Annotated in this window: 42 protein-coding genes (2 of these 42 running past the window's edge); 26 read left to right on the top strand and 16 right to left on the bottom strand. The window is 62.9% G+C overall.

The annotated features are described in order from the left end of the window. Positions 1–696: the 3' portion of a ParA family protein gene (locus HX881_RS06065; protein WP_017126871.1), read on the top strand. Its footprint begins 78 nt before the window's first position; the window shows 696 of its 774 coding nt (coding positions 79–774); the start codon falls outside the window, past its left edge; its stop codon occupies positions 694–696. Here HX881_RS06065 and trxC read toward each other — a convergent pair. Further along, positions 693–1133 carry a thioredoxin TrxC gene (gene trxC / locus HX881_RS06060; protein ID WP_017126870.1) on the bottom strand — a complete coding sequence of 147 codons (441 nt, stop codon included), beginning with the start codon at positions 1131–1133 and terminating at the stop codon, positions 693–695. The genes HX881_RS06065 and trxC overlap by 4 nt on opposite strands. Before the next feature lie 227 nt (positions 1134–1360). On the opposite strand from trxC, the gene HX881_RS06055 reads away from it, so the two are divergent. Together HX881_RS06055 and HX881_RS06050 are read left to right on the top strand one after the other, a co-directional pair. Further along, positions 1361–1651, top strand: coding sequence for a type II toxin-antitoxin system HigB family toxin (locus HX881_RS06055; protein ID WP_017126869.1), 291 nt, complete (start codon positions 1361–1363; stop codon positions 1649–1651). A 2-nt stretch (positions 1652–1653) separates the two neighbouring features. Beyond that, positions 1654–2055 (top strand): helix-turn-helix domain-containing protein, encoded by a 402-nt coding sequence (locus HX881_RS06050; protein WP_017126868.1) that lies wholly within the window; start codon positions 1654–1656, stop codon positions 2053–2055. A 21-nt stretch (positions 2056–2076) separates the two neighbouring features. On the opposite strand, the gene selO is transcribed toward HX881_RS06050, so the two are convergent. From selO to HX881_RS06030, 4 genes are all read right to left on the bottom strand, one after another. After that, positions 2077–3540, bottom strand: a complete 1464-nt coding sequence (selO, locus tag HX881_RS06045) for a protein adenylyltransferase SelO (RefSeq protein WP_017126867.1) — start codon at positions 3538–3540, stop codon at positions 2077–2079. Between the two features lie 53 nt (positions 3541–3593). Further along, positions 3594–6944, bottom strand: coding sequence for a mechanosensitive channel MscK (mscK, locus tag HX881_RS06040; RefSeq protein ID WP_177083446.1), 3351 nt, complete (start codon positions 6942–6944; stop codon positions 3594–3596). A gap of 36 nt (positions 6945–6980) precedes the next feature. Continuing rightward, on the bottom strand, positions 6981–8723 hold the full coding sequence (locus HX881_RS06035) for a potassium/proton antiporter (RefSeq protein ID WP_017126865.1): 1743 nt from the start codon (positions 8721–8723) through the stop codon (positions 6981–6983). Between the two features lie 102 nt (positions 8724–8825). After that, a complete protein-coding gene (locus tag HX881_RS06030) occupies positions 8826–10628 on the bottom strand; it encodes an acyl-CoA dehydrogenase (protein WP_177083444.1) in 1803 nt (600 codons plus the stop codon). A gap of 222 nt (positions 10629–10850) precedes the next feature. On the opposite strand from HX881_RS06030, the gene HX881_RS06025 reads away from it, so the two are divergent. Continuing rightward, complete coding sequence (locus tag HX881_RS06025) at positions 10851–11933, top strand: anthrax toxin-like adenylyl cyclase domain-containing protein (protein ID WP_177083442.1); 1083 nt, start codon at positions 10851–10853, stop codon at positions 11931–11933. 50 nt (positions 11934–11983) lie between these two features. Here HX881_RS06025 and putA read toward each other — a convergent pair whose 3' ends face one another. Next, on the bottom strand, positions 11984–15937 hold the full coding sequence (putA, locus tag HX881_RS06020; RefSeq protein ID WP_177083440.1) for a trifunctional transcriptional regulator/proline dehydrogenase/L-glutamate gamma-semialdehyde dehydrogenase: 3954 nt from the start codon (positions 15935–15937) through the stop codon (positions 11984–11986). A 457-nt stretch (positions 15938–16394) separates the two neighbouring features. Between putA and putP the strand changes: the two genes are divergently transcribed. After that, positions 16395–17879: a sodium/proline symporter PutP gene (gene putP, locus HX881_RS06015; protein WP_017126861.1), complete on the top strand. Its 1485-nt coding sequence runs from the start codon at positions 16395–16397 to the stop codon at positions 17877–17879. A gap of 61 nt (positions 17880–17940) precedes the next feature. On the opposite strand, the gene HX881_RS06010 is transcribed toward putP, so the two are convergent. After that, positions 17941–19209, bottom strand: a complete 1269-nt coding sequence (locus tag HX881_RS06010) for an O-acetylhomoserine aminocarboxypropyltransferase/cysteine synthase family protein (RefSeq protein ID WP_017126860.1) — start codon at positions 19207–19209, stop codon at positions 17941–17943. Between the two features lie 171 nt (positions 19210–19380). Then, positions 19381–19875: a DUF2165 family protein gene (locus HX881_RS06005; RefSeq protein WP_017126859.1), complete on the bottom strand. Its 495-nt coding sequence runs from the start codon at positions 19873–19875 to the stop codon at positions 19381–19383. 147 nt (positions 19876–20022) lie between these two features. Between HX881_RS06005 and HX881_RS06000 the strand changes: the two genes are divergently transcribed. Then, complete coding sequence (locus tag HX881_RS06000; protein ID WP_177083438.1) at positions 20023–20859, top strand: 23S rRNA (adenine(2030)-N(6))-methyltransferase RlmJ; 837 nt, start codon at positions 20023–20025, stop codon at positions 20857–20859. Positions 20860–21024: 165 nt separating this feature from the next. Here the strand turns inward: HX881_RS06000 and msrA are convergent, their stop codons facing one another. The 4 genes from msrA to aceE form a co-directional block, all read right to left on the bottom strand. Continuing rightward, positions 21025–21672, bottom strand: coding sequence for a peptide-methionine (S)-S-oxide reductase MsrA (gene msrA / locus HX881_RS05995; RefSeq protein WP_017126857.1), 648 nt, complete (start codon positions 21670–21672; stop codon positions 21025–21027). Between the two features lie 79 nt (positions 21673–21751). Then, positions 21752–24445: a sensor domain-containing phosphodiesterase gene (locus HX881_RS05990; protein WP_177083436.1), complete on the bottom strand. Its 2694-nt coding sequence runs from the start codon at positions 24443–24445 to the stop codon at positions 21752–21754. Positions 24446–24773: 328 nt separating this feature from the next. Next, positions 24774–26729: a dihydrolipoyllysine-residue acetyltransferase gene (gene aceF / locus HX881_RS05985; protein WP_103032944.1), complete on the bottom strand. Its 1956-nt coding sequence runs from the start codon at positions 26727–26729 to the stop codon at positions 24774–24776. A gap of 11 nt (positions 26730–26740) precedes the next feature. Then, a complete protein-coding gene (aceE, locus tag HX881_RS05980) occupies positions 26741–29386 on the bottom strand; it encodes a pyruvate dehydrogenase (acetyl-transferring), homodimeric type (protein ID WP_017125128.1) in 2646 nt (881 codons plus the stop codon). Between the two features lie 384 nt (positions 29387–29770). On the opposite strand from aceE, the gene glnE reads away from it, so the two are divergent. The 16 genes from glnE to HX881_RS05900 all read left to right on the top strand — a co-directional run bounded on the left by glnE (position 29771) and on the right by HX881_RS05900 (position 48686). Next, positions 29771–32710 (top strand): bifunctional [glutamate--ammonia ligase]-adenylyl-L-tyrosine phosphorylase/[glutamate--ammonia-ligase] adenylyltransferase, encoded by a 2940-nt coding sequence (glnE, locus tag HX881_RS05975; RefSeq protein WP_177083434.1) that lies wholly within the window; start codon positions 29771–29773, stop codon positions 32708–32710. 60 nt (positions 32711–32770) lie between these two features. Further along, complete coding sequence (gene waaF / locus HX881_RS05970) at positions 32771–33805, top strand: lipopolysaccharide heptosyltransferase II (protein WP_177083432.1); 1035 nt, start codon at positions 32771–32773, stop codon at positions 33803–33805. Position 33806: 1 nt separating this feature from the next. Beyond that, the gene (gene rfaC / locus HX881_RS05965; protein WP_042934912.1) at positions 33807–34871 is read left to right on the top strand and encodes a lipopolysaccharide heptosyltransferase RfaC; all 1065 of its coding nucleotides are present in this window, start codon (positions 33807–33809) and stop codon (positions 34869–34871) included. Further along, positions 34871–35995 (top strand): glycosyltransferase family 4 protein, encoded by a 1125-nt coding sequence (locus HX881_RS05960; protein ID WP_017125124.1) that lies wholly within the window; start codon positions 34871–34873, stop codon positions 35993–35995. Before rfaC ends, HX881_RS05960 begins: the two co-directional genes overlap by 1 nt. Further along, the gene (gene rfaP, locus HX881_RS05955) at positions 35992–36798 is read left to right on the top strand and encodes a lipopolysaccharide core heptose(I) kinase RfaP (protein WP_017125123.1); all 807 of its coding nucleotides are present in this window, start codon (positions 35992–35994) and stop codon (positions 36796–36798) included. Before HX881_RS05960 ends, rfaP begins: the two co-directional genes overlap by 4 nt. After that, positions 36798–37532, top strand: a complete 735-nt coding sequence (locus tag HX881_RS05950; RefSeq protein WP_017125122.1) for a lipopolysaccharide kinase InaA family protein — start codon at positions 36798–36800, stop codon at positions 37530–37532. The genes rfaP and HX881_RS05950 overlap by 1 nt, the downstream gene beginning before the upstream one ends. Beyond that, the gene (locus HX881_RS05945) at positions 37529–38281 is read left to right on the top strand and encodes a lipopolysaccharide kinase InaA family protein (protein WP_177083430.1); all 753 of its coding nucleotides are present in this window, start codon (positions 37529–37531) and stop codon (positions 38279–38281) included. The genes HX881_RS05950 and HX881_RS05945 overlap by 4 nt, the downstream gene beginning before the upstream one ends. Next, the gene (locus HX881_RS05940) at positions 38281–39732 is read left to right on the top strand and encodes a lipopolysaccharide kinase InaA family protein (RefSeq protein ID WP_177083428.1); all 1452 of its coding nucleotides are present in this window, start codon (positions 38281–38283) and stop codon (positions 39730–39732) included. Before HX881_RS05945 ends, HX881_RS05940 begins: the two co-directional genes overlap by 1 nt. 168 nt (positions 39733–39900) lie before the next feature. Further along, on the top strand, positions 39901–41658 hold the full coding sequence (locus tag HX881_RS05935) for a carbamoyltransferase family protein (RefSeq protein WP_017125119.1): 1758 nt from the start codon (positions 39901–39903) through the stop codon (positions 41656–41658). Beyond that, positions 41642–42772: a glycosyltransferase gene (locus tag HX881_RS05930; protein WP_177083426.1), complete on the top strand. Its 1131-nt coding sequence runs from the start codon at positions 41642–41644 to the stop codon at positions 42770–42772. The genes HX881_RS05935 and HX881_RS05930 overlap by 17 nt, the downstream gene beginning before the upstream one ends. Beyond that, complete coding sequence (locus HX881_RS05925) at positions 42772–43668, top strand: antimicrobial resistance protein Mig-14 (protein ID WP_177083424.1); 897 nt, start codon at positions 42772–42774, stop codon at positions 43666–43668. Before HX881_RS05930 ends, HX881_RS05925 begins: the two co-directional genes overlap by 1 nt. Further along, positions 43665–45077 (top strand): PIG-L deacetylase family protein, encoded by a 1413-nt coding sequence (locus HX881_RS05920; RefSeq protein WP_177083422.1) that lies wholly within the window; start codon positions 43665–43667, stop codon positions 45075–45077. The genes HX881_RS05925 and HX881_RS05920 overlap by 4 nt, the downstream gene beginning before the upstream one ends. A 57-nt stretch (positions 45078–45134) precedes the next feature. After that, a complete protein-coding gene (locus HX881_RS05915; protein ID WP_177083420.1) occupies positions 45135–46019 on the top strand; it encodes a DUF6625 family protein in 885 nt (294 codons plus the stop codon). Continuing rightward, the gene (locus HX881_RS05910; protein ID WP_177083418.1) at positions 46016–47170 is read left to right on the top strand and encodes a glycosyltransferase family 4 protein; all 1155 of its coding nucleotides are present in this window, start codon (positions 46016–46018) and stop codon (positions 47168–47170) included. The genes HX881_RS05915 and HX881_RS05910 overlap by 4 nt, the downstream gene beginning before the upstream one ends. Continuing rightward, positions 47167–48051, top strand: a complete 885-nt coding sequence (locus HX881_RS05905) for a glycosyltransferase (RefSeq protein WP_177083416.1) — start codon at positions 47167–47169, stop codon at positions 48049–48051. The genes HX881_RS05910 and HX881_RS05905 overlap by 4 nt, the downstream gene beginning before the upstream one ends. A 14-nt stretch (positions 48052–48065) precedes the next feature. After that, the gene (locus HX881_RS05900) at positions 48066–48686 is read left to right on the top strand and encodes a CatB-related O-acetyltransferase (protein WP_017125112.1); all 621 of its coding nucleotides are present in this window, start codon (positions 48066–48068) and stop codon (positions 48684–48686) included. 48 nt (positions 48687–48734) lie between these two features. On the opposite strand, the gene HX881_RS05895 is transcribed toward HX881_RS05900, so the two are convergent. Then, positions 48735–50594 (bottom strand): bifunctional O-antigen ligase/aminoglycoside phosphotransferase family protein, encoded by a 1860-nt coding sequence (locus HX881_RS05895; protein WP_177083414.1) that lies wholly within the window; start codon positions 50592–50594, stop codon positions 48735–48737. A gap of 157 nt (positions 50595–50751) precedes the next feature. On the opposite strand from HX881_RS05895, the gene msbA reads away from it, so the two are divergent. The 4 genes from msbA to hldE all read left to right on the top strand — a co-directional run bounded on the left by msbA (position 50752) and on the right by hldE (position 55577). Then, positions 50752–52557 (top strand): lipid A export permease/ATP-binding protein MsbA, encoded by a 1806-nt coding sequence (gene msbA / locus HX881_RS05890; RefSeq protein WP_177083412.1) that lies wholly within the window; start codon positions 50752–50754, stop codon positions 52555–52557. A gap of 186 nt (positions 52558–52743) precedes the next feature. After that, entirely contained in the window at positions 52744–53448 is a 705-nt protein-coding gene (locus HX881_RS05885; protein WP_042934909.1) for a sulfotransferase family 2 domain-containing protein, read from the top strand. Continuing rightward, positions 53441–54091 (top strand): adenylyl-sulfate kinase, encoded by a 651-nt coding sequence (cysC, locus tag HX881_RS05880; RefSeq protein WP_017125108.1) that lies wholly within the window; start codon positions 53441–53443, stop codon positions 54089–54091. Before HX881_RS05885 ends, cysC begins: the two co-directional genes overlap by 8 nt. 64 nt (positions 54092–54155) lie before the next feature. Beyond that, on the top strand, positions 54156–55577 hold the full coding sequence (gene hldE / locus HX881_RS05875; RefSeq protein WP_177083410.1) for a bifunctional D-glycero-beta-D-manno-heptose-7-phosphate kinase/D-glycero-beta-D-manno-heptose 1-phosphate adenylyltransferase HldE: 1422 nt from the start codon (positions 54156–54158) through the stop codon (positions 55575–55577). A gap of 90 nt (positions 55578–55667) precedes the next feature. Here the strand turns inward: hldE and HX881_RS05870 are convergent, their stop codons facing one another. The 3 genes in view from HX881_RS05870 to HX881_RS05860 are tightly spaced (at most 41 nt apart) and all read right to left on the bottom strand, a layout consistent with a single transcriptional unit that may run on beyond the window. After that, positions 55668–56633: a metal ABC transporter ATPase gene (locus HX881_RS05870; protein WP_177083408.1), complete on the bottom strand. Its 966-nt coding sequence runs from the start codon at positions 56631–56633 to the stop codon at positions 55668–55670. Positions 56634–56674: 41 nt separating this feature from the next. Then, positions 56675–57487, bottom strand: a complete 813-nt coding sequence (locus tag HX881_RS05865) for an aldo/keto reductase (RefSeq protein WP_017125105.1) — start codon at positions 57485–57487, stop codon at positions 56675–56677. Further along, positions 57484–57671, bottom strand: partial view of an NAD(P)/FAD-dependent oxidoreductase gene (locus tag HX881_RS05860; protein WP_177083406.1) — the end only. 988 nt of this gene lie beyond the right edge of the window; only the last 188 of its 1176 coding nucleotides appear in the window; its start codon lies off the right edge, out of view; the stop codon is at positions 57484–57486. The genes HX881_RS05865 and HX881_RS05860 overlap by 4 nt, the downstream gene beginning before the upstream one ends.

Below are 57671 nucleotides of genomic sequence, written 5' to 3'. Positions count from 1 at the left end.
AGCGAGGGCTATCGGACCCTGTTGGTGGACCTCGATGCCCAGGCCAACTCCACGCAGTACCTGACCGGTCTCACCGGTGAGGACATTCCCATGGGGATTGCCGATTTCTTCAAGCAGACCCTCTCGTCCGGGCCGTTCTCGAAGAAGGGCCAGGTGGACATCTACGAAACCCCCTTCGACAACCTGCATGTGATCACGGCGACTGCCGAGCTGGCCGACCTGCAACCCAAGCTTGAGGCGAAACACAAGATCAACAAGCTGCGCAAACTGCTGGACGAGTTGGCAGAGGATTACGACCGGATCTACCTGGATACCCCGCCGGCGCTGAATTTTTATGCGGTTTCAGCGCTGATCGCCGCTGATCGCGTACTGATTCCCTTCGACTGCGACAGTTTTTCCCGGCAGGCGCTGTATGGCCTGCTGGCGGAAATCGAAGAGCTGAAGGAAGACCACAACGAAGGCCTGCAAGTGGAAGGGATCGTGGTCAACCAGTTCCAGCCGCGGGCCAGCCTGCCGCAGCAGATGCTCGACGAACTGATCGCCGAAGGGCTGCCGGTGCTGTCGGTGTACCTCAACAGTTCGGTGAAGATGCGCGAGTCCCACGAAGCCAGCAAGCCGCTGATTCACTTCGACCCGCGCCACAAGCTGACCCAGCAGTTCGTCGACCTGCACAACCTGCTGGAAGACAACGCTTAGGCGGCAATGCCCTGGCTGCGCAGCCACGCCAGTAGTTGCGGCAACGGAAATGCCCCGCTCTGCCGCGCGACTTCCCGGCCGTTCCTGAACAGGATCAGGCTGGGAATCGAGCGAATCCCCAGTTGTGCGGAGAGTTGCGGGTTGGCTTCACTGTCGAGCTTGGCCAGCCGGCATTTGCCCGCCAGTTGACCTGCCGCCTGCTCGAACACCGGTGCAAAGGATTTGCACGGCCCGCACCAATCCGCCCAGACATCCACCAGCAACGGCAGGTCGCCCTTGATCTGGCTGGCGTAGTCGCCCTGTTTCAACTCGAAAGGTTTGTCCAGCAGGACCCCGGCCTTGCAGCGCCCGCATTTTGGCTGGTCGCCCAGGCGGTCGGCAGGGATGCGGTTGAGGCCGTTGCAGTGGGGGCAGGGGATCAACAGGGGTTCGGACATCAGAGGGGGCTCCGGATAAGTGGCCAATGGTTCTCTATCTGGAGTCGTGGGCGGGTTTTATCAAGGCTTCAGGGGCTTGTCGCATACCCTCACATTTTCGCCGACCGGTGTTCTGTCCGGGAATCTAGTCTGGAAGAGCGCGCCGTCAGTCGGATTTTATGTATATCAAATTGCGATATTTTGACGGTGAGCTTAACCTCCATAGCAATATGCGATAGGGAGATTGCATGCGTGTCATCACTGAGAAACGTATTTGGGAAGCCAAGGGCCGCTGGCCTGATTCGGCCTCTGCGCTGGATGCGTGGTATCGCCGAATCAAAAACTGTCATCCCGCCCATTTTGCGGCAATGAAGGCCATATTTCCGGCGACGGACAAGGTTGGTGATTTCCATGTGTTCGATATCGGCGGGAACAAGTTGCGGCTGATCGCGGTGGTGCATTACACGGTATGCCGTCTCTATATCAGGCATGTGCTTGATCATCGCGAATATGACAAGGGTAAATGGAGGGAGGAATAGTGATGAGCCTCATGACCCGACAGGCTTTCGAGCATTGGCACTTTGTCGAGCCGTTGCTGCGCAAGCCGAAAAACGAAGCTGACTACGATGCATTGGTCGGCATGCTCGACGAACTGCTTGAGGTGATTGGCGAGGACGACTCGAGCCCGCTCATGAGCCTGGTGGATATCCTCAGTGACCATATCGAGGCGTATGACCAGGAGCATCGGCCGATGCCGGTGGCCAGCGGGGCCGATGTGTTACGGGAAATGATGCGTGAGCACGGCCTGAACCAGAGCGACCTGCCCGGCGTGGGGCCGCAATCGGTGGTTTCCGAGATTCTCAGTGGCAAGCGCCAGCTCAACCTGCGCCAGATCCGCTGGTTGGCTGAACGCTTCGGGGTGCGTGAACAGATCTTTATCTGAAGGAGACGTACGTCTTGTACCTCAAGACGAGCAGCTGATCTCCAGGTGCTTGCCCCACTCCGGTGGTCGCTCGGCGTAGGCCTCCATGCCGGGCTGCTCCTCGAACGGTCGGCTCAGCACCGTGTGTAGTTGCCTTGTTTCGGCGTAATCGCCTTTTTCCGCCGCCTCGATGGCCCGTTGTGCCAGGTAGTTACGCAGGATGTACAGTGGATTGACCGCATGCATGCGCGCCTTGCGTTGTGCTTCATCCTGATCCGGTTCGCGGGCGACGCGCGCCAGATAGCGCTCGGCCCAGGCATCGAAGCCCCTCAGGTCGATGAAGTCGTCGCGCAGGCGCGCCACCGCCAGATGGGCCGGCTGGTCGCCCAGGCGGCGGAAGAACAGGGTGTAGTCGACGCCGCCGACCTGCATCCGTTGCAGCAGGTCTTCCACCAGTTGCTGGTCGCCGTCTTCCGCCGTGGTCAGGCCGAGGCGGCGGCGCATCAGGTCCAGGTAGTGGGCCTGGTACAGCGGCAGGAACAATCCCAGGGTTTCGCGCAGGGCCTCGACCGTGATGAAAGGCGTCAACGCCTGGGCCAGCGCACTGAGATTCCACTGGCCGATCGGCACCTGGTTGCTGAAGGAGTAGCGCCCCTGGTCATCGGAGTGGTTGCAGATGAAATGGGCGTCGAAATCGTCAAGGAAGGCGAAGGGCCCGAAATCGAAGGTGATGCCGAGGATCGACATGTTGTCGGTGTTCATCACGCCATGGCAGAAACCGTAGGCCTGCCACTTGGCGATCAGCTCGGCGTTGCGCTCGACGATCTCCTTGAACATCGCCAGGTACGGCTCCGGCTGTTCCAGGCATGCGGGGAAGTGCAGCGCCAGCACATGCTCGCCGAGTTGCTTGTGCTGCTCGGTCTGCTGGGTGTAGTAGAAATACTCGAAATGACCGAAGCGGATATGGCTTGGCGCCAGGCGCAGGACCATCGCCGCACGCTCCTGCTTTTCCCGCCAGACCGGGGTGTCGGAGCCGATCACGCAGAGTGCCCGGCTGCTGGGGATACCCAGTGCCTGCAGGGCTTCGGAGGCGAGAAACTCACGGATCGACGAGCGCAGCACTGCGCGGCCATCGCCCATGCGCGAATAAGGGGTCTGGCCGGCACCCTTGAGATGCAGGTCCCAGTGTTCGCCCGCCTGGTTGTAGACCTCGCCCAGCAGCAGCCCGCGACCGTCGCCCAGGCGCGGGTTGTAGGAGCCGAACTGGTGACCCGAATAGACCATCGCCCGTGGTTCGGCTTCGGCCCATAGCTTGTGGCCGCCAAACAGCTGGGCAAACACCGACTCTTCGGCGACCGCCGGCTCCAGGTCGAGCAGGGCCATGGCCGCCGGGCTCGCGACGACCAGGCGCGGGTTGTCGATGGGCTCGGGCAGCACATGGGTGGAAAAACCGTCGCCCAGGCGGGCGAAGCGGTTGTCGAAGGTCAGTTCGTCGAGGGCTTTCAACGGCCATCTCCAGCAGAATGTCCGAGCATTCTGCTGGGATCAGGCGCCTGACGCTAGTCGAGCTTGCTCAGCGGCGATGGCTGATCAGGCTCGGCAGGGGGCTTGGGCACCAGGCCGTCCGCTTCGCCTTCGACCGGCACCAGCTTGTATTCCTGGCCGTGCAGGTTCTTGAGGTAGACCTCCATCTGCCGGAACGAGATGTTGATGTGCTCTTTCTTGAACTCGCGGTTGATGAAGCGGTTGACCTCGTCGATCACCGGGTTGCGGTCGCCCAGGTCACGCACGTGCATGCGCAGTTCGTGGTCCAGTGTGCTTTCGCCGAAGTTGAGGAAATACACATGGGGCTCGGGCTCCTTGAGCACCCGCGGGTTGTCGCGGGCGGCCTTGAGCAGCAGTTCCTTGACCCGGTCCAGATCGGAGCCGTAGTCCACGCCGAGCTTGAGGGTCACGCGGGTGACGGTATCGGTCAGCGACCAGTTGATCAGTTGCCCGGTGATGAAGGTCTTGTTCGGGACAATGATGTCCTTGCGGTCGAAGTCGGTGATGGTGGTCGCGCGGATGCGGATCTTGCTGACCGTGCCCGACAGTGTGCCGATGGTAATGGTGTCGCCGATCCGCACCGGACGTTCGAACAGGATCATGATGCCGGAGATGAAGTTGGCGAAGATTTCCTGCATGCCGAAACCCAGGCCTACCGACAGGGCGGCCACCAGCCACTGCAGCTTGTCCCAGCTCACGCCCAGGGTCGACAGGGTCGACACGAAGCCGATGCCAGCGATGACATAGGACAGCAGGGTGGTGGTGGCGTAGGCGCTGCCCTGGGCCAGTTCGAGCTTGGACAGCACCAGCACTTCCAGCAGGCCGGGCAGGTTGCGCGCCAGGGCGAAGGTGATGCCGACGATCGCCAGGGCACCGATGACGTTGCCGATGGTGATCGGCACCATGCTCATGGCGGCGCCGGTGCCGCTGGTGTACTCGTAGAGGGTGATGTTGTCCAGGTACGAGAACACCGTGATCAGGTCCGACCAGACCCAGTACAGCGCGGCGACGAAGCCGCCGAGCAGGGCCAGGCGGATCAGGCGCAGGGATTGCTGGTTGACCTGCTCGATATCCAGGGTCGGCTCTTCGAGCACCGGCTCGCCATCGCCCGCCTCCTTGGCCGCCTGGCGCTTGCTCAGGGCGCGCTGGTAGGCCAGGCGCCGTGCCGCCACCGCCAGGCCGCGGACGAAGGTGGCTTCGATCACCAGCCAGAACATCAGCAGGTAGAGCGTGTTGATCAGTCGGTCGCTGAGCTTCAGGGCGGTGTAGTAGTAGCCGAAGCAGACCGCGACGAACAGCGCGATGGGCAGCGCGGTGAACACTACCCCCACCAGTTTGCGGAACAGCGAGGCATTGTGGTGGTTCGGGCTGCCCAGCAGCAGGCGACTGAGCAGCCAGGCCATCAGTGCGTAGCAGGTCAGGACTACGGCGATGCCGAGCACGTCGTCGGCCAGCGAGGCCGGCTGGTGTTCGGCCACCGCCACCACGGCCACCAGTGCCATGACCACGAAACCGAGGCGTCGCACCCAGCCCTGGAGAAACTCGACCTGGGGTTTTTCCCAGTGGAAATGCAGCTCGGCCACGCCGCCCGGGGCGAGGATCCGATAGGCGGTGTAGAACACCAGCCAGGCCTGGGACATCTGCAGCAGCGCGGCGCCGAGGTTGGCGTTCTGGCCCCGGGCGTCGATCTGCAGGGCGTAGCCGCAAAGCGCCAGGGCCAGGGCGATCGGCATCGCCAGCAGGACGTTGACCAGGATCGCCAGCGGCGTATGCCACTGACTGTCGCGCTTGAAGTGGCCGATGTCCTTGTGGACCTTGGTCAGCCGTTCATACAGGTAGTTGCGTTTCCACAACAACGCGCCGATCAGCAACAGCAGGGGCAGGAACAGCAGCGGCCGTTGCAGCAGGCCGTCGGTCAGCTCGCTGAGGCTGGAGAGCCAGGGCAGGGTATTGACCTGCTTCTGCAGGCGGTTGGGCACGCCTTCCAGCCATTCCAGGTCCAGCGGCTTGTTGCTGGGGATCCAGAACATCTGCTCGTCCAGGGTCGAGCGCAGGCTCTGGGCGGTGCTGAGCAGCTGTTTCTGGTTCAGTTGCAGGGTGATGGATTCGTTGAGCAGCGCGCTCAGTTCGCGGTTCAGGCGTTCCAGCAGGTCGCTGCGGGTGACGGCGAGGTCGAGCAGGGTGCGGCGCAACTGTGGGTTGACCTGTTCCGGTGGCTGGGTCGCCAGCAGGTTATCCACGTAGGTGGACGGACTGCTGATCAGCTCGCGCTGCTGGTTGACCTCGAACTGGTACAGGCGGATATCGGCGATCTCGTCCGCCAGGTCCTTGTCCACCTGCAGGCGCGGCAGGGCCTGCTTCTGCTTGTAGAGAATCTTCGACAGCAACAGGCTGCCCTTGAGCACGCTGATCTGTTCGTCCAGGGCCTGGTCGCTCTGGGTCACGCTGTCGAGCTGCTGCTTGGTCTGCAGGTTCTGCTGGGTCAGTTCGTTGAGGCGGTCGGTGCTTTTCAGCAGGTAGTCGGAAAGCTTGAGGTTGGTCGCGCTCTCGGTCGCCAGCAGGCTGCTGTCACCGGCTTTCTGGGCTTCGATGGATTGCTGGGTGACGGTCTGCTGGGACTGGGCCAGGCGCTTCTGGTTGATCAGCGTCTGCATGTCCTGGATTTCCTGCTCCAGGCGCGCGGTCTTCTCCATCAGCAGGTCGTGCTGGCTGTTGCCCAGGTCCTGCAGTTGGCTGTTGCCGGCCAGCTCCTGGCGGCGCAGCAGGATCAGGGCGTTGATCGAGGCCAGCTCGGCGTTCAGCTGATTGCGCTGGTCGCTGCTCAGGGTCTTGCCGTTGTCCTTGCCCAGCTTGAGGAGGGTGTTGATCTGCTGGATGCGGGTCTGGCTGCTGCTGATTTCCGACTGTGCCCGTTCGGGGCGGGTCTGGGCGGTGATGATCAGGCTGTTGGCATCGGCCAGGGCCTTTTGCAGATCGCCCTGCTGGGTGGTGCGCTCGGCCAGCAGTTGCTCGAGCTGCGGCACCGATTGGCTGGCATAGCGCTGGGCGACCGGGACCACCTTGGTGACTTTCAGGCGGGCCAGTTCGCGCTGGTTTTCGCTGGTCTGGCGCGGTGCTTCGGCGACTTGCTGCTTGGTCGCGGTCAGGCGCTTGTCGTAGTCGTCGGCGCTCGACAGCCAGGTCAGGGTCTGTTGCAGCACCAGTTGCAGGGCTTTCTGATCGGCGTCAGGCAGCTTGCGGTCGGCGATCTTGTCCAGGCTCTGCTGGACCGACTCGCTGGTGGGCGGCTCGGCGGCCTGCAGCGCGCCGACGGAAAGACTCAGGCCCAGCAGGGCCGTAACGAAAAGAGAGCGCAAGAAGGACATAGGTACCGGTCGAGCAAGGTGAAGAGAGTGGGCAGTTTAGAGGAAGAGTCCCGGCCCTGGGCGACTTCCTTCGGGGAATCTGACGCCCACTTTGCCGATCTTGTTCCCGTCCATGACCGCGACGGTCCAGATCGTGTTGTTCCACTCCACCTGGTCGCCGACGATCGGGGCGCCACCGACCTTGTGGGCGATGAAGTTGCCCAGTGGGGTATTCGGGTCGACCCCTTCGAGTTTCAGGCCATAGAGGGCCGAGACCGCGCCCAGCTGGGCGTCGCCCTCGAGGACGAAGTCGCCGAAGAAGCGCAAATCCAGGCCGCGTTGCGGTGCCTGGCTGAACAGTTTGCCGAGGGCCGGCAGGTTGTGTTCGTGGCCGATGACACACAGCAGGTCGCCGACCTCCAGGGTCGTACTACCCGACGGATGGAGTAGTTGCTGGCCGCGGAACAGCGCGGCGATCCGCGTGCCCTCGGGCATCTTCAGCTCGCGCAGGGCGGCACCGATGCACCACTTCTCGGCACCCAGGCGGTAGACGAACAGTTCCCACTCGCTGGTGACATGGACTTCCAGGGCGGCCCGGGAGATCGGCGCCGGCTCCGGCGGTACCGTGACCTTGAGCAGCTTGGCGACCCACGGCAGGCTGGTGCCCTGCACCAGCAGCGATACCAGCACGATAAAGAACGCCAGGTTGAAGTACAGCTGCGCATGGGGCAGGCCGGCCATCAGCGGGAACACCGCGAGAATGATCGGCACCGCGCCGCGCAGGCCGACCCAGGAAATAAAGGCTTTTTCCCGGCCATGGAAGGCCTTGAACGGCAGCAGGCCGACCACCACCGAGAGCGGCCGGGCGAACAGGATCATCCACAGCGCCAGGCCCAGGGCCGGCAGGGCGATGGGCAGCAGGTCGTGTGGCGTGACCAGCAGGCCCAGCACCAGGAACATGCCGATCTGCGCCAGCCAGGCCATGCCGTCGAGCATGTGCAGGATGCCGTGGCGGCTGCGTACCGGACGGTTGCCGATCACCAGGCCGCACAGGTAGACCGCAAGGAAACCGCTGCCGTGCAGGGCGTTGGTCAGGGCGAAGACCACCAGGCCGCCGGCAATCACCAGGATCGGGTACAGGCCGTTGGCCAGGTTGATCCGGTTGACCAGTTGCAGCATCAGCCAGCCGCCACCGAGGCCGATGATGCCGCCGATGCCGAACTCGCGAAGCAGGTGGCCGAGCAGGCTCCAGTGCAGGCCGGTCTGGCCGCTGGCGAGCATGTCGATCAGGGTCACGGTGAGGAACACCGCCATCGGGTCGTTGCTGCCGGATTCGATTTCCAGGCTGGCGGTCACCCGTTCGTTCAGGCCCTTGCCGCCGAGCAGCGAAAACACCGCGGCGGCGTCGGTCGAGCCGACGATGGCGCCGATCAACAGGCCCTGGATGATGTTCAGGTCGAACAGCCAGGCGGCGGCCATGCCGGTCAGCCCGGTGGTGATCAGCACGCCCACCGTGGCCAGCGACAGCGCCGGCCAGAGGGCCACGCGGAAACTCGCGACCCGCGTACGCAGGCCGCCGTCGAGCAGGATCACGGCGAGGGCGAGGTTGCCCACCAGGTAGGCGGTCGGGTAGTTGTCGAAGATGATGCCGCCGCCGTCGACGCCGGCGGTCATGCCCACGGCCAGGATGATCACCAGGATCGGGATGCCGAGACGCGAGGACAGGGAGCTCACCAGGATACTTGCGCCTACCAGCAACGCGCCGATCAAGAACAGGCTGTTGATGGTCGTCGCATTCAAAGGCAGTACTCCAGGAAAGCTAGAAAGGCGGTGCGCAGACTGACCATGCAGTCTGCGTGCCAGCGATTCTAACCTGTTGAAATGTACTGCTGTCAAAAAGCTTTAGAACCAATCGTCCTGCATGGCCAGGCAGGTATCGTCCCGTGCTTCGAGAATCGTCAGCTCATGATGGCAGCCGGGGACTTCCCAGGTCAGGAAGTAGCGGGCAGCCTGCAACTTGCCCTTGTAGAACGCCCTGTCCGCCGGGTTGCCCCTGGCCAGGCCTTCTTCGGCCCGGACCGCCTGTTCCAGCCAGCGCCAGCCGATCACCGTGTGGCCGAACGCTTTCAGGTACAGCGCCGAGTTGGCGAGGCTGCTGCTGACCTTGCCCTGGGCCAGGTCGGTCAGCAGGCCGATGGTCACCGTCTGCAGGCGGGCGACCAGTTGCTCCAGCGGTTCGCGCAGGGCGTCCAGCGAGGTGTGCGCGGTTGCCCGTCTGGCCGTGTCGGCGATCAGCCGGATCAGTTGCTTGAGCCCGGCACCGCCATTCTGCGCCAGCTTGCGGCCCAGCAGGTCCAGCGACTGGATGCCGTGGGTGCCTTCGTGGATCGGGTTGAGGCGGTTGTCGCGGTAATACTGTTCCACCGGGTATTCGCGGGTATAGCCGTGGCCGCCGAGGATCTGGATCGCCAGCTCGTTGGCCTTCAGGCAGAACTCCGAGGGCCAGGACTTGACGATCGGGGTCAGCAGGTCGAGCAGTTCATGGGCCTGGCGCCGTTCGACTTCCGAGGCCAGGGTCGTGGTGTCGTCGAACAGCCGGGCGGCGTACAGGCCGAGGTCGAACGAGCCTTCGACATAGGCCTTCTGGGTCAGCAGCATGCGCTTGACGTCGGCATGCTGGATGATCGCCACCGGCGCGGTGCCCGGGTCCTTGCTGTCGGGCAGACGGCCCTGCGGGCGTTCCCGCGCATATTCCAGGGAGTACAGGTAGCCGGCATACCCGAGCATCACCGCGCCCATGCCGACGCCGATGCGTGCCTCGTTCATCATCTGGAACATGTAGCTCAGGCCATGGTGCGGCTTGCCCACCAGATAGCCGACGCAACTACCGTTATCGCCGAAGTTCAGCGCGGTGGAGGTGGTGCCCCGCCAGCCCATCTTGTGGAACAGCCCGGCCAGCAGCACATCGTTGCGCGGGCCGAGGCTGCCATCGTCGTTGACCAGGAACTTGGGCACGATAAACAGCGAAATTCCCTTCACCCCGGGCGGTGCCTCCGGCAGCTTGGCGAGGACCATGTGCACGATGTTTTCCGACAGCGGGTGATCGCCGCCAGAAATGAAGATCTTGTTGCCCTTGAGGCGATAGCTGCCGTCGGCCGCCGGTTCGGCGCGGGTACGGATATCGGCCAGCGACGAGCCGGCATGGGGTTCGGTCAGCGCCATGGTGCCGAAGAAGCGTCCGTCGATCATCGGCTGCAGGAAGCGTCGCTTCTGCTCCTCGCTGCCGAAACTCTCGATCAGGTTCGCCGCGCCCATGGTCAGGAACGGATAGGAAGTCGAGGCGGCGTTGGCCGACTGGAAATGCGCGAAGCAGGCTTGCGACAGCAGCGTCGGCAATTGCATGCCGCCTGCCTCGAAGCTGCGCGCGGCGTTGAGGAATCCGGCTTCGAGGAAGGCATCCACCGCCGGCTTCACTTCCGGGATCAGGATCGCCTCGCCGTTTTCATAGCGCGGCTCGTTTTCATCGTTCTTGCGGTTGTGCGGGGCGAAGAACTTTTCGGCGATGGTGCGGGCGGTGCCGAGGGCGGCGTCGAAGGTTTCCCGTGAATGTTCGGCAAACCGCTCGCGCTGGGTCAGGCCTTCGGCATCGAGGACTTCATACAGCTCGAAAGCCAGATTACGGGAACTGAGCAGCGTCTCGGACATGGCGGCCTACCTTTGATGGGATGGACCGAGTCTAGGTGGCTGAATGGGCAGTGCCTAGCAAGATTGATCTGGGTGATGGAGGGTCAAAGCAGTGACAGGGGCGTCGCTTGGGTTTGTAGTATTTGTCGGCGCGAGAGAGTGCCGTGTAGGGGTTTTTTCTGATATTTGAACGAATCGGTTGCCGTCAAAGTGGTCCTTCGAGTTTTTTTGATGGAGCACCCCATGCTGGAAAAACTGTCAACCACCCCGTCTCTCGGCGTCGGGCCTTTGAGGGGTGCCTTGCCTTCGGTCTTGTCCGAGTCGCTGAAAGCGGTCGCGAACAGCCCCCAGGCGTTTCAGAAAATCCCGGCGCAATCCGTATCGTCCGCTGCCGGCCCCGGATTGTTGTATGCCGAAGCGATTCAGGCCGTGGCGGACCGCTACGGCGTCGTGCTCGGCATTCGTGCGCCCAACCCCCTGAGTGCGAGCCTGCTCAGGGAAGGGTTTTCCTCGAAGAATTTTCACGTCAAGGCCAAATCCAGCGGCACCGGGCCGACAGCCGGTTTCATCCCGTTGAATCCTGCCTACTCGAAGGTGGTGCCAGGGCAAGTCGCCAGGCAGCAGCGCAGTATCGAGGGGGCATTGGCCGGCGGGGCGAAGGCGGTGAACCTGATGTTGTCCCCGGCACGCATTGACGAGTTGCTGGCGACCGGGCACATGGCGGCGCGGGGTTCAGGCTATCGGGCCGAGTACCCGTCAGGTGCATCCGCCCATTTCAGCATCGACGCGAAAGGCCAGGTCTTCGACGAGGCGGGGCCGGTGAAGGTGTTGAGCAATCCGGGCAGCGACAGGGCGATCACGGCGGACTATGACCTGTTTTCGATTTATCCGCGCAGGGCCCAGGGTGACAACGTACGGCCGCTGCGGGTTGCACCGATGTTCGTGGGGAACGCCTGTGAGGAACTGAGACAGAGGGCCAGGCCGCTGCTCACCGGGCGGCCCGCCTTCGAGGGGGCGCAGGAGCATGTGGATATGGGCAATATCCATCGTTTCGGCATCGCTATCGTGCAAGCGCTGAACCGGGAAATTGCCGGGGCGGGTTACACCGGTGGCAACCTGGTCTGGCACAACGATGAGACCGGTAATCCCTTTTCCCCCGGGTTCGATGCGCGGGATGCGCCGATTTTCTTTCTTCCCAGGGATCGCGGGAGTGGAGAGACGCCTCGGCCTCGACAGGTGTCATCCAGGGAGGAGTTGCTGGCGCTGCAGGGGCAGTTGAGGGAGGCGGGGTTTCAGGTTGAATACAGTCCCCGGTTCGGGTTCTGAGCGAGAGTGGAAACAGGCGCCCGTTGCGGGCGCCTGTTCTTTCAGGTGGTTCAGCCGATGGTCATCAGGCTGGCGTTACCGCCCGCGGCGGCGGTGTTGACGCTCAATGCCCGCTCGATCACCAGGCGTTCCAGGGCAATCCCGGTTTCGCCCTGGGACAGGCCCTGCACGCCGACAATCGCTCCGGCCCGCTTGGCCACCTGTTGGCAGACCGCCTGCAACTGGTCGGAATGACCGTGATGCAGCACGGCATCGAAGATCACCTCGTCCTTCTGCCAGTCGGCTACCCGCTGGATGCGCGCCTGCACTTCTTTGGGCAGGCGGGCATATAGCGCCTTGCCCGGCTCACCCTCCGGCCATAGCGCCGAACTGCCCACCGCCAGCACCGCGGCGAGCTGGGTCAACAGGTCGGTTTCGAGGTCCGCCAGGCACAGCACGTGTTCGCGGGGCAGGATGGCATAGGTGTTGCGCTCTCCGGTCGGGCCGACCAGAGGGCGGGTGATGCCGCTTTGCGATTGCGTGGCGAAGCGCGCGCACAGCTCTGCCAGTTCGGCCTGCTGGTTGGCGCCGGCCCAGGTTTGCAGTGCGGTCAGCGGCTTGCTCATGGCATCGCGCAAACGCACATCCGGCGCATTCAGGGCATCGACCCGCACGAACGATTGCTCGATGGCATCGCTTGGCCGGGTTGCCAGCAGGCGATACAGGTACAGCGGACCACCGGCTTTCGGACCGGTGCCCGACAGGCCTTCGCCGCCGAACGGCTGCACGCCGACCACGGCACCGACGATGTTGCGGTTGACGTAGACGTTGCCGGCATTGACGTTGTCGATGACCTTGGCGATGGTTTCGTCGATCCGGGTGTGCACGCCCAGGGTCAGGCCGTACCCCGAGGCGTTGATCTGGGCGATCAGCTGGTCGATTTCCTTGCGCTTGTAGCGCACCACGTGCAGCACCGGGCCGAAGATTTCCCGCTGCAGTTCGTCGAAGCTTTCCAGTTCGATCAGGGTCGGCATGACGAAAGTGCCGCGCTTGCATTCCTCGCTGTCGGCGATGGCGACCTGGTAGACGCTGCGGCCTTTGTCGCGCATGGCCTGGATATGTTTCTCGATGCCGGCCTTGGCCTCGGCGTCGATCACCGGGCCGATATCCACGGACAGGCGTTCCGGGTTGCCGAGGCGGCATTCGGCCATGGCACCCTTGAGCATTTCGATCACGCGGTCGGCGGAGTCTTCCTGCAGGCACAGTACGCGCAGGGCCGAGCAGCGTTGGCCGGCGCTGTCGAAAGCCGAGGAGACGACGTCGATGACCACTTGTTCGGTCAGTGCCGAGGAGTCGACGATCATCGCGTTCTGCCCGCCGGTTTCGGCGATCAGGGGGATCGGTCGGCCCTGGTTGTCCAGGCGCCCGGCGACATTGCGCTGCAGCAGGCGGGCGACTTCGGTGGAGCCGGTGAACATCACGCCCTTGACGCGATCGTCGCCGACCAGGCGGGCACCGACGGTTTCACCGCGACCCGGCAGCAGTTGCACCACGCCTTCAGGAATCCCGGCTTCGAGCAACAGGCGCACGGCCTGGGCCGCGATCAGCGGGGTCTGTTCGGCCGGCTTGGCCAGCACCGGGTTGCCGGCGGCCAGTGCGGCAGCCACCTGGCCGCTGAAGATGGCCAGCGGGAAGTTCCACGGGCTGATGCAGACCACGGGGCCCAATGGGCGGTGGGCATCGTTGCTGAAATCATTGCGTGCCTGCACCGCGTAGTAGCGCAGGAAATCCACGGCCTCGCGGACTTCGGCAATGGCGTTGGCGAAGGTCTTGCCGGCCTCGCGGACCAGCAGGCCCATCAGCGGCTGGATCTCGCCTTCCATCAGATCGGCGGCACGCTCCAGGATCGCGGCGCGCTCGGCCGGCGGGGTGGCCTGCCAGATCGGTGCGGCGTTCAGGGCGCACTGGACGGCGTTGTCGACGTCTTCGACCGTGGCCTCCTGGACATGACCGACCTGGTCACGGTGATCCGATGGGTTCAGTACCGGCGCCGCGGTTTCGTTGCTGGACTCGCAGCCCAGCATCGGCACTGCTTTCCAGTGGTTGTGGGCGCTGGCCAGCAATGCGCAGGACAGCGAGGCCAGGCGATGTTCGTTGGCCATGTCGATGCCCGCCGAGTTGGCGCGCTCCGGGCCGTACAGCTCGCGCGGCAAGGCAATGCGCGGATGTGGCAGGCCGAAGCCGCCTTCCTGCAGGGCCATCTGCTCGATGCTGCTGACCGGGTCGGCGACCAGTTCCTGGATGGAAATGGACTGGTCGGCGATGCGGTTGACGAAGGAGGTATTGGCCCCGTTCTCCAGCAGCCGGCGAACCAGGTAGGCCAGCAGGGTTTCATGGGTGCCGACCGGGGCGTAGACGCGGCACGGACGGTTCAGCTTGCCCTCGGCGACCTTGCCCACGACCTGTTCGTAGAGCGGCTCGCCCATACCGTGCAGACACTGGAATTCGTACTGGCCCGGGTAATAGTTCTGCCCGGCGATATGGTAGATGGCCGACAGGGTGTGGGCATTATGGGTGGCGAACTGCGGGTAGATGACTTCCGGCACCGACAGCAGCTTGCGTGCGCAGGCAATATAGGAAACGTCGGTGTACACCTTGCGGGTATACACCGGATAGCCTTCCAGGCCTTCGACCTGGGCGCGCTTGATCTCGCTGTCCCAGTAAGCGCCCTTCACCAGGCGGATCATCAGGCGATGACGGCTGCGGCGCGCCAGGTCGATGACGTAGTCGATCACGTACGGGCAGCGCTTCTGGTAGGCCTGGATGACGAAGCCGATGCCGTTCCAGCCGGTCAGTTGCGGTTCGAAGCACAGGCGTTCGAGCAGGTCCAGGGACAGCTCAAGGCGGTCGGCTTCCTCGGCATCGATGTTCAGGCCGATATCGTATTGCTTGGCCAGCAGGGTCAGCGACAGCAGGCGCGGGTACAGCTCGTCCATCACCCGTTCGTACTGGGCGCGGCTGTAGCGCGGGTGCAGGGCCGACAGTTTGATGGAGATGCCTGGGCCTTCATAGATGCCGCGGCCGTGGGAAGCCTTGCCGATGGCGTGGATGGCCTGCTCGTAGGACGCCAGGTACTTCTGCGCGTCGTGTTCGGTCAGGGCCGCTTCGCCGAGCATGTCGTAGGAGTAGCGGAATCCCTTGGCTTCGAAGCGGCTGGCGTTGGCCAGGGCCTCGGCGATGGTCTCGCCGGTGACGAACTGTTCGCCCATCAGGCGCATGGCCATGTCGACGCCCTTGCGGATCATCGGTTCGCCGCTCTTGCCGATGATGCGGCTCAGGGACGAGGTCAGGCCCGCTTCATTGTGGGTGGCGACCAGCTTGCCGGTCAGCAGCAGGCCCCAGGTCGCGGCGTTGACGAACAGCGACGGGCTGTTGCCCAGGTGCGGCTGCCAGTTGCCGGTACTGATCTTGTCGCGGATCAGGGCATCGCGGGTGCCCTTGTCGGGGATGCGCAGCAGGGCTTCGGCCAGGCACATCAGCGCCACGCCTTCCTGGGACGACAGGGAGAACTCCTGCAGCAGGCCCTGGACGATACCGGCACGGCCGCCGGCGCTCTTCTGGTTGCGCAGCTTCTCGGCGATGCCCGAAGCCAGTTTGTGGGTGGCCTCGGCCATGGCGGCAGGCAGTCGGGCCTGTTCCAGCAGCATCGGCACCACTTCCGGCTCGGGGCGACGGTAGGCGGCGGTAATGGCGGCGCGCAGGACCGATTGCGGGAGGATGCTTTCGGCGAATTCGAGGAAGCACTGGTGAGTGTGGTCGGCCTGGACCTCGCCGGCATCGTCGGTTTCACCCCGGGCCGTGCCGCTGAGTTCGGTCAGGGTTGCACCGCTCTCGAGTTTTTCCAGGTAGTTGAAAATGGCTTGCTTGATCAGCCAGTGGGGAGTGCGATCAATCGAGTGGGCCGCAGCTTTAAGGCGCTCGCGGGTCGGGTCGTCGAGTTTGACCCCAAGGGTGGTCGTAGCCATTTTCTTATCCTCATGGTTGCCACGACGGCGTGGCATCAGCTGGCAGCAAGATTAGCTTCGGGATAGTCAAGGTGCAACCGGGTGCAACCCTTTTTTCGGCGGAAAAAACCGATCGTGATCGGGAAAATTTTTCCGGTTGCCGGCCTTTGCCCTGATTTGAAGCCTTTTAATTATCAGTGCCAGGCTTTTTGCTCCGAAAAGGAGCAAGAAACAGTCGGAAAAGGTGGAAATGTCCAAAGGTGCAACTTAAACGGGTAAAACAGGTTGCACCTTGTTTGTTATGTTTAATAGCATGCGCGACCAAGGTGCAACCTCCTACAAGCGGGGTCATCGGCTGATGGTTTTCCTGGGGAAATATCAGTCATAAATGCCCGGCCCGCTCAGCCGTCTGACAGACAGTCGTCATAAGTGTCGGTCGCGGGCCGCCGCTAAATAAAAACAATGCCAGGGCTTTTGAATGAGTGTAAGCAACCCAACCCTGATCACCTTTGTGATCTATATCGCTGCCATGGTGCTGATCGGTCTGATGGCCTATCGCTCCACCAACAATCTTTCCGACTACATTCTCGGTGGCCGCAGCCTCGGTAGTGTGGTGACCGCGCTTTCGGCCGGTGCTTCCGACATGAGTGGCTGGTTGTTGATGGGCCTGCCGGGCGCCATCTACATGTCCGGTCTGTCGGAAAGCTGGATCGCCATCGGCCTGATCGTCGGGGCCTACCTGAACTGGCTGTTCGTCGCCGGTCGCCTGCGGGTACAGACCGAGCACAACGGCGATGCGCTGACCCTGCCGGATTACTTCTCCAGCCGCTTCGAGGACCACAGCGGCGTGCTGCGGATCATCGCCGCGGTGGTGATCCTGGTGTTCTTCACCATCTACTGCGCCTCGGGCATCGTCGCCGGTGCGCGCCTGTTCGAAAGTACCTTCGGCATGTCCTATGGCACCGCGCTGTGGGCCGGCGCGGCGGCGACCATCGCCTACACCTTCGTCGGTGGTTTCCTGGCGGTGAGCTGGACCGATACCGTGCAGGCCACGCTGATGATCTTCGCGCTGATTCTCACGCCGATCATCGTGCTGCTGGCCACCGGTGGTGTCGATACCACCTTCCTGGCGATCGAAGCCAAGGATCCGGGCAATTTCGACATGCTCAAGAACACCACCTTCATCGGCATCATCTCGCTGATGGGCTGGGGCCTGGGCTACTTCGGCCAGCCGCACATCCTGGCGCGCTTCATGGCCGCGGATTCGGTCAAGTCGATCGCCAACGCCCGTCGCATCTCGATGACCTGGATGATCCTGTGCCTGGGCGGCACGGTGGCCGTGGGCTTCTTCGGTATCGCCTATTTCTCGGCGCATCCCGATGTGGCCGGTCCGGTCAGCGAAAACCATGAGCGGGTGTTTATCGAACTGGCGAAAATCCTCTTCAACCCATGGATCGCCGGTGTACTGCTGTCGGCGATCCTGGCCGCGGTGATGAGTACCCTGAGCTGCCAGTTGCTGGTGTGCTCCAGCGCGCTGACCGAAGACTTCTACAAGACCTTCCTGCGCAAGTCTGCCTCCCAGCGTGAGCTGGTCTGGGTTGGCCGGGCGATGGTACTGCTGGTGGCGGTGATTGCCATCGCGCTGGCGGCGAATCCGGAAAACCGCGTACTGGGCCTGGTGAGTTATGCCTGGGCGGGCTTCGGTGCCGCCTTCGGCCCGGTTGTCCTGATTTCGGTGATCTGGAAGGACATGACCCGTAATGGCGCCCTGGCCGGGATCCTGGTCGGCGCGATCACGGTGATCGTCTGGAAGCACTTCAATCTGCTGGGGCTGTACGAAATCATCCCGGGCTTCCTGTTCGCCAGCATCGCGATCTATATCGTCAGCAAGATGGGCAAGCCTTCGGCGCTGATGTTGCAGCGTTTCGACGCGGCAGAGAAACAGTTCCGCCAGGAACACTGATCGCACTGAACGTTCACTGATCGGCAAGCGGCCCGTCTCCCTGGAGACGGGCCGTTTTGTTTCAGGCGCGCAATGCCTGTTGCAGGTCTTCGAGGAGATCCTCGATCGCCTCGATGCCGACCGACAGGCGAATCATCTCCGGCTTCACCCCGGCCTTGGCCTGTTCCGCAGCGTTCATTTGCCGGTGGGTGGTGGAGGCCGGGTGGCAGGCCAGGGACTTGGCGTCGCCGATATTCACCAGGCGCTTGAAGATCTGCAGGGCATCGTAGAAGCGCACGCCGGCTTCGTATCCGCCCTTGAGCCCGAACGACAGAATCGCCGAAGGCTTGCCCTTCATGTACTTGAGCGCCAGCTCATGGTGGGGGTGGTCCTGCAGGCCGGCATAGCTGACCCAGGCGACCTGGTCGTGGGCCTTGAGGAATTGCGCCACCTCGAGTGCGTTGTCGGTATGTCGCTCCATGCGCAAGGCGAGGGTTTCCAGGCCCTGCAGCAGCAGGAAGGCGTTCATCGGCGCCAGTGCGGCGCCGGTGTTGCGCAGCGGGACTGTCCGGGCGCGGGCGATAAAGGCCGCCGGGCCGAACTTTTCCGTATAGACCACGCCGTGATAGGCGGCTTCCGGGGTATTGAGGCCGGGGAATTTTTCCGGATGGTCGGCCCAGGGGAAGGTCCCGGCATCGACGATCACCCCGCCCAGGGAGTTGCCATGTCCGCCGACGTACTTGGTCACCGAGTGCACGACGATATCGGCACCGAACTGGATCGGTTTGCACAGGATCGGCGTCGCCACGGTGTTGTCGACCATCAGCGGTACGCCGTGGGCGTGGGCTACCTCGGCGAAGCGTTCGAGATCGACGATATTGCCCGCCGGATTGCCGATGCTTTCGCAATAGACCAGCTTGGTATTCTCGTCGATCAGTTCGGCGATGGCTGCGGCGGAGTCATCGCGGGCGAAACGGACCTCGACGCCGAAGCTCGGCAACAGGTGGGCGAAGAGGGTGTAGGTGCCGCCATACAGCTGTGGCGTGGAAACGATATTGTCGCCGGCCCGGGTCAGGGTCTGGATCGCGTAGTGAATCGCCGCGCTGCCGGCGGACACGGCCAGTCCGGCGATCCCGCCTTCGAGGGCTGCCAGGCGTTGTTCCAGCACATCGTTGGTGGGGTTCATGATCCGGGTGTAGATATTGCCCGGTACATCCAGGTTGAACAGGTCGGCGCCGTGCTGGGCGTTATCGAATTCGAAGGCGACGTTCTGGTAGATGGGTACGGCTACGGCCTTGGTGGTCGGGTCCGACTTGAAACCGTGATGGAGCGCAATCGTTGCGTCTTTCATAAAGTCTCGACTCAGTGAAATTCCATTAATGAGCACTGCCAGGCAGTTGCGGTCGCTTAATGGTCTCGTGTGTCTGAGTCGCCAATGACCTCCGGGTCCTGTACCCGTTGTCGGACCGCAAGCCGGTGCGCCAGTGTCCGATACTGGCGCCTGGTCGGCAAGTGACCTGGCTCAAGCCGGCTCGTTGTCCGCCTGATTGACGAAGATCAGTACACCGAGCACGGCCATGTAGAACCTGAAGGCGCCTTCCTGGCCATTCCAGATCTGCGATTGCCACATCAGGAACCATTCGCCGCCGACCACCATGAAACCGAAGAACCAGACCAGGAAACCCACGGTAGCGCCAGCGATGACCCCTTTCTTTGCCCGGTCGAAGCTGGCGGCATCGGCCTTGCGCGCTCGCCACAGGGACAGTGCGCCCGCGGCCAGCAGCACCGCGGTCAGGCCCTCGCCGAAGATGATCAGCCAGTAGGCCGCGTGCCACAGCAGCGGGGTGGTGATCGCACGGTACATCGCGGCATTGTGCGCGAAGGTGGTGTCCATGCTCAGCACATGACTGACGAAGGCGAAGTTGGAGCCATAGTCGGTGACGTTGTTGAAGGTGACCATAAAGGCGAAGGCGGCAAGGGCGAGGCTCAGGACGATCTTGGCGTAGCGGACGGTCATTGTTTTCGGGTCCTTCGTGGGCGGGAAAGGGACGTTAGCACGGCCGATGGCGGGAAATATGTCAGCGCCCGACCCTGCCGTTTGTACGTTGCGACCTGACGGCGGGTGGACCACAAGGTAAACTTCGCCTCCTTCGCAGGAGTCGCCATGAACTACCGTCACGCCTTCCACGCCGGCAATCACGCCGACGTCTTGAAACACCTGGTCCTGACCCGCCTGATCGCCCTGATGGCGCGCAAGGAACAGCCGTTCGCCTACCTCGACAGCCATGCCGGCATCGGCCTGTATGACCTCAAGGGCGACCAGGCCAGCCGCACCGGCGAATACCTGGAGGGGATCGCCCGCTTGTGGGGCGAGCAGGACCTGCCCGCGGTAACCGCCGATTACCTGCGCGTGCTGCACGAGATGAACCCGGATGGCGAGTTGCGCTATTACCCCGGCTCGCCGGAACTGGCGCGGCGCCTGAGCCGGGCCCAGGACCGTGTGCTGCTCAATGAAAAGCACCCGGAAGACGGCAAGCTGCTCAAGGACAACATGAAGGGCGACCGGCGTGTGGCGGTGCACCTGGGCGAAGGCTGGCATGTTGCGCGGGCGCTGTTGCCGGTGCCGGAAAAGCGCGCGGTGCTGCTGATCGATCCGCCGTTCGAGCAACTGGACGAGATGCAGCGTTGTGCCGCGTCGCTGAAGGAAGCCATTGGCCGTATGCGTCAGACCGTGGCGGCGATCTGGTATCCGATCAAGGACCAGCGCGCCCTCAAGCGTTTCTACCAGGACCTGGCCGGCACCGGGGCGCCGAAGTTGCTGCGGGTGGAGCTGCTGGTGCATCCGCTGGATACGCCGGCAAGCCTCAATGGCTCGGGCCTGGCGATCGCCAACCCACCGTGGGGCCTGGAAGAAGAGTTGCGCGAATTGTTGCCATGGCTGGCGCAGAAGCTGGGTCAGACCCAGGGCGACTGGCGGATGGACTGGCTGATTGCCGAGTGAGTGGCATTTGCGCTCTTGGGTGTTCACCCAAATACTGAAAACACCTCCCACCTTGTAGGAGCCGGCTTGCTGGCGATCCGCCGAAGGCGGCCATCCACCCCGGATCTTCGGCGATAGCAAGAGCGCTATCGCCGGCAAGGCGGCTCCCACAAGGGAGCGCTGTCATCAGATCGGGCAGGTCACGCCCGTGCCGCGGATCCCGCAATAGCCTTCGGGGTTCTTCGCCAGATACTGCTGGTGATAGGCCTCGGCGTAGAAGAAAGTCGGCGCCTCGTCGATTTCCGTGGTGATGCTGCCGTGGCCGGCCTTGCTCAGTTCGGCCTGGAACACCTGCTTGCTCTTCAGCGCCGCTTCCAGTTGTTCCGGCTTGGTGGCATAGATCACCGAGCGGTACTGGGTGCCGATATCGTTGCCCTGGCGCATGCCCTGGGTCGGATCGTGCAGTTCCCAGAACAGTGCCAGCAGTTCTTCATAGCTGACGATTTCCGGCTCGTAGACCACCAGCACCACCTCGCTGTGGCCGGTCAGGCCCGAGCAGACTTCTTCGTAGGTAGGGTTCGGCGTGTAGCCGCCGGCGTAGCCCACCGACGTGCTGTAGACGCCCGCGCGCTGCCAGAAGCGCCGCTCCGCGCCCCAGAAGCAGCCCAGGCCGAAGATCGCGAATTCCACGTTGCCGGGGAAGGGGCCCAGCAGCGGGTTGCCATTGACGAAATGTTTGTCCGGAACCGCGATAGGGGTTTCGCGGCCAGGCAGAGCTTGTTCTTTGGTAGGGAGCACGTTTTTGTTCACCAGGATTTCCGAGCGCAAGACCATGTCGCAGTCCTCTCAGTCAGGTTGAAATGAGCTGTAACTATGAAATAGACCGACAGTGTGCCCGAGTGTTACAGCGCTGTCAGGTCAGGGGGCCGCGTGGATAGCGTTTGAGCTGGCGCACCAGTTCGATTCCGGGGATCGGCCGGTCGAACAGGTAGCCCTGGCCGACGTCGCAACGGTGGCGGCGCAGGAACGCCAGTTGCTCGGAGGTCTCGATGCCTTCGGCGACCACCTTGAGTTTCAGGTTGTGGGCCATGGCGATCACCGCGGAGGTGATTTCCATGTCGTCCTGGTTGTCCGGGATTTCATGGATGAAGCTGCGGTCGATCTTGATGATGTCGATCGGGAATTTCTTCAGGTAGCTCAAGGACGAGTAGCCGGTGCCGAAATCGTCCATGGCCAGGGTCAGGCCGAGCTTTTTCAACTGGTCGAGTTGCTGGCGGGTGTCTTCGGTGGCTTCCAGCAGCAGGCCTTCGGTCAGTTCCAGCTCCAGCAGCGACGGCGGCAGTTGCTCTTCCTTGAGGATGCTGGCGATGGACGCCACCAGGTCCGGATCGGAGAACTGCTTGGGCGACAGGTTGATCGCCACCTGCAGGTTGCCCAGGCCGCGGGCGGTCAGTTCCTTGCTCATGCGGCAGGCCTGGCGGGCGATCCACTTGCCGATCGGAATGATCAGGCCGGTTTCTTCGGCGACGCTGATGAACTGGTCCGGGCGGATCATGCCTTTTTCCGGATGGTTCCAGCGCAACAGCGCTTCCATCCCCAGCAGGCGCCCGCTGCGCAGGCACAGCTTAGGCTGGTAGAACACGTCCAGTTCGTTCTGGGTCAGGGCGCGGCGCAGGTTGTTCTCGACGAACAGCTTGTAGCTGGCTTCGGCGTTCAGCGCTTCGGTGAACACCTGCACCTGGTGCTTGCCGTTGGCCTTGGCCTTGTGCAGCGCGAGGCCGGCGTTGCGCATCAGGGTCTGCGGGTCGCGGCCGTGCAACGGCGCGCTGGCAAGGCCGACGGAGCCGGTGACGCTGATCAGCTGGTTGTCGACGAACATCGGCTTGTCGAGGGTGGTCAGCAACTGGCTGGCGATCTGCTGGCCGGTTTCCAGGTCGGTATCGTCCAGCAGTACCGCGAATTCGTTGCTGGCAAAGCGCGCCAGGCTGCCGCTCGGGCTCAGGCTGTTGCGCAGGCGCCGGGCCAGGCTGATCAGCAGCTTGTCGCCGGTCTGGTGGCCGAGGCTGTCGTTGATCCGCTTGAAGTTGTCGATATCCACCAGCAGCAGGCTGATGGGCGAGTCGCTGTCGCGGGCGAAGCGCTCGTCGAGGTTGCGGATGAACGCCGGGCGGTTGCCCAGGTTGGTCAGGTTGTCGGTGTAGGCCAGGCGCTCGATGCGTTGTTGGGCGAGCTTGGTCTGGGTGATGTCTTCGTAGATGCCGATGTAGTGGGTCAGTTCGCGGTTGTCACCGTAGACCTTGGAAATCGACAACTGGCCCCAGTAGGGTTCGAGGTTCTTGCGCCGGCTCTTGAACTCGCCCTGCCAGCTGTTGCTCTTGGCCAGGCTCGACGGTGCGTCGAACAGCAGCTCGCTGAGGTTTTCCAGGGCCGGCAGCTCGGAGAGTTTCTGGCCGTGGACTTCCTCGGTGCTGTACTGGGTGATGGCGGTGAAGCTCGGGTTGACGTACTCCACCACGCCGTCGCAATTGACCAGCAGGAAGGCGTTGGCGCTCTGCTCCACTGCCCGCTGGAACAGGTGCAGGGCGCTGGTGGCGGTGCGCCGGTTGTGGTTGTTGATGACCTGGGCGAACTGGTCCGCCAGCTCTCCGGCAAAAGCGATTTCATCCGATTGCCAGGCGCGGGTCTGGCCGGTCTGTTCCAGGCACAGCACGCCGACCACCTGGCCGTCGATACGGATGCTGGCGTCGAGCATGGCATTGGTGTCGCGGGGCCGCAGGCTTTCGGCCATCTCCCGGGTACGCGGGTCGCGAATGGCGTTGTGGGCGTCAATGGCGCGGCTGGTGTGCAGGGCTTCCAGGTAGTCGGGGAAGTTGCTCGCGTCGATCACGTCCGGCAGCACGTATTCCTGGCTGGCACGGTGATAGGCGGAGATCGGCACCAGGCGCTGATCCTCGAGGTTCCAGATACTCGCACTGTCGATTTCGTAGATGTCGCAGGCGCTGCGGGTGATCAGCTCGGCGGCTTCCTGCAGCGAGTTGTTCAGGCTGTAGCGCTGGCGGGCCAGGCGCAGGATCAGGTCCTGCTGGGCACGCACGCGGTCCAGGTGCAGCAGTTGTTCCTGCTGGGCGCGCTGGTTCAGTTCGAGGGCGATCTGCAGGCGGCTGTTCTGGGTCTCCAGGTCGGCCACGGGCAATCCCGGCTCCTGGCCGAGCAGCCCTTCGACCACCAGCAGATAGCCGCGCAACAGGTGGCGGTTATGCTGTTTGTAGGCTTCGCCGAGTTCCAGCAGGGTCAACGGGCCCTGAGCGGTGTGCAGGGTGTAGCGGATCAGGTAATGCGGGCTGTCGACCAGTTGCGTCTGGATCGCGTCATGCAGGCGATAACGCGCTTCCGGCTCCATCAGGCTGGCATAGGGCGAGCCGACGAGGGCGCAGAGTTCGATGGCCGGCAGGCCGAACTGGCGTTCGCAATTGGGATCGAGAAACAACAGCGCCCAGCTTGCTTCATTCAGCCGTTCGAAACGCAGCATGCCGAGCCGCGAGGGCACCGGCAGTTGCGTCACTACCTCGGCCGCCAATCTATTGGCGACATCGGGTTGGCTTTTCATTGAGAGCTCGCTTCAAGAGTACTGATCACGCGGGGTAATGACCCTTTTTCTGGCGCGTTGGGCAAGGTTGCATTAAGCGGGTCGGGCTGACAAGCAGAACAGTGGCTCCGTGCCTTCAATGTATCGGCCGGGGTGTGAAAATCTTCAGAAAAGGGCGATGGGCGGAAGGCGCTTGGCGCTCTGCACCGTACCTTTGCGTGGTGCTTTCGCGTGGCGGAGGGCGGGCAAAAAAAAGCCCCGCCAGTTGGCGGGGTTGAGGTACGAGCGTGGCGCTCGGAAATCGCTACGGCGAACCCGGCTTCCTCGCGAGAGAAAGCCGGGTCGCGGGTTACAGCAGGATAGTACGGATATCCGCCAGCAGGTCGCTCAGGCGCTTGGTGAAGCGCGCCGCCGCGGCACCGTTGATCACACGGTGATCGTAGGACAACGACAGGGGCAGCATCAGCTTCGGCTGGAAGGCCTTGCCATCCCAGACTGGCTGGATGGCGGCCTTGGAAACGCCGAGGATCGCCACTTCCGGTGCGTTGACGATCGGCGTGAAGCCGGTGCCGCCAATGTGCCCGAGGCTGGAGATGGTGAAGCAGGCGCCCTGCATGTCGTCGGCGGAGAGCTTCTTGGTCCGGGCCTTTTCAGCCAGGGAAGCCGCTTCGGCAGCGAGTTGCAGCAGGTTCTTCTGGTCGACGTTCTTGATGACCGGTACCAGCAGGCCATCCGGGGTGTCGACGGCGAAGCCGATGTTGACGTACTTCTTGCGAATGATCGCCTTGCCGCTCGGGGCCAGCGAACTGTTGAAGTCCGGCAGTTCCTTGAGCAGGTGCGCGCAGGTCTTGAGCAGCAGCGGCAGGATGGTCAGCTTGACGCCAGCCTTCTCGGCCACGGCCTTCTGGGCCACGCGGAACGCTTCCAGCTCGGTGATATCCGCCGAGTCGAACTGGGTCACGTGCGGCACGTTCAGCCAGCTGCGGTGCAGGTTGGCGGCGCCAGCCTGCATCAGGCGGGTCATCGGCACTTCTTCGGTTTCGCCGAAGCGGCTGAAGTCCACGACCGGGATCGGCGGGATACCGGCACCACCGGTTGCGCCGGCAGCAGCGGCCGGTGCTTCCTTGGCCTTCTGCATCATGGCCTTGACGTAGACCTGCACGTCTTCCTTGAGGATACGACCGTGCGGGCCGCTTGCGCTCACCGCGTTCAGCTCGACGCCGAATTCGCGGGCCAGCTGGCGTACCGCCGGGCCGGCATGAACCTTGGCGCCGGAATTGGCCGGTGCGACAGCCGGAGCGGCGGCGGGGGCTGCAGCGGCAGGCGCTGGAGCCGCTGCCTGGGCCGGTGCGGCAGGTGCTGCGGCGGGGGCCGGTGCGGCGGCCGGGGCTGCGCCCTTGACCTTCAATTTCAGGATCAGGTCACCGGTACCGACTTCGTCGTCCAGCTTGATCGATACGCTTTCCACGACACCGGCGGCCGGCGACGGGATTTCCATGCTGGCCTTGTCGGATTCGAGGGTGATCAGCGATTGATCGACTTCGACGGTGTCACCGGCCTTGACCGAGACTTCGATGATCTTGGCCTTGCCCGACGAGCCGATATCCGGCACGTGGATGTCCTGGACGCTGTCGGCTGCCGGAGCAGCCGGTGCAGCGGCTGGCGCTGCTGCTGGAGCGGCGGCAGGCGCGGCGGCCTGGGCCGGTGCCGGAGCTGCGGCCGAGGCGGCGCCCGCGACTTTCAGGACCAGGATCAGGTCGCCGGTACCGACTTCGTCGTTGAGCTTGACGCTGATGCTTTCCACGACGCCGGCGGCCGGCGAAGGGATTTCCATGCTGGCCTTGTCGGACTCGAGAGTGATCAGCGACTGATCGGCCTCGATGCTGTCGCCGACCTTGACCGAGATCTCGATGATCTGGGCCTTGCCCGACGAACCGATGTCCGGCACGTGCACTTGCTGGGCCGAAGCCGCGGCAGGTGCGGCGGCGGGAGCGGCAGCCGGTGCCGGCGCAGCGGCTGGAGCCGCCTTGGCAGCAGGCGCAGGAGCTGCCGCTGGGGCCGCGGCGGCGGCGCCTTCGACTTCCAGCTCAAGCAGTTCGTCGCCTTCTTTCAGGCGGTCGCCCAGCTTCACTTTCAGGCTCTTGATGATACCGGCCTTCGGGGCGGGCACTTCCATGCTCGCCTTGTCCGATTCCAGCGTCAGGATGCTCTGGTCGGCTTCGATGCGGTCGCCGACCTTCACAAACAGTTCAATTACTTCACCTTCACCGCTGCCGATGTCAGGTACGCGAATGAGTTCGCTCACAGGGTGTCTCCTCAGCAGTCCAGTGGGTTGCGTTTTTCCGGGTCGATCCCGAACTTGACGATGGCCTCGGCCACCACTTTAGGTTCGATATCGCCACGGTCAGCCAAGGCTTCCAGGGCTGCCAACACCACGAAATGACGGTCGACTTCGAAGAAGTGACGCAGCTTCTTGCGGCTGTCACTGCGGCCGAAACCGTCGGTACCGAGGACTTTGAACTCCTTGGATGGGACCCACTGGCGGATCTGTTCAGCAAACAACTTCATGTAGTCGGTAGAAGCGATCACCGGACCCTTGCGGCCGTTGAGGCATTCCTCGACGTAGCTCAGCTTCGGCTTCTGGCCAGGGTGCAGGCGGTTGCTGCGTTCCACTGCCAGGCCGTCGCGGCGCAGTTCGTTGAAGCTGGTGACGCTCCATACGTCGGCGCCGATGTTGAATTGCTCGCGCAGGATCTTCGCCGCTTCACGCACTTCGCGCAGGATGGTGCCGGAGCCCATCAGTTGCACGTGGTGAGCCGCTTCCTTGGTGTCTTCCTCGAGCAGGTACATGCCCTTGATGATGCCTTCCTCGGCGCCGGCCGGCATGGCTGGCTGCTGGTAGGATTCGTTCATCACGGTGATGTAGTAGAAGATGTCCTGTTGCTCTTCGGTCATCTTCTTCATGCCGTCCTGGATGATCACCGCCAGCTCGTAGCCGTAGGTTGGATCGAAGGTGCGGCAGTTCGGGATGGTGGCGGCCAGGATGTGGCTGTGACCGTCTTCGTGTTGCAGGCCTTCGCCGTTCAGCGTGGTCCGGCCGGCGGTGCCGCCGATCAGGAAGCCACGGGTACGGCTGTCGCCGGCGGCCCAGGCCAGGTCGCCGATACGCTGGAAGCCGAACATCGAGTAGAAGATGTAGAACGGCAGCATCGGCTGGTTGTGGCTGGAGTACGAAGTACCGGCAGCGATGAAGGAGCTCATGGCGCCCGCTTCGTTGATGCCTTCCTCGAGGATCTGGCCCTTCTTGTCTTCCTTGTAGAACATCACCTGGTCTTTATCGACTGGCTCGTAGAGCTGGCCGACGGAGGAGTAGATGCCCAACTGACGGAACATGCCTTCCATACCGAAGGTACGGGCTTCGTCCGGGATGATCGGAACGATGCGTGGGCCGATTTCCTTGTCCTTGACCAGTTGCGCGAGGATCCGCACGAAGGCCATGGTGGTGGAGATTTCACGGTCGCCCGAACCGTCGAGGATCGCCTTGAGGGTATCCAGGGACGGCGTCGGCACGCTGAAGCTCTGGGCACGACGCTGTGGCACGAAACCGCCCAGTGCGGCACGGCGCTCGCTCAGGTAGCGGGCTTCGGCGCTGTTTGGCTCAGGCTTGAAGAACGGCAGGTTTTCCAGCTCTTCGTCCTTGACCGGGATGTCGAAGCGATCGCGGAACAACTTCAGGCTGTCGACATCGACTTTCTTGGTGTTGTGCGCGGTGTTTTTCGCTTCGCCGGCACCGGTGCCATAACCCTTGATGGTCTTGGCCAGGATGACGGTCGGTTGTTCCTTGTGGTTGACCGCTTCGTGGTACGCCGCGTAGACCTTGTACGGGTCGTGGCCACCACGGTTGAGCTTCCAGATCTCGTCGTCGGACAGATCGGCGACCATCGCCTTGAGTTCAGGCGTGTTGAAGAAGTGCTCACGGACGAACGCGCCGTCCTTGGCCTTGTAGTTCTGGTACTCGCCGTCGATGACTTCGTCCATGCGACGTTGCAGGATACCGTCGACGTCCTTGGCCAGCAGTGGGTCCCAGAAACGGCCCCAGATGACTTTGGTGACGTTCCACTGGGCGCCACGGAACACGCCTTCGAGTTCCTGGATGATCTTGCCGTTGCCGCGAACCGGGCCGTCGAGGCGCTGCAGGTTGCAGTTGATGACGAAGATCAGGTTGTCCAGCTTCTCGCGGCCGGCCAGGGAGATGGCGCCGAGGGATTCCGGCTCGTCGCACTCGCCGTCGCCCAGGAAGCACCAGACTTTCTGCTTGCCTTCCGGAATGAAGCCACGGGCTTCCAGGTACTTCATGAAGCGTGCCTGGTAGATCGCCTGGATCGGGCCCAGACCCATGGATACGGTCGGGAACTGCCAGAAATCAGGCATCAGCCAAGGGTGCGGGTAGGACGACAGGCCCTGACCGTCGACTTCCTGGCGGAAGTTGTTCATGTGTTCTTCGGTGATGCGGCCTTCCATGAACGCGCGGGCGTAGACGCCTGGCGAGGTGTGGCCCTGGAAGTAGATCAGGTCGCCGCCGTGTTCGTCGGTCGGGGCCTGGAAGAAGTAGTTGAAACCGATGTCATACAGGGTGGCGCTGGAGGCGAAACTGGAGATGTGACCGCCCAGGTCAGAATCTTTCAAGTTCGTGCGCATTACCATGGCCATCGCGTTCCAGCGCACCAGCGAGCGAATGCGGCGTTCCATGAACAGGTCGCCAGGCATGCGTGCTTCGTGGGTGACGGGGATGGTGTTGCGGTAAGGCGTGGTGATGGCGTAGGGCAGTTGCGAGCCGCTGCGGGTCGCGAGTTCGCCCATACGGGTCATCAGGTAGTGAGCACGGTCTTCGCCTTCTTTGTCGAGAACCGATTCCAGGGCGTCCAGCCATTCCTGGGTTTCGACGGGATCGAGGTCTTGCATGGCTTGCTCCAGGGCGGAAAGGCTTCCAGAATCGGTTGCCTGAGTTTGCGACTGGCCTTGTGGGCAGACGACATAAATTCTTGGATGGTCCGGAGGTTGTTCCGGGGGTTCTGTAGTTTTACTACAAATCGTCAAGCATTTCAGCCTTCCGAATGTATAGACGAGTAGTAAAACTACAGATCAGCGAGCGAAAACTTCCTGTTACGTTGTGAGAATAATCGATATTGTTGGTCGAAAATAAACATTATCAGGTGGGCGCTTGATGTTGGCTGCCAAGAAAAACCGATTATCAGCTATTTCTAACTTTTGTTCGACAGTCCTTTTCAGAGCGTGTTTCTCGCCATCACAGTTTGCGGCTGCTTGTTCGCCGATCAAGGATAGACCATGAGCCTACCTGCACTGGCCGTTTTGCCGGCCATTCTCCTGCCTTTTGTCAGCCGCGCCGAGCAGTCGTTCCGCACGGCCGTCGCCGCGCTGGACGACGACCACGGCCTGGCCGGCTGGTCGCCCGAGCGCTGGGCGGACTTCGCCAGGGTCAGCGCCGCCAGCGACTTCTTTATTGAACAATCGGTGCGTGACCCTTTGATGTTGCTGGAACTGGTGCAGTTCGGCGACCTGGATCGCGGCTTCGCTCCGGGAGAAATGTGCGGGCAGATTGCCGCCGCGGTGCAGCAGGCGCAAAGCGAGGATGAGCTGGGGCGCCTGTTGCGGCGCCAGCGGACCCGTCAGCAGGTGCGGATCATCTGGCGCGACCTGACGCGCCAGGCGGACCTGGTACAGACCTGTCGCGATCTCTCGGACATGGCCGATGCCAGCATCGACCAGGCCTACCAGTGGTTGTACCAGCGTCATTGCCAGCAGTTCGGCACGCCCACCGGTCGGCGCAGTGGCGAGCCACAGCAGATGGTCATTCTCGGCATGGGCAAGCTCGGCGCCGTGGAGCTGAACCTGTCCTCCGACATCGACCTGATCTTCGCTTACCCGGAAGGTGGCGAGACTGTCGGGGTAAAGCGCCCGCTGGACAACCAGGAATTCTTTATCCGCCTGGGGCAGCGACTGATCAAGGCGCTGGACCCGATCACCGTCGACGGATTCGTCTTCCGTGTCGACATGCGCCTGCGGCCTTATGGTTCGGCGGGTGCGCTGGTGCTGAGCTTTAACGCGCTGGAGCAGTATTACCAGGACCAGGGTCGCGACTGGGAACGCTACGCGATGATCAAGGCGCGGGTGGTGGCCGGCGACCAGGTGGCGGGCGCGCAGTTGCTGGAGATGCTGCGACCATTCGTCTATCGGCGTTACCTGGATTTTTCTGCGATCGAAGCGTTGCGCACCATGAAGCAACTGATCCAGCAGGAAGTCCGCCGCAAGGGCATGGCCGAGAATATCAAGCTGGGCTCCGGTGGTATCCGCGAGGTCGAGTTCATCGCCCAGGCGTTCCAGCTGATTCACGGCGGGCGTGACCTGAGCCTGCAGCAACGGCCGTTGCTGAAGGTCCTGGGCACCCTCGAAGGCCAGGGTTACCTGCCGCCGGCGGTGATCGCCGAGTTGCGCAACGGCTACGAATTCCTGCGCTACACCGAGCATGCGATCCAGGCGATTGCCGATCGCCAGACCCAGATGCTGCCCGATGACGAGAAGGATCAGGCGCGTATCGCCTTCATGCTCGGTTTCGACAACTGGGCGGGGTTCCATGAGCAATTGATGTACTGGCGTGGCCGGGTCGACTGGCACTTCCGTCAGGTCATCGCCGACCCGGACGAGGAAGATGGCGAGGAATGTCAGGTCGCCGTGGGTGGAGAGTGGCTGCCGCTGTGGGAAGAAGCCCAGGATGAAGAGGCCGCCAGTCGCCAGTTGGAAGAGGGCGGGTTCAAGGACGCGCCAAAGGCGCTGAAGCAACTCGCGGCCTTGCGCGGCAGTCCGCAATTGCGCGCCATGCAGCGCCTCGGCCGGGAACGCCTCGATGCCTTTATTCCGCGCCTGCTGGCCCAGGCGGTCGAGCACGCCGATCCGGACCTGGTGCTGGAGCGGGTGCTGCCCCTGGTCGAGGCCGTCGCACGGCGCTCCGCCTATCTGGTGTTGCTCACGGAGAACCCCGGTGCGCTGCGCCAGTTGCTGACCTTGTGCGCCGCCAGTCCGTGGATTGCCGAGCAGATCACCCGTTTCCCGATGTTGCTGGACGAATTGCTCAACGAAGGCCGGCTGTTCAAGCCGCCGTTGGCACCGGAGCTGGCCGCCGAGTTGCGCGAGCGCCTGACGCGGATTCCCGAGGACGACCTCGAGCAGCAGATGGAGGCCTTGCGGCACTTCAAGCTGGCGCACCGGCTGCGGGTTGCCGCCTCGGAAATCTCCGGCAGCCTGCCGCTGATGAAGGTCAGCGATTACCTGACCTGGCTCGCCGAGGCGATCCTCGAACAGGTGCTGGCCCTGGCCTGGCGCCAGACCGTCGGCAAGTACGGCTCGCCACAACGGGCGGACGGCACCTTGTGCGATCCCGGCTTTATCATTGTCGGTTACGGCAAGGTCGGCGGGATCGAACTCGGGCACGGCTCGGACCTCGACCTGGTGTTCATCCACGACGGCGACCCGAATGCCGAGACCGATGGCGCCAAGCCGATCGACACGGCGCAGTTCTTCACCCGGCTGGGGCAGCGGATCATTCACCTGCTGACCACCCAGACCAACTCCGGCCAGCTCTATGAGGTGGACATGCGCCTGCGGCCATCCGGCGCTTCCGGTCTGCTGGTCAGCTCCCTCGGGGCCTTCGAGCGTTATCAGCAGAACGAGGCCTGGACCTGGGAGCACCAGGCGCTGATCCGCGCCAGGGTACTGGTGGGTTGCAAGGACGTCGGGAGCGCTTTCGAGAAAGTCCGCGCGGCGGTGCTGGGGCGCGAGCGGGATCTGCCGACCCTGCGCCAGGAAGTCAGCGAGATGCGCGCCAAGATGCGCGACAACCTCGGCAGCAAGGCGACTGCCGCCGGCACCGCGGCCAATGCCTTTGATGCCGCGGCGCCGTTCGACCTCAAGCAGGACGCCGGAGGTATCGTCGATATTGAATTTATGGTGCAATACGCGACCTTGGCCTGGTCGAAAGAGCACCCGGCGTTACTGCGCTACACGGATAATATCCGCATTCTCGAGGGGTTGGAGCAGGCCGGGCTGATCCCCGCGACCGATGCCGCCCTGCTGCGCGAGGCTTATAAGGCCTACCGTTCCGCCGCCCATCGCCAGGCCTTGCAGAAGGAAGCCGGCGTCATCGGCGGTGACCAGTTCATGGTCGAGCGGCGCGACGTGATGCGGATCTGGGCTGAACTGGGACTAAGCTAGGACGGCCACACGCAAAGACCGGGGAGGCCACAGGCCTCCCTGATCGTTTCCGGGATATTTATGAAGATTCTCATCGTTGGGCCCAGCTGGGTCGGTGACATGGTGATGGCTCAGACACTCTTCCAGTGCCTGAAGCACCGCCACCCGCAGTGCGAGATCGATGTGCTGGCCCCCGAGTGGAGCCGCCCGATTCTCGAACGCATGCCCGAAGTGCGTGCGGCCTTGAGCTTTCCGCTCGGCCACGGAGCCCTGGAGCTGGCCACCCGTCGCCGGATCGGCAAGTCCCTGGCCGGCCAGTATGACCAGGCGATCCTCCTGCCCAACTCGCTGAAGTCGGCGCTGGTGCCGTTTTTTGCTGGCATCCCGAAACGCACCGGCTGGCGCGGCGAGTTCCGCTACGGCCTGCTCAATGATGTGCGCAAGCTGGACAAGGAACGCTATCCGCTGATGATCGAGCGGTTCATGGCCCTGGCCCATGAGCCGGGTGCCGAGCTGCCGACGCCTTATCCGCGGCCGAGCCTGCGGATCGACCCGGCCAGCCGCGAGGCGGCGCTGGGCAAGTTCGAACTGGCTCTGGACCGCCCCGTCCTGGCCTTGTGCCCCGGTGCCGAGTTCGGTGAGTCCAAGCGCTGGCCTTCGGAGCACTACGCCAAAGTCGCCGAGGCGAAGATTCGCGAAGGCTGGCAGGTCTGGCTGTTCGGCTCGAAGAACGATCATGGCGTCGGCGAGGATATTCGCCAGCGGCTGATTCCCGGCCTCCGTGAAGAAGCGGTGAATCTCAGTGGCGCGACCTCGCTGGCCGAGGCCATCGACCTGCTGTCCTGCGCTGATGCCGTGGTGTCCAACGACTCCGGCCTGATGCACGTGGCCGCGGCGCTGAACCGCCCGCTGGTGGCGGTCTATGGTTCGACGTCCCCGGGCTTCACCCCGCCGTTGGCGGACCAGGTGGAAATCGTCCGGCTGGGCCTCGATTGCAGTCCGTGTTTTGACCGTACCTGCCGCTTCGGCCATTACAACTGCCTGCGCCAACTGATGCCGGCCCCCGTGAACGAAGCCTTGCAGCGCTTGCAGGGTGCCCCGGTCGAGGTCGAGTAAGTTGCGAGTATTGCTGGTCAAGACGTCTTCCCTGGGGGACGTGATCCATGCCCTGCCGGCCCTTACCGATGCGGCCCGGGCCATTCCCGGTATCCGTTTCGACTGGGTGGTCGAGGAGGGTTTCGCCGAGATTCCGAGTTGGCATCCGGCGGTGGACAAAGTGATTCCGGTGGCGATCCGGCGCTGGCGCAAGAACCTCTGGCAGACCATCAGGAGCGGCGAGTGGAAGCGCTTCAAGCAAAGCCTGCGCGCGACGAAATATGACCTGGTGATCGATGCCCAGGGCCTGGTGAAAAGTGCTTTCCTGACCCGCTATGCGAAGGCCCCGGTGGCCGGGCTGGACAAGCAGTCGGCCCGCGAACCGCTGGCCAGCCGTTTCTATTCCCGGCGTCTGGCGGTGGCCCGTGGGCAGCACGCGGTCGAACGGGTGCGGCAGCTGTTCGCCGTGGCATTGGGGTATGACTTGCCCAAGGGCCTGGGCGACTACGGCCTGGATGTCGACAAGCTGGTGGCCTTGCCGCGCAGCAAGACGCCATTTGTGCTGTTCCTGCATGGCACCACCTGGGACACCAAGCACTGGCCCGAGGCCTACTGGCGCGAACTGACCGAGCGCATGGGGCAATTGGGTATCGAGGTGAAATTGCCCTGGGGCAATCCCGTCGAAAAGGCTCGTGCCGAGCGTATCGCCCGTGGCTTCAGGCATGCGGTGGTCCTGCCGAAACTGAACCTGGCCGGGGTGGCGAAGGTCCTGGCCGACGCCAGCGCCTGCGTCGCCGTGGATACCGGCCTCGGTCATCTGGCCGCGGCGCTGGATGTGCCGACCCTGTCGCTGTTCGGTCCGACCAATCCGGGCCTGACCGGGGCCTACGGCAAGTCGCAGGTTCATCTGGCGAGCAACTTCCCCTGCGCGCCCTGCCTGCAGAAAAAGTGCACCTATGTGCCGACCCCGGAAGACCAGCAGCGCTTCGATCTGAAGCGCGAATGGCCGCTGTGTTTCACGCGGCTCAATCCCGAGCGTGTCGTCAGCCGACTGAGCGCGATGTTACTGGCTGAGGAGCGACACTGATGCAACTGGCTTTTGTCCTGTACAAGTACTTTCCCTTCGGCGGCCTGCAGCGGGATTTCATGCGCATCGCCCTGGAGTGCCAGCAGCGCGGCCATGCCATTCGCGTCTATACGCTGATCTGGGAGGGTGACATTCCGCCCGGCTTCGAAGTGCTGGTGGTGCCGGTCAAGGCGTGGTCCAACCATCGGCGCAACGAGAAGCTCAGCGCCTGGATGGCCGCCGACCTGGCCAGGCGTCCGGTGGATCGCCTGATCGGTTTCAACAAGATGCCCGGCCTGGACGTGTACTACGCCGCCGATGGCTGCTTCGAGGACAAGGCGCAGAACCTGCGCCATTCGCTGTACCGCCGCTGGGGTCGCTACCGACACTTCGCCGAGTACGAAAAAGCGGTGTTCGCCAGGGAGGCGAACACCGAGATCCTGATGATTTCCGAAGTCCAGCAGCCACTGTTCATCAAGCACTACGACACGCCGCTGGAACGCTTTCACCTGCTGCCGCCGGGGATTGCCCAGGACCGCCGGGCACCAGCCAATGCCGCCGAGATCCGTGCGGGGTTTCGCAAGGAATTCAAGCTGGCGGACGACGATTACCTGCTAGTACAGATCGGTTCCGGGTTCAAGACCAAGGGGGTCGATCGCAGCCTCAAGGCCCTGGCCGCCTTGCCATCCGCGTTGAAAAAACGCACCCGGCTGTTTGTCATCGGCCAGGACGACCCCAAGGTATTCCAGGTGCAGAGTGCCGCGCTGGGCCTGGGCGAGCACGTGCAGTTTCTCAAGGGGCGCAGCGATATCCCGCGCTTCCTGCTGGGCGCCGACCTGTTGATCCACCCGGCCTACAACGAAAACACCGGCACCGTGTTGCTTGAGGCGCTGGTCTCGGGGTTGCCGGTGCTGGTCAGTGCGGTCTGTGGTTATGCCCACTACATTGCCGAGGCCGATGGCGGCCTGGTGCTGGATGAACCTTTCGAGCAGAACCAGCTCAATCAATACCTGAACCGGATGCTGTCCGACGAGACGGCACGCACGGCATGGAGCCGCAACGGCCTGGCCTTCGCCGAGACGGCCGACCTCTATAGCATGCCGCAGCACGCGGCGGATGTGATTCTGGCGGAGCAACACCGATGAAGTTGATCCTTGCCGAGCCCTTCAAGAGCCTGTGGGCCGGACGCGATGCGTTCGCCGAAGTCGAGCAGTTGCAGGGCAAGGTTTACCGTGAGCTGGAGGCTCGCCGGACCTTGCGCACGGAAGTCGCCGGACGTGGCTATTTCGTGAAGATCCACCACGGCATCGGCTGGCGCGAGATCTTCAAGAACCTGCTGACCGCGAAAATGCCGGTGCTGGGTGCCGGCCAGGAGTGGCGGGCGATCCAGTGCCTGCAGAAGGCTGGCGTGCCCACCATGACCGGTGTGGCCTATGGCGAGCGCGGCAGTAATCCGGCCGGCCAGGATTCGTTCATCGTCACCGAAGAGCTGGCGCCGACCATCAGTCTCGAGGACTTCACCCTGCAATGGCCCGTGCAGCCGCCGCAGCCCCGGCTCAAGCGTGCGCTGATCGCCGAAGTGGCGCGCATGACCGGTGGCATGCACAGGGCCGGGCTCAACCATCGTGACTGCTATATCGCCCATTTCCTGCTGCATACCGACAAGCCGGTGACGGCCGATGACCTCAAGCTGTCGGTCATCGACCTGCATCGTGCGCAGGTTCGCCCGAGCATCCCGCGTCGCTGGCGCAACAAGGACCTGGCGGGGCTTTATTTCTCGGTGCTGGACATCGGCCTTACCCGCCGCGACAAACTGCGTTTCCTGCGGGGCTATTTCCGCCAGCCGTTGCGCCAGGTCCTGCGTGACGAGGCGGCGTTGCTGACCTGGTTGGAAAGCAAGGCCGACAAGCTGTACAAGCGCAAGCAGCGCTACGGGGACGCACTCTGATGTCGGGGTGGAAACTGGAGCCCGAGTACGCGGCGCTGGCCGATGATTTCGGCAGCCTCGAGGCGGTGTTCGCCCTGGAAGGCGAGCACCTGACCCGCGATCCGTTGTCCGAGGTCATCCGGGTCAATCGGGATGGCGTCAATTATTACGTCAAGCGCTACACCGGCGCGGGCAAGGGGTTGCGCCAGTATCTCGGCAGGCCCCGGGTGCGATCGGAGTGGCAGAACCTCAAGCGTTTCGCCAAGTGGGGTATCCCCACCGCCGAAGTGGTGGGCTGGGGGCTTGAGCGGCGGGGCGCGGCTTATCATCGCGGGGCGATGATCACCCGTGAACTGCCGAACACCGAAGACCTCTCGGCCCTGGCGAACCGCGACGATCCCCTGCTCCATGACCGGGCCTGGGTCGACGGTATCAGCCGGCAGCTGGCACGCTATACGCGGACCATGCATGATCAACGGTTTACCCATAACGACCTGAAGTGGCGCAACCTGCTGGTGGACGATCAGGCCCGACTGTTCCTGATCGATTGCCCCAACGGCGAGTTCTGGCGTGGCTTCTGGCTGCGCTACCGGATCACCAAGGACCTGGCCTGCCTGGACAAGGTCGCCAAGTATCACTTGTCGGCTACCCAGCGGTTGCGTTTTTACCTGCAGTATTGCCAGCGCAGCCGGCTGAATGCCGCGGATAAGAAGCGCATCCGGCATGTACTGAGATTTTTCGAGGGGCGGGAATGACCGATTTCCTGGCGGCGACGGACCGCGCATTGCTGGAGCGTAACGGCCTCGGCAACTTTGACGCCTTATGGGCGACCGAGCTCGATGCGGTGGATGAGCCCAATACCAGCGGCGGCGGTTGGAGCAGCGTGTTTCGCCTGGAGCTGGAGGGCCAGGGGTTCTACCTCAAGCGCCAGAGCAATTACCTGACGCGGACCTTGCACAGCCCATTGGGCGAACCGACCTTTGCCCGCGAGTTTCGCAATATCAGTCGTTACCAGCAGTTGGGTATTCCGGCCTTGCAGGCGGTGTTCTTCGGTGAGCGCAATGTGCGGGGCGAGCGCCGGGCGATGTTGCTGACCCGCGCACTGGATGGCTGGAACGACCTGGATTCGCTGCTGGAACAATGGGCGCAACTGACGCTGGATCAGCGCCAGGCCATCCTGCGTGCCTGCGGCCAACTGGCCCGGCAGCTGCACGCCTTGCGTCAGGTCCATGGCTGTTTCTATCCCAAGCATATCTTTCTGCAGGCGGCGGCCGACGGTTATCGGGCGCAGTTGATCGACCTGGAGAAAACCCGGCCGTTGCTGTTCGGTCGGCGTGACCGGGTCAAGGATCTGGAGCCCCTGCTGCGTCGCGCGCCGATGTGGAGCGAGAGTGAAGTGCGCACGCTGCTGGCGGCTTATCTCGATCAGCCGGTGGGCAGTTCGCTGGTGGACACCTGGCTTCAGCGCCTGGGTGCGCGTCGCAGCAAAAAAGGAAATCGTTGATGCGTTTGTCCGAGTTGAAGGCCGCCGGGCGTACGCCGGTCCTGCCCTTGAGCATCGAGCTGGCGGACGCCGCCGGCCCCGGGCAGTTGCAACTGCTCAGCCTGTTGCGGGTGCTGCCCGGCCAGCGTTATGTCGGGGCCGGGGTCTGGCGCGGACGCACGGTGCTGGCCAAGCTGCTGGTGGGCAACAAGGCGGCCCGGCACTTTCAGCGGGAACTGCAGGGTGTGCGCGTGCTCGCCGAGCAGGGACTGACCACGCCACTGCTGCTGGCCGACGGCTTGCAGGAAGGTGAAGGCGGTTGGTTGCTGTTCGAGTTCCTCGAAGGCGCCGAGAGCCTCGGCGAGGCCTGGCAGCGGGCCGAGTCGCTGCCGGTTCTGGCGGATGAACAGCAGCAGGTGCTGGGCGAGGCATTGAGCACTATTGCGCAGATGCACGGCAAAGGCGTGTGGCAGGAAGACCTGCACCTGGACAATCTGCTGCGCCATGCCGGAAAACTGTATGTGATCGACGGCGGTGGCATCTGTGTCGAGCAGGCCGGCAAACCCTTGTCGCGGCAGAAGGTGCTGGAGAACCTCGGGGTGTTCTTTGCGCAGTTGCCCAGGTCCTTCGAGCCGTTTATCGAAGAGTTGCTGGTGCATTATCTGCTGAGCAATGCCGAGCACGCCCTGCCGCTGGAGGCCTTGCTCAAGCAGGTCGAGAGGATTCGTGGCTGGCGCCTGAAGGATTTCCTCGCCAAGGTCGGACGCGAATGCACGCTGTTCAGCGTGCAGCGCGGGCCGTTCGCCCTGCGTGCCATCCGTCGCGAGGAAGAGGCCGCCATGCTGCCGGTACTGGCCCGGGCGGATGCCTTGCTCGACCAGGGGCATCTGTACAAGACCGGTGGCGCGGCCAGTGTCGGCCGGGTCGAGGCGGGCGGGCGCACGCTGGTGGTCAAGCGCTACAACATCAAGGGCTTCGCCCATTGGCTCAAGCGTTTCTGGCGCCCGAGCCGCGCCTGGCATTCCTGGCGCGAAGGCAATCGCCTGGCGTTCCTCGGGATCGCCACCCCCAGGCCGCTGGCGGTGCTGGAGCGGCGTTTCTGCTGGCTGCGCAGCCGTGCCTACCTGGTGACCGAGTATCTGGCCGGTCCCGATATCATCGAGCGTTTTGCGCCCCATGTGGAGTCCGGCATGGCTCCCGAGGCGGAGCTCCAGGCCCTGGACCAGTTGTTTGCCGAGTTGATCCGCGAGCGCATCAGCCACGGTGACTTCAAGGGCCACAACCTGTTCTGGCATGAAGGACGCTGGGCCCTGATCGATCTTGACTCGATGCATCAGCACCACTCCGACAGCGGCTTTGCGCCGGCCTATGCCCGGGATCGTGCGCGCTTCATGCGCAACTGGCCCGAGGACAGCGCCTTGTACCAGGCCATCGACGCCCGCCTGCCGAAGACCCCGGCCCCGGCAAACTGAGGGGATGATCGCTGCCGCGCGCGGCGCGGGAGCGATCAGCAGCCGCTAGAGGATTGCCGCTGCTTTTACGCTATAATCCCGCCCTTTAGCTGTTTCTCGCCCCTTGCGGGAACACATTTTCTCAGGCGCATAGCCGCCTGTATGCAGACTTAAAGAGGCTAGACCCCTGTGGCATTGACGATTCTTGGCCTGTCCGGCGCCCTTAGCCATGATCCTTCCGCAGCCCTGTATATCGACGGCAAGCTGATTGCGGCCGCTGAAGAAGAGCGCTTCGTACGCGATAAACATGCAAAGAACCGCATGCCCTACGAATCGGCGAAGTTCTGTCTGGAACAGGCCGGCATCAAGCCGTCCGACGTCGATGTGGTGGCGATCCCGTTCGCGCCGATCAGTCTGTTCGGCAAGGCCCGCTGGCACTACGCCAAGCGTTACTGGTACGCCCCGGATCGCGCCCTCGACGCGATCCTGATGGGCAACCGGCGCTACAAGCGCTATCGCAACAAGATCGTCTGGTGCCTGGAGCAACTGGGCTTCGATCCGAAGAAGATCAAGATCGAGCCGGTCGAGCATCACCTGGCCCACGCCTCCAGTGCCTATCACTGCTCCGGCTTCAAGGAGAAGACCGCGATCCTCGGGATCGACGGCAAGGGCGAGTACGCCACCACTTTCTTCGGCTACGGCGAAAACGGCAAGATCCACAAGATCAAGGAGTTCTTCGATCCGGATTCCCTGGGCGGCCTATATGGCGCGATCACCGAGTTCCTCGGCTTCGAAATGCTCGACGGCGAGTTCAAGGTGATGGGCATGGCCCCCTACGGCGACGCCAGCAAGTACGATTTCTCGCGCCTGGCCTCGTTTGAGAACGGCGAGCTGGTGATCAACACCGACTACGCCAACGTGATCGGCCTGCGTCGCTACAAGGAGAAGGGCAAGGGTTTCTACTTCTCGCCGAAACTGATCGAGTGGCTGGGGCCCAAGCGCGAAGGCGATATCGCCGACGAACCGTATATCCATTACGCGGCCAGCATGCAGGCGCTGTTCGAGAAGCTCGCGCTGCAGATGATCGACCACTACCTGGGCGACGTCCTCAAGGAAACCGGCAAGCTGGCCTTCGCCGGCGGCTGTGCGCTGAACGTCAAGCTGAACCAGAAGATCATTGCCCGCGACGACATCAAGGAGCTGTTCGTGCAGCCGGCGTCCGGCGATGCCGGTACGGCGGTCGGCGCCGCGGCCTATGTGTCCCATGCCCGTGGAGTCCCGGTGGAGAAGATGGAACACGTCTATCTCGGCCCGTCCTACAGCAACGAAGACGTGATCGCCGCCTGTGCCCGGCATGCCAATGCGCCGAAGTGGCGCAAGCTGGACAACATGCCTGAACAGATCGCCCGGATCATGGTCGACGGCAACCCGGTGGCCTGGTTCCAGGGGCGCATGGAGTTCGGTCCGCGTGCCCTGGGCGGTCGTTCGATCATCGGTTGCCCGAGCGTCGCCGGCGTGGCGGACCGGATCAACCACCAGATCAAGTTCCGCGAGCGCTGGAGGCCTTTCTGCCCGTCGATGCTCGACACCGTCGCACCGCAGATGATCAAGATCGATCATCCGGCACCGTTCATGACCTTCACTTTCGAAGTGGCGGAGGAGTGGAAGACCCGCGTGCCGGAAGTCGTCCATGAAGACGGCACGTCGCGGGCCCAGGTGCTCAAGCGTGAGTACAACCCGCGCTACTACGACATGATGAAGGCCCTGGAAGTCCTCACCGGCAACGGCGTGTCCCTGAACACCTCGCTGAACCGTCGCGGCGAACCGATGATCTGCTCGCCGACCGATGCCCTGAACATGTTCTTCGGTTCCGACCTGCAGTACCTGATCATGGAAGACATCCTGGTGGTCAAAGACGGCGCGGATGCTTATGACTCGCTCGGCTGAGCGCCATGTCCTGCAGCTCTGCCACGGTTATGACGGGCCGTTCCTCGACTGTGCCCGTCAGTACGCCAGCCTGTTCAGTGGTACCGGCTATCGCGTGACAACGGTGTTCCTCACCGGTGCTGCCGATGCGGAGGTCGCCGCGGGCTGCGCGTCCGACGAGGTGCTGTTCATGGAGTACAGCTCCAGGGCCATTCGTGGCCTGAAGCTGGGGGCGATCCGCGACCTGCGTAAGATCGCCGCTTCGCGCAACTTCAGTTTCTGCATCGCCCACCGTTTCAAGCCGGTCTATATCGCCCTGCTCGGCACGGCGCTGCCGGTGATCGGCGTGCACCATGCCTTTGGCGACTACGTGCGGGGCAGCCGCCGGCTGTTCGCGCAGCTGTTTCGCCGCCGTCTGAGTCTGCTCGGCGTGTCCGATGCGGTGCGCGACGATATGCGCAAATGCCTGCCGAAGTGGCCGACCGGACGGATCCGCACGCTCTATAACCGGATCGATATCGAGGCTCTGCAAGCCACTCAGGTTACCGTCGCCGAAGCGCGTGAAGCCCTGGGGCTGCCGGTCGATGCCTGGGTGGTCGGCAACGTCGGCCGCCTGCACCCGGACAAGGACCAGGCGACATTGATCCAGGGTTTTGCCCAAGCAATTGAGCGCTTGCCGGCCAACAGCCGGCTGGCGATTCTCGGCACCGGGCGCCTGGAGCAGGACCTGAAGGAACTGGCCCGTGAACTCGGGATTGCCGAGCAGGTGTTGTTCCTTGGGCAGGTCCCGGAGGCGCGACGCTATTTCCGTGCCTTCGATGTGTTTGCGTTGAGCTCCGATCACGAGCCGTTCGGCATGGTCCTGCTGGAAGCCATGGCCGCTGGCGTACCGCTGCTGGCCACTTCGTGTGGCGGTGCCAGGGAAGTGGTCGAGGGCGTGGGCATCCTGTTCCCCCTGGGCGATGCCGGGCACCTGGCCCAGGGCCTGCAACACCTGGCCGCGCTCGACGACGAGCAACGCCTGGCCTGTGCCGGGCTGATGCTGGCGCGCCTGCACGAGCGGTTCTCGGACCAGGCGGTCCGCGAAGCGTTCTGGCGCCTGCCGCAAGTCACCGACCTGACCGCGGAGGCCTGATGCTCAACCGATTCCAGGGCTGGCGCGAGCGCGGCTGGTCGGTGGTCGATGCCACGACCTATGCGCAGGTCTGGCAGCGTTTTGGCGGCAGTGTCGCGACGCATCCGCTGGTGGTCGAGCGCCTGGCGCAATTGGCGCAGATCCCGGTTCGTTATCTGGCGTTCGAGCAGGGTGGCGAGCTGAAGGCGGCCGTTGCGACCTGGGGACGTGACCTGGCACTGTCCAAGGATGTGCTCAAGCGCCACGGCAAGAAGGGGCTGTTCGACCTGGGCAACGCCGAGCTGATCCTGCCTGCCGCCGCCGACGCCCAGGCCCCCCTGCGCCATCGCGGGCGTTATCTGTCCGAACTCAACGGTGGCCGTTTCAGTACCCTGCAACCGCAGGCCGAACAGTTGGCCATGGCGCGCGCGCCTGAAGACCTGTCGAAGAAGTTTCGCTACAACCAGCGCCGCGAGCTGCGCCTGCTGGAAGAGGCGGGCGGCGTGGTGCGCCCGGTCGGCGAGTTCTCCAGTGTCGAACTGGCGGCGATCTACTGCGATCTCTTTCAGCGACGCTGGGGCTTTCCGGCCACCGGAGCGGCACGCATGGCCGAGGTCATCGAACTGCTGCGCGAGTTGTTGATCGGCTCGGTGATCTTTCTCGACGATGCGCCGATTGCGGTCCAGTTGGTCTATCGCGTCGAGGCGCCCGAGTGGGTCAGCGTCGAATACATCAATGGCGGTGTCGATCCCGAGACCCGTTCGTTCAGCCCCGGCAGCGTGCTGAGCTTCCTCAATACCCAGGGTGCCTGGGAAGACGCCCGGGCCTTGGGCAAGACCCTGCGCTTTTCGTTTGGGCGTGCGGATCGCGAGTACAAGGATCGTTGGTGCAACCCCGTGCCGGTATTCAAGGTATGAGTCGTAAACAGCAATTGCTCAAACGCCATCGGCGGACCAAGCGCCTGGCGTTGTTGGTCGGCCTGATGCTGCTGATCGCGGTCGGCCTGCTAGTGACCTGGTGGCTGCCGCTGGTGCTGGCGGTGCTGGCCTGGGTCGCCCATGAAGCCTGGTTCGCCGATCATCTGTTCTATTCGCCGGGCGACGATTATCAGTACGCGTTTCCCGAGGATAGCGAACGCCTCGGCGCTCGCCTGGAGGCTGGGGGGCTGAAGCTCGAGGCACCCTTGAGCCTGGTCGGCGATGAAACCCTGGTCCTGGCCGTGCGGCTCAAGAGTCGCTGGCTGGGGCGTTTTTGCGATCCTGCGGTTGAGATCCAGGGGGATGGGTTCGCGGATCGCCAGACGTTCGAGCGCGGAGTCAACGGCCTGCGTTATCTCAATCTCGGCGGGTTCGCATCGGCATTGGCGACGGGCTCGCTGCGCTTGCGTGGACGTTTCTGTCGCCTGCTCGGCGAGCCGGTCCTGTGGGTTTTCCGCCAGCCGGACTTGCGACGCCAGCGGGTCATGGTGATCGCGCCCCATGCCGACGATGCCGAGCTGGCGGCCTATGGCTTGTACAGCCAGGCCGACGAAACCTGGGTGGTGACCCTGACCGCCGGTGAGATCGAAGCCGGGCATTACCAGGCGATGGGCCTGTCCCGCGCCGAGGCGGCGCGGCTCAAGGGGCGCCTGCGCGCCTGGGACAGTATCGCGGTGCCGCGTTGGGCGGGTGTACCCGAGGCGCACTGTGTGCAGCTCGGTTACTTCTGTCTGCAACTGCCGGCCATGCAGGCCGCCCCGGATCAATCGATCGCATCCCGCGAGGCAGAACTGAGCGATATCCGCCTGTTTCGCCAGTTCAACCCGTTTGCGTTACCCGCCGATCGGGACGGTGTTCCCAGTTGGAACAACCTGCTGGCCGACTTGCGTGAGTTATTGACGCGGGCCCGCCCGCAAGTGATCGTCCTGCCGCACCCTTCTCTTGATCCGCACCCGGATCATATCTGTGCCCAGGCGGCGGTCATGGAGGCTCTGCAAGGGCTGGAATGGCAGCCGACGACGCTGCTGGGGTATGCCAACCATCTGCATGACAATGATCGCTGGCCCATGGGCGATTCGGGAGCGGGCATTGCCTTGCCGCCGGTGTTTGATACGGCACAGAGGTTGCAACCCTATTGCCTGCCGCTGTCTCTCGAGCAGCAACGCGACAAGGCAATGGCGTTGGGCATGATGCATGACCTGCAGCCGCGTGCACCTTTCAAGCGCCGGCTGCGGCGGTCGATACAGTGGCTTCTGGCCAGTAGGGTACAATCCCCCTACGGCGAGAATGAGTTCTTTCGTAAAGCGGTCAGACGGCATGAGCTGTTCTGGTTGCTGAAACGTCAGTGACCTCGTCCGGGGACATAGTGTTGTCCCTGAATTCCAGAAGCTTACAGTGAGTTCCAAGTGATCAATCCATCCCCGCGTATTCTCTTTATCATCCCTTATTTCGGGCGTTGGCCATTCTGGATGCCGTTCTTCCTGGAAAGCTGCCGTCACAATCCGGATATCGACTGGTTGTTGTTCAGCGATTGCGGGACTCCGGAAAATCTGCCGCCCAACGTTACCGTCGAGGCGATCGGCTTCGGCGATTACTGCCAGTTGGTGTCGCGCCGGCTGGATATCGACTTTGCGCCCAAGGCGGCCTACAAGCTCTGCGATATCAAGCCGGCCCTGGGTCATATCCATGTCGACCGTCTCGAAGGTTATGACTTCTGGGCCTTCGGCGATATCGACCTGGTGTTTGGCAATTTGCGCGAATATTTCACCGCCGAACGCCTGGCCGGCTACGATCTGTTCTCCACTCACGAGCGACGGGTTGCCGGGCATCTGTGTCTGATGCGCAATACCGCGCGCAAGCGCGAGTTGTTCATGCGCATCGAGAACTGGCGTGAGCGGTTTACCGATGACCAGCACCACGCCCTGGATGAAGGCGCGTTCAGCCGTATTTTCCTGTGGCGCAAGAACTTTCCCAGGCCGCTGTTCAAGCTGGTTGGAAAATTCAATCCCTGGCGGCGGCGTAGTGAGTTCACCGAGTGTTTCAGTACGCCGGGCGGCGTGATCAAATGGCATGACGGAACCTGTAACTTTCCGCGTCACTGGTATTGGCGTGAAGGACGCCTGACCAATGACCGTGACGGTGATCGCGCTTTTCCGTATTTTCACTTCGTGTGCTGGAAGCGCAATGAGTGGTCCAGACTGCCCGAGCCCGAATCCGAGCAGCTCAAACACCTGGCCCTGGAACCGGCATGGATCATCGATGCGACAGGGTTTCAGCGGGGAGATTTATGAGTCAACGTTTCAAGGTCCTGCAATTGCAGCCGGACTACAACGTCAAGTCGCACGATTTTGCCGATCTGGCCGAACAGATCGTCAAGGCCCTGCCTGTCGAGCGTTTCGAGGTCACGGCCGCGTTTCTGCGTGGGCGGCCCGGACCGGGCGAAGCGGTGAGCCGGGCCGATCACTCGGTGTATTTCGAGTTCTCCGACAAGTCGCTCAAGGGCATGCGTCTCAGGGCCATGTGGCAGTTGTACAAGTTCTGCCGCAAGGAGCAGTTCGATGTGGTGGTGTGCAACCGTTTCAAACCGGTGAACATGCTGCTGCAACTCAACCGCTGGTTGAAGATTCCCCTGTGCATCGGGATCTCCCACGGCTTTGGCGAATATGACCGTTTTTACCGGCGTCGGCAGACACAAGGACTGATCGATAAAAGCTGGCGTTTCGTGGGCGTTTCACCCGCCGTGAAACAGTACCTGCTGGATTGCCGGTGCGGCTTTACCGAGGCCAACACCCATGCCATCACCAACGCGATCGATATCGAGCAGGCCGAAGGCCTGCAGCACTCGCGCGAACGGTCCCGGGAACTGCTCGGATTGTCGCCTTCGATCCGGCTGATCGGCGCACTGGGGCGCCTGGTGCCGGTCAAGGGGCATACCTATCTGCTCCAGGCCTTTGCCGCGCTCAAGGACAAATACCCGGACACGCAACTGGCAATCATCGGCGCGGGCCGTGAGGAGGGGCGCCTGCAGCAGGAAATCGAGCGTCTCGGCCTGGGCGGTCGTGCCCATCTGCTGGGCTTTCGCGAAAATGCCCTGCAATACGTCCGGGCTTTCGATATCTGGACCATGCCTTCCCTCGCTGAGGGCCTGGGTCTGGCCTTGCTAGAGGGCATGAGCGGGCACCTGCCGGTCATCGCCTCCAATGTCCCGGCCATGTTGCCGTTGATCCAGGGCGCCGGTGGCCTGGCGGTGGAACCGGCCAATGTACCAGCCCTGACCGCGGCGCTGGACAACTACCTGGGTCTTGCGGATGACGAACTGCGGGCCAAGGGCGAACAGGCCTACCGCTACCTGCAGGACCAACACGATATCGAGGTATTCCGTCGGCAATACCTGGATTTAATAGAATCAGGCCTGGCCCAGGCTGATAAGGAACACCCATGACAGATACCCAGCCCCTGGTGACGGTGATCATCGCCTCGTACAACCACGGTCCGTATATTGAACAGAGTATTCTCAGTGCGCTGAACCAGACTTACCCGAACATCGAGTTGCTGGTGGTCGATGATGGCTCCACCGATGACAGCGTCGAGCGTATCCGTCGACTGCAGGCGGAGCATGGGTTCGATTTCCAGGTCCAGAAGAACCAGGGCCTGACCAATACTCTCAATGGTGCCATTGCGCGTTCGCACGGCAGCCTGATTGCGCCGTTCGGTTCCGATGACATCATGTTGCCGGAGCGTATCGCGGTCCAGGTCGCCTATATGGACGGCAAGCCCGAGGTCGGGATCTGTGCCGGCAATATCGAGCTGATCGATTCCGAGGGCAACCTGTTCCCGGAGAAACGCCAGCGTCGTGACGTGCCGTTCCGCCGCCTGGATTTCGATGACATGTTCCTCGAGCGCAAGCCTTATCCGCCGGCCCCCACCTTGTTGATTCGACGCGAGGCGCTGGAAAAGGTCGGTGGGTTCGACCCGAAGATCCGCCTGGAAGACCTGCTGATCGAGCTGAAGATTACCCGCGCCGGCTACTTTATCGATGGACTGGGTGTGCTGATGGCGCGCTATCGCAAGCACGCCACCAACTCCTACAAGAATCACCGGTTCATGATCGACAACATCCTGCGCTCCTATGCGCTGTTCAGCGATCACCCGTTGTATGAGGAAGTACGCTACAAATTCCTCAACTCGATGTTCCTGAAAACCTCCAATCGCGATCGCAAGCTGGCCCGCGAGCTGCTGGCGCAGATTCCTTTCAAGGCCTGGACGCGGAAAACCTGGCGGGCCCTGGCGCGCTTGTATTTTTCTCCGCTGGAAAAAGACTGAGCGGAGCTCGAAGCATGGGCTGGATTCAGCGTTTTCTCGACAAGCGGGCCAAGCGGGCCATCCGCAAGCTACCGAAAATCGAGCGGGGCGCCGCGCGTTTCAAACAGCGCTATCCCGATTACGGCTTTGGTCGAGGCAGTTACGGATTGCCCCAGGTGCATGACTGGCAGGAAGGCTCGACCCTGAATATCGGCGCCTACTGCTCCATTGCCGAAGGGGTGCAGATTTTTCTCGGCGGTCATCATCGGGCTGACTGGGTGACGACCTTTCCTTTTCCAGCGATGGTTTCCCAGGCCGCGCATATCGGCGGATACAGCGGCACCCACGGTGACGTGACGATCGGCAATGACGTGTGGCTGTGTTCCAACTGCACAGTGCTTTCCGGCGTCACCGTCGGCAGTGGAGCCATCGTGGCGGCAGGTGCCCTGGTGACCCGGGATGTCGAGCCCTATGCGGTGGTGGGTGGCAATCCGGCGCGCTTCCTGCGCTGGCGCTTCCCCGAGGAACAGCGCCAGGCGTTGCTGGCGAGCGCCTGGTGGGACTGGCCCGAAGAAGAGCTGCATGGCCTGGGCGACAGGCTGTGCAGCGACGATATCGAGGGGTTTCTGCAGTACGTTCGACAGCGCCAGGCGTAGCGGCATGACGCCAGGATGCAGCGCCGGCACCGGCGCTGCGCAGGCTCATCAGGCTTTCGCGATCTGGCGCAGGAGCAGGGCTTCCTTGTGCAGGGCCGCGGCCGACTGGTCGGACGCCGCCGAGGCATAGCCCTTCAATAGCGCCGGTAATTGTTCTTCGAACAGCCAGCCACGATCTTCCTGGTAGCGTTGCATGTGGCGCAGGTTGCGCTGGCGTAGCGATTGTCGCAGCGGCGAAGGATAGATCCGCATATCGGCCAGATCGATCAGGCCGAACTCGCCATCATCCATCAGCAGGACATTTCCCAGGTGCAGCGAGCGGAAGTACACGCCACGTTCGTGCAACTGTCCGAGGAATTTGCCGAAGCGCTCGACCAGGGCCTCGCGGACCGCCGGGGCACCCATCGACTGCAGCACCTGGCGCAAGGTCTGGCCGGGAAGCGGCTGGTATTGCACCGTACTGCTGCCATCGTCCAGGTGGTGAAGTCCGAGAATCACGGGGGTTGCAATTCCCAGGGGGCGCAAGCGCTCGCTGTTGATCGCGAAGCGTTCCGAGAGTGGGTTGAAAGCGCCTGAGCTGTAGCAGTGGCGACGACGAAACAGTTTTAGAAAATTGCCGTTTTCCAGGCGCAGGACCTTGGGGCCGAGTCCGTCTTCCTCGATGACCTGGGCGTTGTGTGCCAGCTCGGCGAACCCTGCGCTACTGAGCGACTTTACCGGCTTGTCCAGCAGTTGCTGGGTGCGTCGGGCAATGGTCAGGGCGAGGATCAGGGCAAGGGGAATCCAGAGCAGGTACCAGTGTTCTTTCGGACGTGACAATGTCCCGCCACCTTCGGTAAGTCCCGCGCCGATCCCGAACACCAGCCAGCTGGAGGCCAGCACGAAGAGTGGCTGGGCCCGTTGCCGCCAACTGCTGAACAGGCCCCAGGCAATCATGAAGACCCAGGGGATGAAACCGATGATACCAGCGTAGAAAAGCACGCCCAGGGCAAAGTTGTGGGGTTCGCTCAGGTTGTAGCCGGTTCCGGGGTCGATGCTCAATTCGGCGTTATAGCCGTGGCCGATCCAGGGGTGGAAGGCGATCTGTTCCAGTGTCATGTGCCAGAGCTCGAAGCGGAACGAGTTGCCGCGCTCGAACAGCATTTCGGAAAAAAACGCGAAGACCGCGGCGCCACAGACCAGCATGGCTCCCAGCACCATCAGCGAGCGTCGATTCCAGCAGATGAAACTCAGCCACAGCGCTGCAAGTGTCAATGCTACCAGGGGCGTTCGCGAACCTGTCGCGATCACTGCGCAGAACATGATGGCCAACGCCGGCAGGCTCAGCCACAGGGTCTGCGGGCGCTTGCACGTCATGCTCAGGCTCATCCAGTAGGCGCAGAAGAAACCAAAGGCATGGGAGCTGAGCAGCGGGTTATCGAATGCTCCGGCGCCGATCATCCTCATCTCTGGAGTACGGATCTGCCAGAAATGAAACAGGTTGTACAGGGTAGCGATCAGGGCAATGGTCGCGGCACCGAAGATCAGCGGTTGCAGGCTGTCCGGGCGGTAGCGCACCAGCAGGCTGCAACCGATGAACAGCATCAATGTGTGCAGTGGCGGCTTTGTGTCGCTCAGCGCATCCGGTACGGGCGGGCTCCACAGCAGGCTCAGGATGGTCCAGAGGACAAAGGCCAGGATGCCGATGAAGAGTGGCTCGCGTACCAGTTCCTTCAGCTCGCGCGGGCGAAGCAGGATGGCTATCAGGGCGGGAGCACTGAACAGCGCATAGTAGATCTTGTGGTGCACGCTGCGGCCAGGGAGGAAAAACATGTCACTTAATAACAGCAGGTAACCCAAGGGCAGCAGCCACAGGCAGATAAAGTCAAAAACTCGATTTGAGGCGGTGTTCAAGCTGCTGAATTGCATGCTGAAAAATTCATTCCATAGAGTGAAAGGCCATACTAACGTACTGGCTATTTAATGTCGTCTGCCGGGCCTGCGGGTACCTTGAACCAAGCGGCTGCCAGTACAGCAGAGAAGCTGTGCTAAAGTCAGCCTCCTTTTTCAATTACCGCCGCGTGATATGACCGACTCCAGTCTCTCCGCAAGCCCGTCAAGCTTGAAAATCTACTTCCGCCTGCTGGGATATGTTCGGCCTTATATCGGCCTGTTCATGCTCAGCATCGTCGGCTTCCTGATTTTCGCTTCGACGCAGCCAATGCTGGGCTACATCCTCAAGTACTTTGTCGATGGCCTGTCCAATCCCGACGCCGCACTGTTTCCCACGGTGCCCTATCTGCGCGACCTGAAGTTGCTGCAGGCAGTGCCGTTGCTGATTATCCTGATCGCCGCCTGGCAGGGCCTGGGTTCCTACCTGGGCAACTACCTGTTGGCCAAGGTCTCTCTTGGCCTGGTCCATGACCTGCGGGTGCAACTGTTCAACAACCTGCTGACCCTGCCCAACCGCTACTTCGACCAGCATAACTCCGGGCACCTGATTTCGCGTATCACCTTCAACGTCACCATGGTCACGGGGGCGGCGACAGATGCGATCAAGGTCGTTATTCGTGAAGGCATGACGGTGATCTTCCTGTTTGCCTCGCTGTTGTTCATGAACTGGCGCCTGACGCTGGTAATGGTCGCCATCCTGCCGTTGATCGCGGTCATGGTCCGCACGGCCAGCAAGAAGTTTCGCAAGCAGAGCAAGAAAATCCAGGTGGCGATGGGCGACGTGACCCATGTGGCCTCGGAAACCATCCAGGGCTATCGCGTCGTGCGCAGCTTCGGTGGTGAAGTCTACGAGCAGCAACGCTTCCTGAAGGCCAGTCAGAGCAATACCGACAAGCAACTGCGCATGACCCGCACCGGTGCGATCTACACGCCGATGCTGCAGTTGGTGATCTATAGCGCCATGGCGGTGCTGATGTTCCTGGTGCTCTACCTGCGTGGCGATGCATCGGCCGGTGACATGGTGGCCTACATCACCCTGGCGGGCCTCCTGCCCAAGCCGATCCGCCAGTTGTCGGAAGTCAGTTCGACCATCCAGAAAGGCGTGGCCGGTGCCGAAAGCATTTTCGAGCAGCTGGATGTCGAGCCGGAAGTGGATCACGGCACCATCGAGCGGGATGTGGTCAAGGGCCGGCTGGATGTACGTAACCTGAGCTTTACCTACCCGAATACCGAGCGACTGGTACTGGACGACATCTCGTTCAGTGTCGAGCCGGGTCAGATGGTGGCACTGGTGGGGCGTTCCGGTAGCGGCAAGTCGACCCTGGCCAGCCTGATTCCGCGGTTCTATCACCACGAAACCGGTGAGATCCTGCTCGATGGCATTGAAGTCGAAGACTATCGCCTGCTGAACCTGCGTCGACATATCGCCCAGGTGACCCAGCATGTGACGCTGTTCAGCGACACGGTGACCAACAACATCGCCTATGGCGACCTGGCGGGAGCGCCGCGCGAAGACATCGAGAAAGCCGTCGCCGACGCCTACGCCAAGGACTTTATCGATCAGTTGCCCAAAGGCCTGGATACCCAGGTCGGCGAGAACGGCGTCCTGCTGTCCGGAGGCCAGCGCCAGCGTCTGGCGATCGCCAGGGCCTTGCTCAAGAACGCACCGTTGCTGATTCTCGACGAGGCTACCTCGGCGCTCGATACCGAGTCCGAGCGGCATATCCAGGCCGCGCTGGACAAGGTCATGAAAGGCCGCACCACGCTGGTGATCGCCCACCGGCTGTCGACGATCGAAAAGGCCGATCTGATTCTGGTCATGGATCAGGGGCGTATCGTGGAGCGTGGCACTCATTCTCAATTGTTGGAAAAGAATGGCTACTACTCTCGCCTGCATGCCATGGGGCTGGATGAGCCTACCTCCGCTGGAACCGCGTGATCCAGGCTCCCGGGAGTGAGTGATTCACTCCCGGGCAGGCCCTGCGTGCAATACGTCAGGGCTTTGTATCGGGATCTTTACACAGCTTGACCATCGCTAAATATTTTCAGACACCTCGATTGTTATGGTTCTGCAACGAACCCTCTATATCAACGGAAGGGCTATCCCTTTCGCGCAGGTACTGGAATGTTGCAGCGCTACCTATGGAAACTCATGCCCAAGCCTCAGCGGGAGTTCCTGCTGGGGCGCTTGTCGGTCGTCGATCGGCAGGTCGTCAACAAGGCGATGTCCGGCAATGTTCAGTTTCCCGAGTTGTTTGTCGAGCGCGCCTGTCTGTTCATTCATGTTCCCAAGTGTGCGGGCAGCAGTGTCTGCGGGGCGTTGTTCGGTGGCTGGCATCCCGGGCATCTGCCGCTGCACTGGTATGAACATCAGTTTCCCGAGCAATACGCCAGCAGTTTCAAGTTCGCTTTCGTGCGTGATCCCCTGGAACGAGCCTACTCGGCCTATGCCTTTCTCAGGGGCAACGAGCCGTGTCGGCGGGATATGGCTGCGCGCCACCTGGTGACTTCGTACCGTGATTTCGACGACTTCGTTCATCGCTGGCTGCACCCCGAGAACGTTCAGAAACAAATGCATTTCGCTCCCCAGACTGACTTTCTCGTGGACTCGCTCGGACATCTGGCCCTGGACTTCATCGGCTACCAGGAGCACTTGGAACAGGATTTCCGCTCTGTCTGCGACCGGATCGGCGTCGACTCAGCATTGCCGCACCTCAATCATTCACGCCAACGACGTCAGGAGCCGGTCAGGGATTTCTGCTCGGTGAGAACCCGTCGACTGGTACGTCGTGTCTACCAACGAGACTATGAGCTACTGGGCTATGAATAGACTGGCAACGATCCCCCTGGAAAAACCGCAGATCCGTCCTTATACCCTGGCGTTGTCGACGGCCCGGCGGGCTGCGATCAAGCATCAGCGACCCTGCTGCATCTGGCTCACGGGGCTCTCGGGTTCCGGCAAGTCGACCTTGGCCAACGAGCTGGAACTGCAACTCAACCGGCGCGGCCTGCACACCTTCCTGCTCGATGGCGACAACGTGCGCAATGGCTTGTGCAGCGACCTGGGAATGTCCGCCAGGGCCCGCAAGGAAAATATCCGCCGGGTGTCCGAGGTGGCGCGGCTGATGGTCGATGCCGGGTTGATCGTGATCGTCTCGGCGATCTCGCCGTTCCGCGCTGACCGTGAGGTCGCCAGGTCGCTGTTCCAGCCGCAGGAGTTCTCCTGCGTCTATGTCAGCACGCCCTTCGATGTCTGCGCCCAGCGTGATCCCAAGGGGCTGTACAAGGCGGCGCTGGCGGGGCGGATCAAGGATTTTACCGGTCTCGACAGTCCTTACGAGGCACCGCTGGATGCCGACTGTGAAATCGATACCACGTCCATGTCCCTGGAGGACTGCACCCAGGCGCTTCTGGCGTTTCTGATCAATAAACGCACAATTTCCGACGGCGAAGCCAGTCACTTGAAGCCATAGAACTAGCCTGCGGCAACCCTGTGTTAATATCGCGCCCCTGTTCATTTTGTATGTGGGTTGCTCCATGAAGTTGTCCATGCCGCGATTCGATCAAGCCCCTGTCTTGGTGGTCGGCGATGTCATGCTCGACCGTTACTGGCATGGTGGTACCTCACGGATTTCCCCTGAGGCACCGGTACCGGTAGTCAAGGTCGAGCAGATCGAAGACCGCCCGGGCGGTGCTGCCAACGTCGCCCTCAACATTGCCGCCCTCGGCGCGCCGGCGTCCCTGGTGGGTGTCACCGGTGACGACGAGGCCGCCGACAGCCTGGCCAACAGCCTCAAGGGTGCGGGCGTGCGGGCGTTGTTCCAGCGCATCGCGCACCAGCCGACCATCGTCAAGCTGCGGGTCATGAGCCGTCACCAGCAACTGCTGCGCATTGATTTCGAGGAGCCGTTCGCCACCGACGCCCTGGCGTTGGGGGCTGAAGTGGATGGCCTGCTCGAAGGCATCAAGGTGCTGGTGCTGTCCGACTACGGCAAGGGTGCGCTGAAAAATCACCAGGCGCTGATCCAGGCGGCGCGTGCCCGGGGTATTCCGGTGCTCGCCGATCCCAAGGGCAAGGACTTCTCGATCTATCGCGGAGCCAGCCTGATCACGCCGAACCTCAGCGAGTTCGAAACCATCGTCGGCGGTTGTGCCGACGAACATGAGCTGGTCGCCAAGGGTGCCAAGCTCATGCAGGACCTGGACCTCGGCGCCTTGCTGGTGACCCGTGGCGAGCACGGCATGACCCTGCTGCGTCCGGATCATCCGGCGCTGCATCTGCCGGCCCGGGCCCGGGAAGTGTTCGATGTGACCGGTGCCGGCGATACCGTGATCTCCACCCTGGCGGCGGCGATCGCCGCGGGCGAGGAGTTGCCGCACGCGGTGGCGCTGGCCAACCTGGCGGCGGGCATCGTGGTCGGCAAGCTGGGCACGGCGGCCATCAGCGCGCCGGAACTGCGCCGCGCCATCCAGCGTGAGGAAGGTTCCGAGCGCGGTGTGCTGGGGCTGGAGCAGTTGTTGCTGGCGGTGGATGACGCTCGGGCACACAACGAGAAAATCGTCTTTACCAATGGCTGCTTCGACATCCTGCATGCCGGGCATGTGACCTATCTGGAACAGGCGCGGGCCCAGGGCGATCGACTGATCGTCGCGGTCAACGACGATGCCTCGGTCAGTCGCCTGAAAGGTCCGGGACGGCCGATCAACAGCGTCGACCGACGCATGGCGGTTCTGGCCGGCCTTGGCGCGGTGGACTGGGTGATCAGCTTCCCCGAAGGCACTCCGGAAAACCTGCTGACGCAGGTCAAGCCCGATGTGCTGGTCAAGGGGGGAGACTACGGGATCGACCAGGTGGTCGGTGCCGGCATCGTCACGGCCTACGGCGGTACGGTAAAAGTGCTGGGCCTGGTGGAGAACAGCTCGACGACGGCGATTGTCGAGAAGATCCGCAGCAACTGACACGCGCCGGGCCCGTCCGACGGCCCTGTGTCGACGGTCCCACCTGGCAGGAGCCGGCAAGCCGGCTCCTGCAGGGGACGTTTTTTCCCGTCAGCGCCGGGCCTTGGCCGGTACGATCTTGCGCAGGATCTGCCGGGCCTTGCCGGTCAGGCGCTTGAGTTTCGAGTCCTTCTCCACGGGGGCCAGCCCTTGCTGGCGCACCCAGTCCTTCCAACGAATCCGTTCGTCGCGCACCAGCCAGCCTTCCTGTTGGGCAAAGCTTTCCGCCAGGTACAGGCCGCGGGTGCTGGCCGGAATCAGCTGGTCCTTCTTCAGGGTGTACAGCTCGGCGCAGGGTTGTCCGTCCTTCAGCGGCATCAGATAGAGGTCTGGACGTCCGCGATCCAGGCGAGCCACCAGTTCATCGTTTTCCAGTCGCTCATCGACATGGAACAGGCTCAGGGACTTGGCTTCCCTGGGCACATCCAGGCGCAGGTCGTAGATCAATTGCAGCGATGCGGTGGGCAGGTGCACATAGGCCCGTGGTCGCTCCATCAGCTGTTGCGCGCCGCAACGCACCGGCAATGCCGAGCCCGACAGCGGCGTCAGGCGAAAGGGCAGGGCCTCGCGGTAATGCAGGGCCGCGGAGTAGGGCGCCGGTAGCCAGGTGTCGTTGAAGCGTCCGCTCAGCCAGCCTTCCGGTGTCTCCAGCAGGCATTCCTCGGCGATTTCCTGGATGGCGGTGTGCAACGGCAGGTTCAGTTCCTGGGCCGGGACATACCCGGAAATCAGCTTGAGCACCACATCGCCACGGTCCTGCCGGCGTTGCCGGACCAGTACCCAGTAGTCGCGGTTCTGCCAGTGCAGGGTCAGGCGTACCGACACGCCGAGGTTGGCCAGTTCCAGGGCGAAACGCTCGGCATCAGCGACGCTCACCGGCTTGCGCTTGTGCAGGGTTTGCGCGAAGTTCAGCGGCATCCCGACGCTCTGGTAGCTCAGGCCTTCGGGCGTCGCCTCGACGAATAACGGCAGGGTCTTGAAGTTGCTGGGGTTCTTTCTTATCAGCGTTCGCGGCATGTCGGCTCCTTCTTGCGTCGGGGTCGGCCGCGTGGGCGGCATCAGTTCTGGCGAATGACCCGGGCTACTGTCGCAACGTTATGGGCGAGGTGCAGCGGGTTGATGGTGCCGACAATAGCACTGGCAACGCCGGGCTGCGCAAACAACAATTCGAAGCTGGCCCGTACCGGATCGGTGCCCGGGCTCAGGCAGACGTGACCGCTGGCCAGGGCCTTCTTGACCAGGATCGCCTTGCCGTGGGCCGTCGCATAGTCAATGACCGGCCGCTCGCCCTGTTCGTTCAGATTGTAGGTGATCATGGCGCAATCGCCTTGTTCCAGAGCCTTCAAACCCCCTTCGACGGTTTTTCCGGAAAAGCCGAAGCCGCGGATCTTGCCTTCGCGCTTCAGCTCGGCGAGGGTCTGGTAGACGCCGCTCTGTTCGAGGATCGCCAGGTCGTTGCCGTCGGAATGCACCAGCACCAGGTCGATAAAGTCGGTTTCCAGGCGTTGCAGGCTGCGTTCGACGGACAGGCGGGTGTGCCCGGCGCTGAAGTCGTGGCGCGATTGGCCGGCCTCGAACTCTTCACCGACCTTGCTGACGATCACCCATTCGTGACGCTGCCCGCGCAGCAGCGGGCCGAGGCGTTCTTCGCTGCGGCCATAGGCCGGGGCGGTATCGATCAGGTTGATGCCCAGGTCGCGGGTCAGCTTGAGCAACTGGCGGGCCTCCTGGTCGTCGGGGATCTGGAAGCCGCTGGGGTATTTGACGCCCTGGTCGCGGCCCAGCTTCACGGTGCCCAGGCCCAGTGGCGAAACGCTCAGGCCGGTGCTGCCGAGGGGGCGGTGCAGGTCGTGCAGGGTCGGCAGGCTCATGGCAGCAGTTGCTCCCAGGCGGTTTGCGTCATGGGCGGCCTTGGCAGTTCGGGTAACGCCGGCGGATGGCCGGGTTGGATACCGTCCCGTTGCAGGCTGGCGAGTACCCGGTCGGCGAAGTCCGGCGCCAGGGCCAGCTTGGTCGGCCAGCCCACCAGCAGGCGATCCTGCTCGGCGAGAAAGG

The organism is Pseudomonas gingeri (assembly GCF_013386115.1).
Classification (GTDB): Bacteria; Pseudomonadota; Gammaproteobacteria; order Pseudomonadales; family Pseudomonadaceae; genus Aquipseudomonas; species Aquipseudomonas gingeri.
The sequence above is the reverse complement of the archived record's forward strand: the minus strand, read 5'-3'. Positions and strand labels throughout refer to the sequence as shown.

Coding starts and splice junctions, on each gene's coding strand:
- trxC (WP_017126870.1), bottom strand. CDS start 1,133: ATGTCCGAACCCCTGTTGATCCCCTGCCCCCACTGCAACGGCCTCAAC.
- HX881_RS06055 (WP_017126869.1), top strand. CDS start 1,361: ATGCGTGTCATCACTGAGAAACGTATTTGGGAAGCCAAGGGCCGCTGG.
- HX881_RS06050 (WP_017126868.1), top strand. CDS start 1,654: ATGAGCCTCATGACCCGACAGGCTTTCGAGCATTGGCACTTTGTCGAG.
- mscK (WP_177083446.1), bottom strand. CDS start 6,944: ATGTCCTTCTTGCGCTCTCTTTTCGTTACGGCCCTGCTGGGCCTGAGT.
- HX881_RS06030 (WP_177083444.1), bottom strand. CDS start 10,628: ATGTCCGAGACGCTGCTCAGTTCCCGTAATCTGGCTTTCGAGCTGTAT.
- HX881_RS06025 (WP_177083442.1), top strand. CDS start 10,851: ATGCTGGAAAAACTGTCAACCACCCCGTCTCTCGGCGTCGGGCCTTTG.
- putA (WP_177083440.1), bottom strand. CDS start 15,937: ATGGCTACGACCACCCTTGGGGTCAAACTCGACGACCCGACCCGCGAG.
- putP (WP_017126861.1), top strand. CDS start 16,395: ATGAGTGTAAGCAACCCAACCCTGATCACCTTTGTGATCTATATCGCT.
- HX881_RS06010 (WP_017126860.1), bottom strand. CDS start 19,209: ATGAAAGACGCAACGATTGCGCTCCATCACGGTTTCAAGTCGGACCCG.
- HX881_RS06005 (WP_017126859.1), bottom strand. CDS start 19,875: ATGACCGTCCGCTACGCCAAGATCGTCCTGAGCCTCGCCCTTGCCGCC.
- HX881_RS06000 (WP_177083438.1), top strand. CDS start 20,023: ATGAACTACCGTCACGCCTTCCACGCCGGCAATCACGCCGACGTCTTG.
- msrA (WP_017126857.1), bottom strand. CDS start 21,672: ATGGTCTTGCGCTCGGAAATCCTGGTGAACAAAAACGTGCTCCCTACC.
- HX881_RS05990 (WP_177083436.1), bottom strand. CDS start 24,445: ATGAAAAGCCAACCCGATGTCGCCAATAGATTGGCGGCCGAGGTAGTG.
- aceE (WP_017125128.1), bottom strand. CDS start 29,386: ATGCAAGACCTCGATCCCGTCGAAACCCAGGAATGGCTGGACGCCCTG.
- glnE (WP_177083434.1), top strand. CDS start 29,771: ATGAGCCTACCTGCACTGGCCGTTTTGCCGGCCATTCTCCTGCCTTTT.
- waaF (WP_177083432.1), top strand. CDS start 32,771: ATGAAGATTCTCATCGTTGGGCCCAGCTGGGTCGGTGACATGGTGATG.
- HX881_RS05960 (WP_017125124.1), top strand. CDS start 34,871: ATGCAACTGGCTTTTGTCCTGTACAAGTACTTTCCCTTCGGCGGCCTG.
- rfaP (WP_017125123.1), top strand. CDS start 35,992: ATGAAGTTGATCCTTGCCGAGCCCTTCAAGAGCCTGTGGGCCGGACGC.
- HX881_RS05950 (WP_017125122.1), top strand. CDS start 36,798: ATGTCGGGGTGGAAACTGGAGCCCGAGTACGCGGCGCTGGCCGATGAT.
- HX881_RS05945 (WP_177083430.1), top strand. CDS start 37,529: ATGACCGATTTCCTGGCGGCGACGGACCGCGCATTGCTGGAGCGTAAC.
- HX881_RS05940 (WP_177083428.1), top strand. CDS start 38,281: ATGCGTTTGTCCGAGTTGAAGGCCGCCGGGCGTACGCCGGTCCTGCCC.
- HX881_RS05930 (WP_177083426.1), top strand. CDS start 41,642: ATGACTCGCTCGGCTGAGCGCCATGTCCTGCAGCTCTGCCACGGTTAT.
- HX881_RS05925 (WP_177083424.1), top strand. CDS start 42,772: ATGCTCAACCGATTCCAGGGCTGGCGCGAGCGCGGCTGGTCGGTGGTC.
- HX881_RS05920 (WP_177083422.1), top strand. CDS start 43,665: ATGAGTCGTAAACAGCAATTGCTCAAACGCCATCGGCGGACCAAGCGC.
- HX881_RS05910 (WP_177083418.1), top strand. CDS start 46,016: ATGAGTCAACGTTTCAAGGTCCTGCAATTGCAGCCGGACTACAACGTC.
- HX881_RS05905 (WP_177083416.1), top strand. CDS start 47,167: ATGACAGATACCCAGCCCCTGGTGACGGTGATCATCGCCTCGTACAAC.
- HX881_RS05900 (WP_017125112.1), top strand. CDS start 48,066: ATGGGCTGGATTCAGCGTTTTCTCGACAAGCGGGCCAAGCGGGCCATC.
- HX881_RS05895 (WP_177083414.1), bottom strand. CDS start 50,594: ATGCAATTCAGCAGCTTGAACACCGCCTCAAATCGAGTTTTTGACTTT.
- msbA (WP_177083412.1), top strand. CDS start 50,752: ATGACCGACTCCAGTCTCTCCGCAAGCCCGTCAAGCTTGAAAATCTAC.
- HX881_RS05885 (WP_042934909.1), top strand. CDS start 52,744: ATGTTGCAGCGCTACCTATGGAAACTCATGCCCAAGCCTCAGCGGGAG.
- cysC (WP_017125108.1), top strand. CDS start 53,441: ATGAATAGACTGGCAACGATCCCCCTGGAAAAACCGCAGATCCGTCCT.
- hldE (WP_177083410.1), top strand. CDS start 54,156: ATGAAGTTGTCCATGCCGCGATTCGATCAAGCCCCTGTCTTGGTGGTC.
- HX881_RS05870 (WP_177083408.1), bottom strand. CDS start 56,633: ATGCCGCGAACGCTGATAAGAAAGAACCCCAGCAACTTCAAGACCCTG.
- HX881_RS05865 (WP_017125105.1), bottom strand. CDS start 57,487: ATGAGCCTGCCGACCCTGCACGACCTGCACCGCCCCCTCGGCAGCACC.